The 57,671-nt window shown below is 72.5% G+C and carries 45 protein-coding genes, 1 tRNA gene and 1 pseudogene (2 of these 47 only partly in view); 32 read left to right on the top strand and 15 right to left on the bottom strand.

The window, feature by feature from the left end; genetic code table 11:
- Positions 1-434, top strand: the 3' end of a protein-coding gene (locus tag ACFWIC_RS00975; RefSeq protein WP_329879054.1) for a MarP family serine protease. 751 nt of this gene lie to the left of the window's left edge; the window shows 434 of its 1,185 coding nt (coding positions 752-1,185); the start codon falls outside the window, past its left edge; its stop codon occupies positions 432-434.
- Between the two features lie 42 nt (positions 435-476).
- On the opposite strand, the gene ACFWIC_RS00970 is transcribed toward ACFWIC_RS00975, so the two are convergent.
- From ACFWIC_RS00970 to nhaA, 4 genes are all read right to left on the bottom strand, one after another.
- Complete coding sequence (locus ACFWIC_RS00970) at positions 477-689, bottom strand: hypothetical protein (RefSeq protein WP_329879055.1); 213 nt, start codon at positions 687-689, stop codon at positions 477-479.
- Between the two features lie 168 nt (positions 690-857).
- Positions 858-1,901, bottom strand: a complete 1,044-nt coding sequence (locus ACFWIC_RS00965) for an alpha/beta hydrolase (protein WP_329879056.1) — start codon at positions 1,899-1,901, stop codon at positions 858-860.
- A 187-nt stretch (positions 1,902-2,088) separates the two neighbouring features.
- Positions 2,089-2,565, bottom strand: a complete 477-nt coding sequence (locus tag ACFWIC_RS00960) for a phage holin family protein (protein ID WP_329879057.1) — start codon at positions 2,563-2,565, stop codon at positions 2,089-2,091.
- Between the two features lie 192 nt (positions 2,566-2,757).
- Positions 2,758-4,167 carry a Na+/H+ antiporter NhaA gene (gene nhaA, locus ACFWIC_RS00955; RefSeq protein ID WP_380514694.1) on the bottom strand — a complete coding sequence of 470 codons (1,410 nt, stop codon included), beginning with the start codon at positions 4,165-4,167 and terminating at the stop codon, positions 2,758-2,760.
- Between the two features lie 385 nt (positions 4,168-4,552).
- On the opposite strand from nhaA, the gene ACFWIC_RS00950 reads away from it, so the two are divergent.
- A complete protein-coding gene (locus ACFWIC_RS00950; RefSeq protein ID WP_380514691.1) occupies positions 4,553-5,923 on the top strand; it encodes a serine hydrolase domain-containing protein in 1,371 nt (456 codons plus the stop codon).
- Positions 5,924-6,050: 127 nt separating this feature from the next.
- On the opposite strand, the gene acs is transcribed toward ACFWIC_RS00950, so the two are convergent.
- The 3 genes from acs to ACFWIC_RS00935 form a co-directional block, all read right to left on the bottom strand.
- Complete coding sequence (acs, locus tag ACFWIC_RS00945; protein WP_380356773.1) at positions 6,051-8,006, bottom strand: acetate--CoA ligase; 1,956 nt, start codon at positions 8,004-8,006, stop codon at positions 6,051-6,053.
- Positions 8,007-8,238: 232 nt separating this feature from the next.
- On the bottom strand, positions 8,239-10,725 hold the full coding sequence (locus tag ACFWIC_RS00940) for a SulP family inorganic anion transporter (protein ID WP_380514689.1): 2,487 nt from the start codon (positions 10,723-10,725) through the stop codon (positions 8,239-8,241).
- Positions 10,726-11,255: 530 nt separating this feature from the next.
- Positions 11,256-12,263: an ATP-binding protein gene (locus tag ACFWIC_RS00935; protein WP_380356767.1), complete on the bottom strand. Its 1,008-nt coding sequence runs from the start codon at positions 12,261-12,263 to the stop codon at positions 11,256-11,258.
- A gap of 222 nt (positions 12,264-12,485) precedes the next feature.
- Between ACFWIC_RS00935 and ACFWIC_RS00930 the strand changes: the two genes are divergently transcribed.
- On the top strand, positions 12,486-13,385 hold the full coding sequence (locus ACFWIC_RS00930; protein ID WP_380514686.1) for an oxidoreductase: 900 nt from the start codon (positions 12,486-12,488) through the stop codon (positions 13,383-13,385).
- Positions 13,386-13,811: 426 nt separating this feature from the next.
- Here the strand turns inward: ACFWIC_RS00930 and ACFWIC_RS00925 are convergent, their stop codons facing one another.
- Positions 13,812-14,648 (bottom strand): HAD-IB family hydrolase, encoded by an 837-nt coding sequence (locus tag ACFWIC_RS00925; protein ID WP_329885759.1) that lies wholly within the window; start codon positions 14,646-14,648, stop codon positions 13,812-13,814.
- Between the two features lie 814 nt (positions 14,649-15,462).
- On the opposite strand from ACFWIC_RS00925, the gene ssd reads away from it, so the two are divergent.
- The 7 genes from ssd to ACFWIC_RS00890 all read left to right on the top strand — a co-directional run bounded on the left by ssd (position 15,463) and on the right by ACFWIC_RS00890 (position 21,369).
- Positions 15,463-16,587 carry a septum site-determining protein Ssd gene (ssd, locus tag ACFWIC_RS00920; protein ID WP_380514683.1) on the top strand — a complete coding sequence of 375 codons (1,125 nt, stop codon included), beginning with the start codon at positions 15,463-15,465 and terminating at the stop codon, positions 16,585-16,587.
- Entirely contained in the window at positions 16,587-17,930 is a 1,344-nt protein-coding gene (locus ACFWIC_RS00915; RefSeq protein ID WP_380514680.1) for a TadA family conjugal transfer-associated ATPase, read from the top strand. Before ssd ends, ACFWIC_RS00915 begins: the two co-directional genes overlap by 1 nt.
- Positions 17,931-18,251: 321 nt before the next feature.
- A complete protein-coding gene (locus tag ACFWIC_RS00910; protein WP_380356755.1) occupies positions 18,252-19,139 on the top strand; it encodes a type II secretion system F family protein in 888 nt (295 codons plus the stop codon).
- Positions 19,140-19,351: 212 nt separating this feature from the next.
- Positions 19,352-19,972, top strand: coding sequence for a type II secretion system F family protein (locus ACFWIC_RS00905; RefSeq protein WP_329952396.1), 621 nt, complete (start codon positions 19,352-19,354; stop codon positions 19,970-19,972).
- A 107-nt stretch (positions 19,973-20,079) separates the two neighbouring features.
- Positions 20,080-20,352, top strand: a complete 273-nt coding sequence (locus ACFWIC_RS00900; protein WP_329952395.1) for a DUF4244 domain-containing protein — start codon at positions 20,080-20,082, stop codon at positions 20,350-20,352.
- Positions 20,342-20,839 carry a TadE family type IV pilus minor pilin gene (locus tag ACFWIC_RS00895; RefSeq protein ID WP_380514676.1) on the top strand — a complete coding sequence of 166 codons (498 nt, stop codon included), beginning with the start codon at positions 20,342-20,344 and terminating at the stop codon, positions 20,837-20,839. Before ACFWIC_RS00900 ends, ACFWIC_RS00895 begins: the two co-directional genes overlap by 11 nt.
- Entirely contained in the window at positions 20,827-21,369 is a 543-nt protein-coding gene (locus tag ACFWIC_RS00890; RefSeq protein ID WP_380514673.1) for an Rv3654c family TadE-like protein, read from the top strand. Before ACFWIC_RS00895 ends, ACFWIC_RS00890 begins: the two co-directional genes overlap by 13 nt.
- Here ACFWIC_RS00890 and ACFWIC_RS00885 read toward each other — a convergent pair.
- Positions 21,364-23,895 carry a DEAD/DEAH box helicase gene (locus ACFWIC_RS00885; protein ID WP_380514670.1) on the bottom strand — a complete coding sequence of 844 codons (2,532 nt, stop codon included), beginning with the start codon at positions 23,893-23,895 and terminating at the stop codon, positions 21,364-21,366. The two genes, ACFWIC_RS00890 and ACFWIC_RS00885, sit on opposite strands and share 6 nt — an antisense overlap.
- A gap of 220 nt (positions 23,896-24,115) precedes the next feature.
- Here ACFWIC_RS00885 and bldG point away from each other — a divergent pair, with 220 nt between their 5' ends.
- The 13 genes and pseudogenes from bldG to ACFWIC_RS00820 all read left to right on the top strand — a co-directional run.
- Positions 24,116-24,457, top strand: coding sequence for an anti-sigma factor antagonist BldG (gene bldG, locus ACFWIC_RS00880; protein ID WP_327678470.1), 342 nt, complete (start codon positions 24,116-24,118; stop codon positions 24,455-24,457).
- Positions 24,458-24,630: 173 nt separating this feature from the next.
- Positions 24,631-25,053, top strand: coding sequence for an ATP-binding protein (locus ACFWIC_RS00875; RefSeq protein WP_329885693.1), 423 nt, complete (start codon positions 24,631-24,633; stop codon positions 25,051-25,053).
- A 300-nt stretch (positions 25,054-25,353) separates the two neighbouring features.
- On the top strand, positions 25,354-26,049 hold the full coding sequence (locus tag ACFWIC_RS00870) for a hypothetical protein (RefSeq protein ID WP_329885692.1): 696 nt from the start codon (positions 25,354-25,356) through the stop codon (positions 26,047-26,049).
- Positions 26,050-26,407: 358 nt separating this feature from the next.
- Entirely contained in the window at positions 26,408-27,940 is a 1,533-nt protein-coding gene (locus tag ACFWIC_RS00865; RefSeq protein ID WP_329952391.1) for a methyltransferase, read from the top strand.
- Between the two features lie 270 nt (positions 27,941-28,210).
- Positions 28,211-28,726 carry a DUF3592 domain-containing protein gene (locus tag ACFWIC_RS00860; RefSeq protein WP_380514664.1) on the top strand — a complete coding sequence of 172 codons (516 nt, stop codon included), beginning with the start codon at positions 28,211-28,213 and terminating at the stop codon, positions 28,724-28,726.
- A 532-nt stretch (positions 28,727-29,258) separates the two neighbouring features.
- Positions 29,259-32,126: a type I DNA topoisomerase gene (gene topA, locus ACFWIC_RS00855; protein ID WP_380364212.1), complete on the top strand. Its 2,868-nt coding sequence runs from the start codon at positions 29,259-29,261 to the stop codon at positions 32,124-32,126.
- 169 nt (positions 32,127-32,295) lie between these two features.
- On the top strand, positions 32,296-35,730 hold the full coding sequence (tmk, locus tag ACFWIC_RS00850; RefSeq protein WP_380514661.1) for a dTMP kinase: 3,435 nt from the start codon (positions 32,296-32,298) through the stop codon (positions 35,728-35,730).
- A gap of 274 nt (positions 35,731-36,004) precedes the next feature.
- Positions 36,005-37,216 (top strand): DNA polymerase III subunit delta', encoded by a 1,212-nt coding sequence (locus ACFWIC_RS00845; protein WP_380357085.1) that lies wholly within the window; start codon positions 36,005-36,007, stop codon positions 37,214-37,216.
- Positions 37,217-37,526: 310 nt separating this feature from the next.
- Entirely contained in the window at positions 37,527-38,699 is a 1,173-nt protein-coding gene (locus ACFWIC_RS00840) for a hypothetical protein (protein ID WP_329952387.1), read from the top strand.
- Positions 38,700-38,816: 117 nt separating this feature from the next.
- The gene (locus ACFWIC_RS00835; RefSeq protein WP_380514658.1) at positions 38,817-40,541 is read left to right on the top strand and encodes an alpha/beta hydrolase; all 1,725 of its coding nucleotides are present in this window, start codon (positions 38,817-38,819) and stop codon (positions 40,539-40,541) included.
- Positions 40,542-40,664: 123 nt separating this feature from the next.
- A complete protein-coding gene (gene leuE / locus ACFWIC_RS00830) occupies positions 40,665-41,315 on the top strand; it encodes a leucine efflux protein LeuE (RefSeq protein ID WP_380514655.1) in 651 nt (216 codons plus the stop codon).
- An 80-nt stretch (positions 41,316-41,395) separates the two neighbouring features.
- A tRNA-Thr gene (locus ACFWIC_RS00825) sits at positions 41,396-41,469 on the top strand.
- Between the two features lie 402 nt (positions 41,470-41,871).
- Positions 41,872-42,568, top strand: a pseudogene (locus ACFWIC_RS00820) (mobilization protein); the annotation flags it as partial.
- Positions 42,569-42,628: 60 nt separating this feature from the next.
- Here ACFWIC_RS00820 and ACFWIC_RS00815 read toward each other — a convergent pair.
- From ACFWIC_RS00815 to ACFWIC_RS00800, 4 genes are all read right to left on the bottom strand, one after another.
- Positions 42,629-43,039 (bottom strand): NUDIX hydrolase, encoded by a 411-nt coding sequence (locus ACFWIC_RS00815; RefSeq protein ID WP_380514722.1) that lies wholly within the window; start codon positions 43,037-43,039, stop codon positions 42,629-42,631.
- A 3-nt stretch (positions 43,040-43,042) separates the two neighbouring features.
- The gene (locus tag ACFWIC_RS00810; protein ID WP_380514652.1) at positions 43,043-43,594 is read right to left on the bottom strand and encodes a flavoprotein; all 552 of its coding nucleotides are present in this window, start codon (positions 43,592-43,594) and stop codon (positions 43,043-43,045) included.
- Positions 43,591-44,865 (bottom strand): helix-turn-helix domain-containing protein, encoded by a 1,275-nt coding sequence (locus ACFWIC_RS00805; protein WP_380514649.1) that lies wholly within the window; start codon positions 44,863-44,865, stop codon positions 43,591-43,593. Before ACFWIC_RS00805 ends, ACFWIC_RS00810 begins: the two co-directional genes overlap by 4 nt.
- Positions 44,866-45,233: 368 nt before the next feature.
- Positions 45,234-45,380, bottom strand: coding sequence for a hypothetical protein (locus tag ACFWIC_RS00800; protein ID WP_380514646.1), 147 nt, complete (start codon positions 45,378-45,380; stop codon positions 45,234-45,236).
- Between the two features lie 115 nt (positions 45,381-45,495).
- Here ACFWIC_RS00800 and ACFWIC_RS00795 point away from each other — a divergent pair, with 115 nt between their 5' ends.
- The 9 genes from ACFWIC_RS00795 (at position 45,496) to ACFWIC_RS00755 (ending at position 55,760) form a co-directional block, all read left to right on the top strand.
- Positions 45,496-46,107, top strand: coding sequence for an ATP-binding protein (locus ACFWIC_RS00795; RefSeq protein ID WP_380514643.1), 612 nt, complete (start codon positions 45,496-45,498; stop codon positions 46,105-46,107).
- Entirely contained in the window at positions 46,104-47,006 is a 903-nt protein-coding gene (locus ACFWIC_RS00790; RefSeq protein ID WP_380514640.1) for a phosphotransferase, read from the top strand. Before ACFWIC_RS00795 ends, ACFWIC_RS00790 begins: the two co-directional genes overlap by 4 nt.
- Positions 47,007-47,040: 34 nt before the next feature.
- A complete protein-coding gene (locus ACFWIC_RS00785) occupies positions 47,041-48,036 on the top strand; it encodes a nucleotidyltransferase domain-containing protein (protein WP_380514637.1) in 996 nt (331 codons plus the stop codon).
- A gap of 10 nt (positions 48,037-48,046) precedes the next feature.
- On the top strand, positions 48,047-48,721 hold the full coding sequence (locus ACFWIC_RS00780; RefSeq protein WP_329885679.1) for a histidine phosphatase family protein: 675 nt from the start codon (positions 48,047-48,049) through the stop codon (positions 48,719-48,721).
- 9 nt (positions 48,722-48,730) lie between these two features.
- On the top strand, positions 48,731-49,837 hold the full coding sequence (locus ACFWIC_RS00775; RefSeq protein WP_352291033.1) for a hypothetical protein: 1,107 nt from the start codon (positions 48,731-48,733) through the stop codon (positions 49,835-49,837).
- 829 nt (positions 49,838-50,666) lie between these two features.
- Positions 50,667-51,215, top strand: coding sequence for a hypothetical protein (locus ACFWIC_RS00770; protein ID WP_352291032.1), 549 nt, complete (start codon positions 50,667-50,669; stop codon positions 51,213-51,215).
- On the top strand, positions 51,212-51,490 hold the full coding sequence (locus tag ACFWIC_RS00765) for a helix-turn-helix domain-containing protein (protein WP_352291031.1): 279 nt from the start codon (positions 51,212-51,214) through the stop codon (positions 51,488-51,490). Before ACFWIC_RS00770 ends, ACFWIC_RS00765 begins: the two co-directional genes overlap by 4 nt.
- 104 nt (positions 51,491-51,594) lie before the next feature.
- Positions 51,595-51,963 (top strand): hypothetical protein, encoded by a 369-nt coding sequence (locus ACFWIC_RS00760; RefSeq protein WP_380514632.1) that lies wholly within the window; start codon positions 51,595-51,597, stop codon positions 51,961-51,963.
- A complete protein-coding gene (locus ACFWIC_RS00755) occupies positions 51,960-55,760 on the top strand; it encodes a tetratricopeptide repeat protein (protein ID WP_380514630.1) in 3,801 nt (1,266 codons plus the stop codon). The genes ACFWIC_RS00760 and ACFWIC_RS00755 overlap by 4 nt, the downstream gene beginning before the upstream one ends.
- Before the next feature lie 274 nt (positions 55,761-56,034).
- Here the strand turns inward: ACFWIC_RS00755 and ACFWIC_RS00750 are convergent, their stop codons facing one another.
- Entirely contained in the window at positions 56,035-57,303 is a 1,269-nt protein-coding gene (locus tag ACFWIC_RS00750) for a sugar ABC transporter permease (RefSeq protein WP_380357087.1), read from the bottom strand.
- A 56-nt stretch (positions 57,304-57,359) separates the two neighbouring features.
- On the bottom strand, positions 57,360-57,671 hold the 3' end of the coding sequence (locus tag ACFWIC_RS00745) for an ATP-binding cassette domain-containing protein (protein WP_380357017.1). The gene runs 468 nt beyond the window's last position; the window shows 312 of its 780 coding nt (coding positions 469-780); its start codon lies beyond the right edge, outside the window — the gene reads right to left on this strand; the stop codon is at positions 57,360-57,362.

Here is a 57,671-nt window from a genome sequence, read left to right as displayed (position 1 = left end):
ACGCGACGGTGGTCCGCTACGACTGGCAGCGCGACATCGCGATCCTGGACGTGCCCAAGCTCAACGCGCCGCCGCTCGGTTTCGCCGGCGAGGCGAAGACCAACGACAGCGCGATCGTGGCGGGCTTCCCCGAGAACGGCGCCTTCAACGTGCAGCCGGCCCGCATCCGCGGCCGGATCCAGGCGAACGGTCCGGACATCTACCACCGCGGCCAGGTGGTCCGGGACGTCTACTCGGTGCGGTCGCTGGTCCGCCAGGGCAACAGCGGAGGTCCGCTGCTCACGCCGGACGGCCAGGTCTTCGGGATGGTGTTCGCCAAGTCGCTGGACAGCGCGGACACCGGGTACGTGCTGACCGCCGCCGAGGTGCGCGAGGACGCCGAGAAGGGCAGCACGGCCACGGCCCGGGTCGACACCCAGGGCTGCGCCCTCTGATCCGTACGGCCGCCGGTCCTCCCGGGGGGCCGGGTCGGGGCCTCAGGTCTCGCGTCGGAGTCTGGCGCCCACCCAGCGGGCGCGACGGCCGAGGATGCGTGGGATGCCGAGCTGCCGCTGGTCCGTGCGCTGGTGGCGGTCCACGACGTCGTAGCCGAGGTCGTCCGACCAGTCGGTGCGGTGGGCGGCGGAGCGCTGCGGGCTGGTGTGGCGTCGGCCGCGCGGGGCGCCGTCGCGATCGGGCATCCAGGTCATACCGCAATGGATGCCCCTGGGCCGACGGGGGTAACCACGGGAGTTGTGCCCATCTTGGCCTATGCGTTTGTCATATGAGCACACTGTAAAGGGAGTTGGGACCTTCGACCCTGATCATCGGCCCGCTCGCGGACGAACCCGGACGGACCCGGGTGCCCCGCCCGGCACTCAGTCCTTGTGGCGGCCGATCCAGTCCAGCAGTTCCGCGGTGAACTGCTCCGGCGCCTCCTCGTGCGGGAAGTGCCCGATCCCGGGCATCAGCCGCCAGCGGTACGGCGCGGCGACGTACTCACCGCCGCCGAGCGCGGTGTGGGACAGCAGCACCGGGTCCGCGGCGCCCTGGACGTGCAACGTCGGCGCGGTGATGGGCTTCTTCATCCGGCGGGCGAACTGGATGCCGTCCGGCCGGGCCATCGACCGCAGCAGCCACCGGTACGGCTCGATCGAGCAGTGCGCGGTGCTGGGGATCCGGATCGCCCGCCGGTACGCGGCCACCGTCGCGCGGTCCAGCTGGTTGCGGCCGGTCCAGTCGTCCAGGTAGCGGCCGACCAGTGCCGCGTCGTCGGCCACCAGACGGCGTTCCGGTATCCACGGCCGCTGGAAGCCCAGGACGTGATCGAAAGCGGCCATCTGGCGCCGGTCCGTGAGCAGGGCCCGACGGAGGTCGCGCGGGTGTGCCGCCGAGACCACGGTGAGGCTCTGGATCACCGACGGCCGCATCACCGCCGCCACCCAGGCCAGCGTCCCGCCCGAGGCGTGGCCGACCAGGTGGGCCCGGTTCTCACCGAGGGAGCGGATCACCCCGGTGATGTCGAGCGCGAGGTTGCCCGGGTCGTAGCCGCGCGGGGTGCGGTCGCTGCCGCCGATCCCGCGCAGGTCGAGCGCGACGGCCCGGTAGCCGGCCGCGGCGAGCGCGGTCAGCTGGTGGCGCCAGGCCCACCAGTACTCGGGCCAGCCGTGCACCAGCAGGACCAGCGGGCCCTCTCCCAGCTCGGCGATGTGGAACCGGGCACCGTTGGCGGCGAGGTCGCGGTGGGTCCAGGGCCCCGCCTGCCGGATGTCCCACGCGGAGTCGAGGGGGGCGTCGTCGGTCGTCCCGTTGACAGCGGCGCCGTCGGTGGGGCCGGAGGCGCTGTCGTGGTCGTCGTCGCCGGATGTGCCGCCGGAGCGGGCGGACGGCTGCGCGGGCACGGGCTTCTGGTCGAGCGACATACCGAGAGCGTGTCACATCCCCGTGCCGGACACGTGCCCGGCACTCGCACTCGGTGCGTCAGGCGTGCCGGGGGCTCGCCGCCCGGCGCCACGGGCCCACGGCGTCCGCCCGTCCGCTCGCCGCCGGCCTGTTCGCCGCCGGCCCGCCGTCCGCCCGGCGGGTGCCCGCGTCCGTTCCGGCCGCCCTTTACGGGATGCGGCCCAGGGCCCGGTCGATCTCCTCCTTGGTGGCGGGACGCGGCCGGGCGTTCTTGAGTACGTCGGCGGTCTTCTGGGCGCCCTCGATGGTCCGGTGCGGCTTCTCGATCCGCTTGAACGAACGCAGCGCCAGCAGGCCGAGCAGCACGGCCAGGAGCAGGTACGCACCGGCCACGATCAGGAACGACCAGCCCAGCGAGAGGCCCAGCGCGTGGATCCCGTACGCCGCGGCGGCGCTCAGCATCGGGACGGCGGCCAGCGCCACCACACCGGCGACCACCAGCGAGACGCCGCCGGAGACACCGCGCTTGACGTCCGCGCGCAGCTCGGCCTTGGCGAGCGCGATCTCGTCGTGGACCAGGGCGGACAGGTCGGTGGTGGCCGCCGCGAACAGCTGCCCCACCGAACGCTCGCCCTCGTAGGGCGCCCGGCCGTTGCTGGACGGGTCTGCGGCTCCTGCGGGCATCAGCTGTTCTCCTCTTCGGCCGTGCGGCGTGTGACGCCGCCGCACGGTGCGGCTCCCGGGCGGTTCCGGGTGACCGGGGCGGCCCGGCGGCGTCGGTGGACTGTCGACAGCTCAGAATCATGCCCCTACCGCCCGAGCGCACACCACTCCGGGGGCCCCGCCGGAGGGACGTGTCCCGGCGTTCGGGCCGCCTCAGCGGGTCCCGTCCGGGCCCTTCTCGGTGGGGCGGGTGGGCTCCGTCCCGCCGGCCCGCTCGGCTGCACGGGCCCGTTCGGCCATGCGGGCCTGCCAGGCGGGGTCGTCGAGCTGGTAGACGTCGGGGACGCCGTCGCCGTCCAGGTCGCGGTCCTCCTCCTCGCACAGTTCCTGGTAGTGGCGGTTGCGCAGTTTCAGCAGGACGGTGGCGATCAGCGCGCAGAGCAGCGAGCCCACCAGGACGGCGGCCTTGGAACGGTCGGCCAGCGCTGGGTCGTCCGGGAAGGCCAGTTCGCTGATCAGCAGTGAGACGGTGAAGCCGATGCCGGCCAGCACCGAGACCGCGAACATGTCCGCCCACTTGAGCTGCGGGTTCAGCTCGGCGCGGGTGAAGCGCGCGGCCAGCCAGGTACCGCCGAAGATGCCCACGGTCTTGCCTACCAGCAGGCCGAGGATGATGCCGAGCGGGGTGGCCTGGGTGAACACCTCGCCGAGTGCCGGCCCGGTGATCGTCACCCCGGCGGCGAACAGCGCGAACACCGGCACGGCCAGCCCCGCCGAGACCGGGCGGACGAGGTGTTCGATCTGCTCGCCGGGGGACTGCTTCTCGTCGCCCTCCCGGTGGCAGCGGAGCATCAGGCCCATCGCGACGCCCGCCACCGTGGCGTGCACGCCGCTCTCGTGCATCAGCGCCCAGTTCAGGAAGGCCAGCGGAACGAACAGGTACCAACCGTGCACCCCGCGCCGGTGCAGGAACCAGAACAGCACCAGCCCGGCGAAGGCCAGTCCGAGCGCCCAGAACTTGATGCCGGAGCTGTAGAAGATCGCGATGATCAGGATGGCGATCAGGTCGTCCACCACGGCGAGGGTGAGCAGGAAGGCCCGCAGCGCGGACGGCAGGTGGCTGCCGACCACGGCCAGCACGCCCAGCGCGAAGGCGATGTCGGTGGCGGTCGGGATCGCCCAGCCGCCCGGGTGGCCGCCGGCGCCCGAGTTGGCGAGGGCGAAGAGGACGGCCGGCAGCGTGACGCCGCAGACCGCGGCCACCACCGGCAGCAGTGCGGCACTCGGGGTCCGCAGCTCGCCGGCGACGAACTCGCGTTTCAGTTCGATGCCGGCCACGAAGAAGAAGATCGTCAGTAGCCCGTCCTTGGCCCACGCGTCCAGCGTGAGGTCCAGGTGGAGCGGTCCGGAGGGCCCGACGGTGTAGTCGAGGACGCTCTCGTACGCGTGCGGCCAGACGTTGGCCCAGATGAGGGCGATCACCGCGGCGATCAGCAGCAGGATGCCGCCGACCGTCTCCGTCCGCAGGGCGTCGGTGATGTACGTGCGCTCGGGGAGGGACAACCTGCCGAGGAGCTGGCGGCGTCGGGTCGTCGGCTCTTGGGCGGGCGGCTGGCTGGCCACGAGGGACCTCCTGGGGCGGGGAAACGGTGTCCGGATGCACCTGTGGTGCAGTGCCGACCAGACTTCCCGGCGCGCCCTGTGACGCGGAATCTTGATGCGTCGTTGACATTCTAGCGGGAACGGCAAGGCGACGTCCGGATTGTCATACTTCAGGACTTAGGACTTGGCGGCCTGTTCTGCACCCGTCCGAACGGAGGTGCGACACCCGAACGGAGTCTGCGGCATGCAGACGGGTGAACCGCTCCCTATCGTCGACCGCAGGCGCCGGCCCGGTTCAGCCCGGCCGGTGTCCAGCCCCGTTCCCTTCCTCCTCGGGAGGCACCACCATGCCCGGACCACCCCTCTTACGACTCCCGTCGCGGCCCTCCCACCGGAGCCCGCGGTGATGAACGGCGCCCTCCACCGCCCGCCCGGTCCCGACGCCTCGTCCGACCACCGGCCGGACGACCGGCCGGACCGCCTGCCCGGTCATCGGCCCGGTCCGGGTTCCGGTTCCGCCTCCGGTTCGGCCTCTGCCGCTGCCTCCGAGCCCGGGCCGGACCTCGACCGCCTGCTCCGCCCGCTCTTCCGGGCCGCCGCCCCGGGTGGCGGTGCCGCCGTGGTGGTGATCCGTGGGGACGAGCGGACGGTCGCCTGCCGCGGGCACGTCGACCGCTCCGTCGAACGCCCGGTTCGTGCCGACACCCGCTTCGAGCTCGGCTCCGTCACCAAGACCTTCACCGGGCTGCTGCTCGCCGAGATGGCGGCCCGCGGCGAGGTCGGCTACGACGATCCGATCGACCGTTACCTGCCCGCCGACGCCGCCCCCGGCTACCCGCACGAGCGGCCGATCACCCTGCTCCACCTGGCCACCCACACCTCGGGGCTGCCCCGGCTGCCGGACGGGCTGCTTCCCGCGGTGGCCCCGCGCTGGTTCACCCGCCCGTACGCCACCTTCGGTCCGGCCCACCTGCTCCGGGCGCTGCCCCGGACGGCGGTCCGAGGAACCCCGGGTGCGCAGGTGCGGTACTCCAACCTCGGCTGCGGCCTGCTCGGACTCCTGCTGGCCAACGCGGCCGGACAGCGGTATGACGATCTGCTCGCCGCCAGGGTCTGCGGCCCGTTGGGCCTGGTGGACACCTCCTGCGGTCCCGGCCGCGAGGAGGACGCCGGCTACCGGCGCGGTAGGCGCGTGCCGTCCTTCCGGCTGCCCGCCCTCCCGGGCGCCGCCGCGCTCCGTTCCACGGCGGACGACATGCTCCGTTACCTGCAGGCGAACCTGGCACTGGACGCCGTGCCGCTCCCCGAACGGGCCGACGCGGCCGTGCTGCGGACGGCGCTGGGGGAGGTGCGTCGGCCGCGCACTGGCGGGCGGCGCGGCGGCCCCCGGATCTGTCTGGGCTGGAACCACCGCGCGTTGTGGTCACACCGGGGTCCGGGGGATCCCGAGGATCCCGAGGGCCTCTCGGACGGGGCGGACGTGGCAGAACTGGCGGGCGCGTCGCGCTCGGCGGCCCGGCCGGGTCCGGAGTCCCCGGCGGAGTCGGGCGCCGGTGCGCAGGGCATGGAGGGCGCGCTGGGCACCGTGGGCACGATGGGCGACGAGCTGGTCTACCACGCAGGGGTCACCCGGAGGTCCACCACCTTCGTCGGGTTCAGCCCGCGTGCCCAGGTCGGGATCGCGGTGATGGCCGGCGCGCTGCCGCTGCGCAGCCGGAGCCTGGTCCAGGGCGCCTACGAGACCCTGCGCACGCTGGTCGCCGAGCGCCGGGGCTGACGGGCCGGCCGCCGCAGGTCACCGGTCCACCCCCGCCGTCTCCGACCACGGTGCCCCCGGGCGGTCGCAACCGCCCGGGGGCACCGTGGTCTCCGGGTCTTCCGGCGTTCTCGGCCGGTCGGCCAGGTCAGCCCTCGCTGCCCGCCGGGGGGAGCTGGGCCTGGATGAGGTTCATCACGGTGGAGTCGGCGAGGGTGGTGGTGTCGCCGATCTCGCGGCCCTCGGCGATGTCGCGCAGCAGACGGCGCATGATCTTGCCGGAGCGGGTCTTCGGGAGCTCGCCGACGACCTTGATCTGCTTCGGCTTGGCGATCGGGCCGAGGGTCCGGCCGACGTGCGCCCGCAGCTCCTCGACCAGCTCGGGGCTGTCGGCGGCGGTGCCGCGGAGGATGACGAAGGCGACGATCGCCTGGCCGGTGGTGGCGTCGGCGGCGCCGACCACGGCGGACTCGGCCACGGACGGGTGTCCGACCAGGGCCGACTCGACCTCGGTGGTCGAGATGTTGTGGCCGGAGACGAGCATGACGTCGTCGACCCGGCCGAGCAGCCAGATGTCGCCGTCCTCGTCCTTCTTGGCACCGTCACCGGCGAAGTAGCGGCCCTCGAACCGCGACCAGTAGGTGTCGATGTAGCGCTGGTCGTCGCCCCAGATGGTGCGGAGCATGGACGGCCACGGTTCGGTGAGGACGAGGTAGCCGCCGGAGCCGTTGGGGACCTCGCGGGCCTCGTCGTCGACGACGGTGGCGCCGATGCCGGGGAGCGCGCGCTGGGCCGAGCCGGGCTTGGTCTCGGTGACGCCGGGCAGTGGGCTGATCATCATGGCGCCGGTCTCGGTCTGCCACCAGGTGTCGACGATCGGGGCCTTGCCGCCGCCGATGTGCTCGCGGTACCAGATCCACGCCTCGGGGTTGATCGGCTCGCCGACGCTGCCCAGGACCCGCAGCGACGAGAGGTCGAACTTCGCGGGGATGTCGTCGCCCCACTTCATGAACGTGCGGATCGCGGTGGGCGCGGTGTAGAGGATCGTCACGCCGTACTTCTGGACGATCTCCCAGAACCGGCCCTGGTGGGGGGTGTCGGGGGTGCCTTCGTAGATGACCTGGGTGGCGCCGTTGGAGAGCGGGCCGTAGACGATGTACGAGTGGCCGGTGACCCAGCCGATGTCGGCGGTGCACCAGTAGACGTCGGACTCCGGCTTGAGGTCGAAGACGGCGTGGTGGGTGTAGCTGGCCTGGGTGAGGTAGCCGCCGGAGGTGTGCAGGATGCCCTTGGGCTTACCGGTGGTGCCCGAGGTGTAGAGGATGAAGAGCGGGTGCTCGGCGTCGTGCGCCTCGGGGGTGTGTTCGGTGGACTGGCGGGCGGTGGCCTCGTGCCACCAGACGTCGCGGCCCTCGGTCCAGGAGACGTCCTGGCCGGTGCGGCGGACGACCAGGACGTGCTCGACGCCGTCGACCTTGGTCAGTGCCTCGTCGATGGCGGGCTTGAGGGCGGAGGGCTTGCCGCGCCGGTAGCCGCCGTCGGCGGTGATGACGAGCTTGGCCTGGGCGTCCTGGATGCGGGAGGCGACGGCGTCGGCGGAGAAGCCGCCGAAGACCACCGAGTGGGTGGCGCCGATCCGGGCGCAGGCGAGGATCGCGACGACGGCCTCGGCGATCATCGGCAGGTAGACGGCGACCCGGTCGCCCTTGCGGACCCCGAGTTCCAGCAGGGCGTTGGCGGCCTGTGAGACCTCGTCCTTGAGCTGGGCGTAGGTGATGGAGCGGCTGTCGCCGGGCTCGCCCTCGAAGTGGATGGCGACGCGGTCGCCGTTGCCCGCCTCGACGTGGCGGTCGACGCAGTTGTAGGCCACGTTGAGCTTGCCGTCGGCGAACCACTTGGCGAACGGCGGGTTGGACCAGTCGAGTGTCTCGGTGGGCTCGACGGCCCAGGTGAGGCGGCGGGCCTGCTCGGCCCAGAAACCGAGGCGGTCCTCGGAGGCCTGAGCGTATGCGGCCGCGGTGACGTTGGCGGCTGCGGCGAGCTCTGCCGGCGGGGCGAAGCGCCGTTCCTCCTTGAGCAGGTTGGCCAGGCTCTCGTTGCTCAACGCGCACTCCTCATCGAGTCATGATCGGGATCGTTCCCGTGCGTGGGGATTGTCCCGTGTGTCCCAGCGCACAGCTCACCAGGCGAAGAGGTCACTTGACAAGAGGCTCCGGTGAATTGGTGTAGACCTTTGACCGGACGTCGAACGGTCGCCCGAGGCCGGGGCACCTCTGGAGGGTGTGGCGGAGGTGGGCCCGCGTCCTGGCCCGCCCGGCGGGACGCGGGCCCGGCTCTCAGGCGGCCAGGCCCGGACCGCCCCCGGTCCTGGTCGCGTCGGAGGGGTCCGTACCGGAGGGTGGGACCTCTTCGAATTCCTTCACCCGTTCGGGCGTGTCGCAGTCGGCGGCCGAAGTGGACGCGGCGGACGCGACCGCTGTGGCGGCCATGACGGCGGCCGCAGGGGCGTGGGCGTGAGCACGGGGCGAGGTCTCGCCCGGTGCGCCCAGTGCCTCGACCGGGCTGAACCGGCCGCTCTCGCGATCGAGCACGTATGCCTGCGCCGTGGCGAAGTCGAAGTACATCCCGACCAGCCTCAGCGTGCCCTCGGCCACCCGTCGCTCCACGGCGGGGTTGGCCAGCAACTGGTCCAGCTGCTGGACCACGTTGGTGATGCAGAGCTGCTCGACCAGGTCGACCACCGGCCGGGCCGTGAACTCGGCCGGGATCCGTCGCAGCCGGTCCAGGGAACCGCGGCCGTTGCGCAGCCACCGGGCCAGCGGGGTCGGCGGGCCCGGTTGTTCGTGCAGCCCGTCCAGCAGCGCCTTCATCGCCCCGCAGCCCGAATGGCCGCAGACCGTGATCGAACCGACCTCCAGGACCTCGACGGCGTACTGCACCGCCGCCGCCACCGAGTCGTCGGCCGCCCCCGGCTCGAACGGCGCCGGCACCAGGTTGCCGACGTTGCGGACGGTGAAGAGGTCGCCGGGGCCGCTGTTGGTGATCATGCTGGTGACCATCCGCGAGTCCGCGCAGGTCAGGAAGAGCTGGGACGGCGTCTGTCCCTCCCGGGCGAGCCGGGCCAGTTCGGGCCGGACCAGCGGGGCGGTGTGCAGCTGGAACACCCGGACCCCGTCCAGCAGTCGTCCGTGCGGGTCCTCCTGCTGTTCGACGCAGTGGTGGCCGACCCAGGGCGTCCAGGCGCGGCAGCGGTGCGGGCCGGGAGAGCTGCCGGTACGGACGGTGCCGTCGGGGTCGAGGACCTCGTCGTCCTGGCGGTGGGTCACCATCGAGACGCGGCCGCCGCCGGCCTGGTACCCGGTGCGCCAGCTGTGCAGGGTCTCGTACGCGGCGTGGTCGAGGAAGGAGCCGTCGTGGACGACCGCGACATCGGCGCCGGCCGGGATCCCGGCGAGGGACCGGCTGAGCCGCGGCACGGCGGTGAAGGTGAGCGGACCGTGCGTCTCCACGGTGAACGAGCCGTCGGGACCGGTCAGGACGTCCACGTGGGCGCGGGTCAGCCGGTAGAGGGCGAGCAGGACGGCGGTCGCGGCTCCCAGCGCCACGCCCGGCAGGACGCCGAGCAGCACCACGCCCGCCACGGTGGTGAGGTAGACAGGGAACTCCCGGTGCCGGTGGACCTTGCGGATGTGCGCGAAGCTCACCATCTGCAGGCCGACCACGAGCACCAGGGCGGCGAGCGCGGAGAGCGGGATCCGGCGCAGCCCGCCGGTGAGGGCCAGCGCCGCCGCCAGCACCCAGACTCCGTGCAGGATCGAGGACCGACGGCTCGTGGCCCCGGCGCGGACGTTGGCCGTGCTGCGCACCGCTCCGCCGGCGATCGGCAGACCGCCGACCAGGCCGCTCACCATGTTGGCGAGGCCCTGGCCGCGCAGCTCGCGGTCGAGGTCTCCGGTCCGGTGGGACATCCGGTCGACGGCGACGGCCGAGAGCAGTGATTCGACGCTCGCCACGGCGGTGACGGTCAGCACGGCGGCCAGGACGGCGGGGAGCGGTCCGTGGGGCAGGTCGGGGACGAGGTCGTGCGGTTGCCAGGCGGGGAGCTCGACCCGGGCGAGCCGGAGGTCCAGCGCGACGGAGAGCGTGGTGGCGAAGGCGACGGCGGCCAGCGGTCCGGGCACCCTGACGAGCCGGGACCCGAACACGCCGGCCCGGCCGGGGAGCCGGTTCAGCCGGGGCCAGCCGAGCAGGACGACCGCGGTGACGGTGCCGACGGCCAGGGCGGCCGGATGCGGGACCGCCAACTGGCCGGGAAGGGCGAGCAGGTTGGCCGTCGCCGAGCTCTGCGGAGAGCCGCCGAGGACGACGTGCAGCTGCGCGATGGCGATGGTCAGGCCGACGCCGGCCAGCATCCCGTGCACGATGGCGGGAGAGACGGCGAGCGCGGTGCGCGCCACCCTCCTGACCCCGAGCAGGAGTTGCAGCAGGCCGGCGGCGAGGGTGATGGCGCAGGTGGCCTGCCAGCCGTACTGGGAGATCAGTCCGGCGGTGATCACGGTCAGCGCGGCGGAGGGGCCGCTCACCTGGAGCGGGGTGCCGCCGAACAGGCCGACCACGATCCCGCCGACCGCTGCCGCGGCGAGGCCGGAGGTGAGCGGGGCGCCGGTGGCCAGGGCGATGCCGAGCGAGAACGGCACGGCGATCAGGAAGACCACGAGGGAGGCGGAGAGGTCCGGTGCCCAGGGGGCACGGGGACGTCTGCCCGGCGGGGCGTGGTCGGTGGTGTCGGAGGCGATGGGTGCGCCGGAGATGTCGAGGGTCATAGTCTTCCCGTCTTTCCGGGGGAACGAACGCAGTCAGGTCCGGCGGTGCGGTGAGCCCGGTGACGGGCCCGGCGGGTCGGATCGGCTGTCGTGGGTCGCGACGGCGTGGCGGGATGGCGTGGTCGCGGCGGGGAGTGCGGGTGTCACCGGCCGGACCGTGGACCATCAGGAGCCCCGACGGCTGCTCGCCCGGGGCGATGGGAGGAGCCATGCCTCGGAGAGGTCGTCGGGACCGAGGTGAATATCAAGACTCGGTAAACCGAGGGTAATGGGATCTTTGCACAGCGTCATCCCGGGCGACAGGCAATAACCGTGCCGTTCACCCCATTGGGTGGTGCTCGAACGGACGGGAATCTGCTGGTGGGAGTGCCCTGCGGCAGCGTCGGGCGCTCGGTACCGCCGTCGCCGGGGCCGGGGTCGGGGTCGGGGGCCGGGGATTCGGGCCGGGGAGCCGGACGGACCGCGGCCTCCCCGGGGTGGGGAGACCGCGGCCCGTCGGTGGCGTCGGGGCGGCGGAGGGCCGCCGCCGGTCAGGCCGGAGCGCCGGCCGCGGCGGGTTCGTCGGCCGCGGCGAGCCGGTCGCCGAGCACGAAGCCCCGGTCCACCTGGGTGGCGAGGTCGATGCCGACCTTGGCGTTGGCCCAGCTCTCGGCGTTGCGGAGGTGGAAGAGGACGGCCTGCTCGGTGTAGCGGCGGGCGTCCCGTTGCCCGTACGTGGTGTCCGCCTCCGCGCGCAGTTCGTCCAGCACGGCGCGGTTGGCCGGCTCCAGGGCTCGCAGCTGCGGGTTGGCGCCCTGTTCCAGCCGGCGCACCCAGTCGGAGTGCCCGAAGGCGGTCAGCAGGTCGTCGCCGACCTCGCGGCGGAGGAACTCCAGGTCCTCCGGCCCCTGCACCTTGTTGCCCACCACGCGCAGTCGCACGCCGAAGTCGCGCGCGTAGTCGCGGTACTGGCGGTAGACCGAGACGCCCTTGCGGGTCGGTTCCGCGACCAGGAAGGTCAGGTCGAAACGGGTGAACAGGCCGGAGGCGAACGAGTCGGAGCCCGCGGTCATGTCGGTCACGACGTACTCGTCCGGGCCGTCGACCAGGTGGTTGAGCAGCAGCTCGACCGCGCCGACCTTGGAGTGGTAGCAGGCCACCCCGAGGTCCTCCTCGGTGAACGCGCCGGTCGCCAGCAGTCGCACCGAGCCCTCGTCGAGCGCGACCGGGCGGGCGCAGGCCGCGTACACCGGGTTCTCCTCGACGATCCGGAGCAGGCGCGAGCCCCGTCCGGGCGGGGTCGTCTTGATCATCTCCTCGGAGGACCGGATCAGCGGGTTGGAGCCGCGCAGGTACTCCTTGATGTCGGGCAGGTGGGCCCCGAGCGAGGGCAGTTCGGCGGCCTGCGCGTCCGTCAGGCCAAGTGCGGGGCCGAGGTGTTGGTTGATGTCGGCGTCGACGGCGATGACCGGGCGGCCCGAGGCGGCCAGGTGGCGGATGAACAGTGCGGACAGCGTGGTCTTGCCGCTGCCGCCCTTGCCGACGAAGGCGATCTTCATCTGGGACTCCGGCTCTCGCTCGCTCTGGGGCCCGCCGCGGTCGCTCGTCCGCTCCGCGGCCGGGGCCGACGATCTCCAGAACTGGAAATCGTTATCGCTTCCGATAGTGGCCATGCTATCCGGGGTTTCGGGTGGTTCGCCGGAGGGAAGTGAGGATTGCCTCTAAAGGGTGATGCGAGGTTGCCGTTCCGGGAGTGGCCCCGGTTCATTACCCTCGGGTAGGTGAGCACTGGAACAGATCCCCTCGCCCCGCTGGCCCAGCTCCCCGGGGTGCCCGACGCGGTGGCCGAGGTGCGCAAGGCCGTCGACCGCCTCTACGGCCACCGGGTGATGCGCCGCCGCGCGGCCGAGGTCACCTCGGAGTCCGCCCTGCGGGGCGCCCGGGCCTCCGCCGCGCTGGCGGGGGCGGACTGGCCGCTGGAGGAGGTCCGGCGGCGCAGCGACTTCGGCGCCGACCCCGAGGCCCGGGCGGTCGGCGCCGCCCTGCGGATCTCGGCCGAGGCCGGCCAGCTGCTCAGCGTCTGGCGGCACTCGCCGCTCCAGGTGCTGGCCCGGCTGCACCTGCTCGCGGTGGGGGACTCCGACGCCCCCGCGGGGCGGCCGCGCCAGGCGGGCGAGGGTGCCGACGATCCGTTCCCGCTGGAGCTGAAGCCGGTGGAGGGAGTCGAGTCCGCGGTGCCGGGTGCGGTGGACGGGCCGGTGCCCGTGCTGCCCCCGGCGCCGGGCTCGGAGGAGGTCGCCGCCAGGCTCGACCAGCTCTCCCGGCTGCTGGTGGCCCGTGCGGAGGGGCAGGGCGTCGGCACGCCGGCCCTGGTGGTCGCCTCGGTGGTGCACGGCGAGCTCCTGGCGCTGCGGCCGTTCGGCTCCCACAACGGCCTGATCGCCCGGGCCGCCCAGCGGATCGTGCTGATCGCCGAGGGGCTAGACCCGAAGTCGATCTGCCCGGCCGAGGTCGGCCTGGCGGAGCTGGGGACCGATGCCTACCGGCAGGCGCTGGCCGGCTACCTGGCGGGCGCGCCGGAGGGGCTGGCCGCCTGGATCGGCCACTGCGGCCGGGCCCTGCGGCTCGGGGTTCGGGAGTCCACGGCGGTCTGCGAGGCGATGCAGCGCGGCATGGTCTGACCGGACGCGCGGTCCGACCGGCGTCAAGGGCGGTCGAGGGGCGGCGGCCGGGGGTCCCGGGCCGGGAGGCGCCGGGACGAAGAGATGCGGCGGCACCTGATCCTGCCGGGTGCCGCCGCTGGCACAGATGCCGGGTGACCATGCATGCACCGGAAGTGCCCATCAGACGGGGATCCTGCCCGTTCGTCTGGTGCGGCGGCCCGACAGCGGGTCGGCTGCATGTGGGTGCTCAGTCATCTGTACGCGGTCCGTGGGGCCTGAACTGCGTTGTCGGTTTGACCTCTTAGGGGTCCTGACCGGGTCTCGCGGGCCGTGCTTCATTTGTATCGCGTTTCGGGCGAAAGGGGAACCCGAAACGAGAAGTCTTCGGCTTTTGCCCGTTTTGCCCCTCGGCTCGGCGGCGGGTGCCCGGCGCTTCCCGCAGGGTCAGGCCGTCGGGCGCCGCCGTCGCGCCACGTACCAGATCACCCCGGCCGTGAGCACCGCCGTGCCGATCGCCACCGCGGTCAGCACCGAGCCGCTCGGCGCCGAGAACTCCGGGAGCCGACGCCGGAGTTCCACCGGCCGGTCGAAGACCAGCACCGGCCACTCCCGGGCGACCGCCTCCTTGCGCAGCGCGCGGTCCGGGTTGACCGCCGAGGGGTGGCCGACCGCCTCGAGTAGCGGCAGGTCGGTCGACGAGTCGCTGTAGGCGTAGCACTCGGCGAGGTCGTAGCCCTCGCGCTCGGCCAACTCCCGGATGGCGGCGGCCTTGTTCTCGGCGTAGGCGTAGTACTCGATCTCGCCGGTGTAGCAGCCGTCCTCGATCTTCAGCCGGGTGGCGATCACGTGGTCGGCGCCGAGCAGCGCACCGATCGGCTCGACGACCTCGGAGCCGGAGCTGCTGACGATGACGACGTCGCGACCGGCCGCGTGGTGCTGCTCGATGAGTGAGGCGGCCTCGTCGTAGATGATCGGGTCGATCAGGTTGTGCAGGGTCTCGGCGACGATCTCGCGGACCTGCTGAACGTTCCAGCCCCGGGTGAGTGCGGAGAGGTACTCGCGCATCTTCTCCATCTGGTCGTGGTCCGCGCCGCCCACCAGGAAGACGAACTGGGCGTACGCACTTCGCAGGACGGCCCGACGGTTGATCAGGCCACCCTGGTAGAAGGGGCGGCTGAACGCGAGGGCGCTCGACTTGGCGATGATGGTCTTGTCGAGATCGAAGAAGGCCGCGGTCCGCGGGCCCGCCGGACGCGCCGGGGCGGCCGGCGGGCCGGTCAGGGGTGTCGCGTCCGACCCGGGCGCCCCGGCTGCCCCGGCCGCTCCGTCGCTCCCCGGGGCTTCGGCGGCTCCGGCGGTGGAGTCCGGGGACTCGTCGGCGTACTCGTCGGCGTTCTCGGTGGTGTCCACGGGAACCGAGGATAGAGGGCACCACAAAACGGCCCGCCATTCGGTGTACTCGTGGGCGTGCGGGTTTGTGTTTCTGGCCGCTCGGGTACACCATGGAAGTCACGGATCGTTCGCGACCGTGCTAACCCGGTCCGGCTCCTCCCCCCCGAGTCGGGCCGTGGATAGACGACCCCCGCTCTCCCCCCCGGCGGGGGTCGTCGCACGTCCGGGGCCATTTTCAGGGCTTGAACGGCTACTGCCGGGGAATCGGCCCGCCGGCCCGGCGGACATCTACGGGGGGTGTCGACGACGGGCCCCTTCGGGCGATTTGGTCACTCTCGGTAGATCATTGATCATGGCTGTCCTCAGCCCCTCGAACGCGCGGAATGGCCGGTCGAGGCGGTCCCGCAGCAGCGCCCGGAGCGGTTGCTTCCCCTTGGTGCGGTCTATACCGGTTCTTCTCGGTGAGCCCGTTTCGTCAATTCTTTGCTCAATAGCCCCCCTTCCGAGTGAACGTTTTCCTCCACAACCCCCGAGTTGTCCACAGGGAATCGGAACCCGGCGGACGGAATCCGGATCACCGCCCACCGTGAGGGTCGGCAGCGGTCACCGGGTCCGTGCTGCGGGCCCGCGGCCGGCTGTCGCACCGACCGGACGTGTGCCCGGCCCGCCCCGTGCGGCCGGGCACCCGCACAGGGGAGCCGCCATGTCGAAGCCCACCACCGACCACGCCACCGCCAACGGTCCGGCGCCCACCCGACCGCTCGTCCTCACCGGGGACCCCGGCCTGGCCGAGCACCTGCTGCGGATCTGCGCGGCGGCCGGCACCGAACCGCGGCTGCTCCGGGGAGCGTCGCCGCCGCGCGAGCTCTGGGAGGGGTCGTCGCTGGTCCTGGTCGGCGACGACCGGGCCGAGCAGTGCGCCGGTCTGCCCCGTCGGGCCGGGGTGCTGCTGCTGGGGCTGGACCTCGACGACCCGGGGGTCTGGGTCAGAGCCGTCCAACTCGGCGCCGAGCACGTGCTCTTCCTGCCCGACGCGGAGGCCTGGCTGCTCGATCGGATCGCCGACGCCGTGGAGGGCGTCGGCACCCCTGCGCTCACCGTCGCGGTGCTCGGCGGGAGGGGAGGCGCGGGCGCGTCCACCCTGGCGTGCGCGCTCGCCGTGACCGCCGCCCGCCGCGGACGGCGGACCGTCCTCGTCGACGGCGATCCGTTGGGGGGCGGGCTCGACCTCCTGCTCGGCAGCGAGGCGGCCGCCGGCCTGCGATGGCCGGACCTGGCCGCCTCACGCGGCCGGGTGAGCGGCGCCGAGCTGACCCGGGCGCTGCCCGCGCCCAAGCGGCTCACCGCGCTGTCCTGCCTGTCCTGGGACCGGAGCGACACGCTGGCCGTGCCCCCCGAGGCCATGCGCAGCGTGCTGGCCGCCGCCCGCCGCCGCGGTGGCCTGGTGGTGGTCGACGTTCCCCGGCGGCTCGACCCGGCGGCCGGGCAGGCGCTGGAGCAGTCCGACACGGCCCTGTTGGTGGTGCCGGCCGAGCTGCGCGCGGTGGCGGCCTCCGACCGGGTCTCCGCGTCCGCCCGGATGCGGATCGAGGACGTCAGGGTCGTGGTGCGGCCCGTGGGGCCCTTCGGCATCCCGGCCCGGAAGATCGCGCAGGGACTGCGGCTGCAGCTCGCCGGCGTGCTGGAGCCGGAGCCCGGCCTGGCCGCCGACACCGAGCAGGGCGTGCCGCCGGGCATCCGGGAGAGCGGCCCGCTCGCCCGCTTCTGCGAGACCTTTCTGGACGAGGTGCTGCCGCCGGTTCCGGCGGTCGGGGGAGGTGTGTACTGATGGTCCGTCTGCGGAGAGCGGGAGGCTCGGACGGCGTCGCGGGCCGCCGCGCCGGCGCGTACGAACAGCGGTCGCTCCGGAGCGTGCCCGTCGCAGGGCGCGTGCCCGCGCTCGGGCCGCCGCCCGAGCCGAACCCCTACGGACGGACGGCCCGGGAGGCGCGGGCGGCGGCGCTGGTCGACGCCGTCCGGCTGCGGCTGGCCGAGTCCGGGGCCGCCCCGACGGCCGATTCCGTCGCGGCCGCGCTGCGCGCCACCCGGCCGCCGCTCGGCGGCGACGACGTCCTCGACACCGTGCGCTCGCTGTGCGCCGAACTGGTGGGTGCGGGCCCGCTGGACCGGCTGCTGGCGGCGCCCGACGTCACGGACGTCCTCGTCAACGGACCGGACGAGGTCTGGGTCGACCGCGGCGGGGGCCTGCGCCGGGCGACCGGCGTCCGTTTCGCGGACGCCGGTGCGGTGCGGCGGCTGGCCCACCGCCTGGCCACGGCGGCCGGACGGCGGCTCGACGACGCACGGCCCTGGGTGGACGCCAGGCTGCCGGACGGCACCAGGCTGCACGCGGTGCTGCCGCCGATCGCGGCCGGCTGCACCCACATCTCGCTGCGGGTCTGCCGCCCCAGGCCCTTCACCCTCGACGAGCTGGTGACCGGCGGGGCCGTGCCGCCGCGCGGCGCGGAGCTGCTCGCGGGCCTCGTGCGGGCCCGGCTCTCGATGCTGGTCAGCGGCGGCACCGGCACGGGGAAGACCACGCTGCTGGCGGCGTTGCTGGGTCTGGTCGGTCCGGAGGAGCGGATCGTCATCGCCGAGGACTCCGCCGAGCTGCGTCCGGACCACCCGCACGTGGTCCGGCTGCAGAGTCGCCCGCCGAACCAGGAGGGGCTGGGCGAGCTGACCCTTCGGGACCTGGTCCGCCAGGCACTGCGGATGCGGCCCGACCGGCTGGTGGTCGGGGAGGTGCGCGGGGCCGAGGTGTCGGATCTCCTGGCCGCCCTCAACACCGGCCACGAAGGCGGCACCGGGACCGTCCACGCCAACACCGCGGCGGACGTCCCGGTCCGGCTGGAGGCGCTCGGTTCGCTGGCCGGGCTGGACCGGGCGGCCGTGCACAGCCAACTCCGCGCGGCGCTGGACGTGGTGGTGCACCTCGTGCGGGAGCCGGCCACCGGGAGGCGACGGATCGCCGAGATCCACACCTTGGCCGGCGACCGGCAGGGACTGGCCGTCACCACCCCCGCGGTGACGTTCACGGCGGACGGCGGCGCGGTGCCGGGGGCCGGCTGGGAGCGGTTGACCCGGTTGCTGGCCGACCGGGGGGTTCGGCTCGCGGGCGGGCCGCCGTGACGGCGGCCTCGGTGCAGGTGGCGTTCGTCCTGCTGCTGGGCGGGTGCGGGGTGGGCGCGGTGCTGTTGCTCGGTCCCTGGAACGGGAGAACTCGGCGAGAGGCTGGTGGCGGACGTGACGGTTGACCGGGTCGAACTCTGTTGGGCGGCGGCCCTCTGCGGGGCGGCGGCGGCCGGCCGGTGGTGCCTGCAGCGGCAGTTGGCGGGTGTACGGCGGGCCGGGCACCTGCTCGCCGGGCGGGCCGGTGAGTCCGGCGAGGCCGGCGGGTCCCGGGGATCCGCCGGTCACGGGCGGGGGCGTAGGCCCCGGCGGCGTGGAGCCGTGCCGTTCGGCAGCCGGGTGGGCGCGTCCTGGCGGGCCGCCAGGGGTGCACCCGAACTGCTGCTCCTGCCCGGTGGACTGGCGGCCGGATGGGTGACGGTCTCGCCCGTTCCGGCCCTGGCCGCCGCACTGGCCGCCCTGCCGCTGCGGAGGTGGCGGCTGCGGCGCGCGGCGGCGGCCGGGGCCGGACGCCGGGCGGCCGCGGTGGTGGAGCTCTGTGCCGGACTGGCGGGTGAGTTGCGCAGCGGAGCGACGCCCGAACAGGCGCTGCACGTGGTGACCACGCGGATCGCCGCAGACCGGGCGGAGCTGGGCCGGCTCGGGGCGGAGCCGGTCGCCCGGCTCGCGGCCGGCCGGTACGGCGCGGATGTGCCCGCCGCACTCCTGCTGCTCGCCGAGTTGCCGGGAGGCCGTGGAGCGGCTGCGATCGCCGCCTGCTGGCGGGTGGCCTCCGACGGTGGAACGGGCCTGGCGGCCGGTCTGGACGGGGTGGCCGAGGCACTGCGCGTCGAACGGGCGCTGTCCGAGGAGATCGCCGCCGAGCTGGCGGCGCCGCGCGCCACGGTCGCGGTCCTGGCCGGGTTGCCGCTCGTGGGGCTGTTGCTCGGCGCGGCCATCGGCGCCCGACCGGTGGACGTCCTGCTCCACACACCCGCCGGGCTGGCCTGCCTGGTCGCAGGGGCGGCGCTGGAAGGGATCGGCCTGGCCTGGACGTCGCGCATCGTCCGGTCGGCGTCGGAGGACGCCCGGGAAACGGGTCCGTTCCGCGGCCGGACGGCCGAGGGCCGCCCGGAGCCCGGGTCCGGCCGGCGGTGCGGGATCACCCGGACCCGCCCTCGGGAGGGACGGTCGAGCGGATCGTTCGCAGGGAAGGTGAGGTCGGCGTGATGCGGGCGATGGACTGGACCGTCCTGGGCCCGGCCATGGCGGCGGGTGCGCTGCCGCTGAGCGGGTGGCGTGTCCGAAGGACGGCCCGGCGGCGGGCGGCGAAGTGGCGAACGGCCAGGGTGCCGACAGCGGGGCCGCCAAGGGCCGGAGACGCCCCGGCCCGCCGGTGGCCGGGCGGTGGTCGGGCGGAGCCCGCCAACAGGGGAGCCGCCGTGGCGGAGCGGGCTCGGCGGGGGGTCGCGGCGCTCTCCGCGGGGATCGGCGCAGCGGCGTTCCTCGGCGGTGGGGCAGGCCCGGTGGTGGGTCTACTGGTGGCGGCGGGGTTGTACCGGCGGCTGCCGCGGGCCCGGTCCCCGGCGGAGCGGCGAGCCCTGTCGGACGAACAACGGCTGGTCCGACAGCTGCCGCTCACCGCGGAGCTGTTGGCGGCCTGCCTCGGCTCGGCGGGCTCGCCGGCGGAGGCCGTCGCAGCGGTCGGCCGGAGCGTGGGAGCCCCGATGGGTCCCCGGCTGATGGCAGCGGCGGCGGAACTCGCCCTGGGCGCGCCGCCGGAACACTGCTGGCGCCGACTGGGCGAGGAGCATCCGCGATTGGCACCGCTGGCCCGCTGCCTGGTCCGGACGAGCCTCAGCGGGACCCCGGCGGCCGAGGCGCTCACCGGACTGGCGGGCGGCCAACGAGCGGAGGCCGTACGGGCGGCGCACACGCGGGTCCGCCGGGCCGGCGTGCTGGCCACCGTGCCGCTCGGGCTCTGCTTCCTCCCGGCCTTCGTCCTGCTGGGTGTGGTCCCGGTGGTGGTGGGGCTCACTTCTCGCTTCACGCAGCAAATGTGACGTCTCGTCAAACATGTCGATCGGTACCGGACGCAGTGTGCGGAGGGCGCGGTGGAGGCCGCTCCGCCCGGCCCGGTCGACACCTGAATCGATCCAAGGAGAGAACCATGGATGCAGTGCTCAAGCCCGTTTTCGACAGCGGCAGTTCGCTCGGCCGACTGGTGCGGATGGGGCGGCGACGGGGCCGCTGGGCGATCCGTCGGATCCGGCGGGCCGGCCGGGCGAGGGCCCGCTCGGACGCCGGGATGACCACGGCGGAATACGCGGTCGGCACGCTCGGGGCGTGCGCGCTGGCTGCCGGGCTCTACAAGGTGGTGACCAGCCCGGCGGTCATCGGAGCCCTCACCGACGTCCTGGACCGTGCGCTCCATGCGACCTGAGGCGCCGTCCGCAGGGCGGTGTGCCCGGCTGCTTCCTGCCGGCTGCGGCCCCTGTGCCGCCCGTTCCGGTCGGCTCGCCCCGACCGGCCGGAACGGGCGGCGCCGACGGCGGGGCGACGGTGGCTTCGTCACCGCCGAAACCGCTGTCGCGCTGCCGGCGCTGGTGCTGCTGGCCGCGATGCTGGTCTGGGCCGTACTCGCGGCGGGTGCCCAGGTGCGGTGCGTGGATGCGGCGAGGGAAGGAGCCAGGGCGGCGGCGCGGGGCGAGACGGATGCCGCCGGGATCGCGCGGGCGGTCGCCCCGCCGGGGGCGGAGGTCCGGATCGACCTGGCGGCGGACACGGTCCGGGTCACCGTGGACGCGCCGTCCACGGCACCGGGCGGGCTCGGGAGCGTGCTCTCGGTCCGGCTGGGCGCGGCGGCCGTGGCAGCGCGGGAGGACACCTTGCGGGGCGGGGAGGGAGGTGCCGGCCCGTGGCCGAGCTGACGCGTGTCGTGGCTCGGGCGCGCGGCGCGCTGCGGTTCCGCTCCGGTCGGGCGGGGGCCCGCGGCGGCGGGCACGACGGCGGGTCGGCGACGGTCTGGCTGGTCGTGTGCGCGCTGTTGGGCTGCGCGGCGTTCACCGTCCTGCTGTCGGTGGGTGTGGCGGTCGGCGCCCGCCACCGCGCGGAGTCCGCCGCCGACCTCGCGGCGCTCGCGGCGGCCGACCGGCTGCTGCTGGACGCGGACGGCGGCTGCGACCGGGCCCGGGCCGTGGCGGCCGTGCAGGCGGCCACGGTGGTCTCCTGCACGGTGGACCGGGAGGCCGATGCCGTCGACGTGGTGGCGGAGGTGCCGGTCACCGGGCTGCCGGTCCGCCTGCCGGTCGGGCCGGCGCGTGCCCGGTCCCGGGCCGGCCCGATCCGTGCGGCGGTCGCCCCGACGGACGAGGACGCGCGCGCCGCGGTCGGCGAGGCCGTCACCGCGGTGGCCGGCCCGGCGGTGACGGCCGCCCAGACCGAGGGGACGGGCTCATGAACCTCCGGCTTCCCCGGCTTCGCACGCCTCCCCGACGCCCCCGACCTCCCCGGCCGCGGTCGTCCGTCCCTCAGGCTCCGCTTCCGCCGCGTCCGTCGCTTCCGCCGCTTCGACCGCTTCCGCCGCTTCGACCGCGTCCGCCGCTTCCGCCGGTTCGGAGCCGTCCGCTTCCCCGGTGGCCGCTGCCGGTTCCAGCCGCTCCGCGGCCGGCACGGCGGGCGCTCCTGCGAGCAGCACGTCCAGCATCCGGACGGCCGCCGCCTTGTCCAGCGGGTCGTTCCCGTTGCCGCACTTGGGCGACTGCACGCAGGAGGGGCAGCCGCGTTCGCACTCACAGGCCGCGATCGCCTCCCGGGTGGCCGTCAGCCACTGGACGGCCCGCTGGAAGCCCCGCTCGGCGAATCCGGCACCGCCGGGGTGGCCGTCGTAGACGAAGACGGTGGGCAGTCCGGTGTCCGGGTGGAGCGGTACCGAGACGCCGCCGATGTCCCAGCGGTCGCAGGTGGCGAAGAGCGGGAGCAGCCCGATCGAGGCGTGCTCGGCGGCGTGGGCGGCGCCGGGCAACTGGTCGAGCGGGATGTCCGCGTCGAGGAGCTGGTCCTCGGTGACGGACCACCAGACCGCGCGGGTGCGCAGGGTGCGCGGCGGCAGGTCGAGCTTGCTCTCGCCCATGATCTCGCCGGTGGAGATCCGCTTGCGGAGGTAGCCGACCACCTGGTTGACCACCTCGACGGAGCCGAAACTGAGCCGGCCCTCGCCCCAGTCGACGGTGGTGTCGGTGGAGAGCACCGAGATGGAGGTGATGTCGCGGGCGGCGGTCGTGTAGGGCGGGTCGGCGGGTTCGACCAGCGCGACCGAGTTGTCGAGGTCGAACTCCCGGACGAGGTAGCTGCGGCCCCGGTGGAGGTGGACGGCGCCGGTGTGGACGGTGGTGTGGGCGGCGGAGGCGTCCACGGTGCCGAGCAGCCGCCCGGTCGGGGCCTCGACGATCTGCACCGGGCTGCCGCCGCTGCCCCGCAGGTCGACGCCGTCGGCGGCCCGTTCGCGGCGGGTCCAGTACCAGGCGTCGCCGCGACGGCGGAGCAGCCCGCGTCGCTCCAGTATCGGCAGCAGCGGTCCGGCGGAGGGGCCGAACAGTTCCAGGTCGGTGTCGGTCAGCGGGAGCTCCGCGGCGGCCGCGCACAGGTGCGGGGCGAGGACGTGCGGATTGTCGGGGTCCAGCACGGTGGCCTCGACCGGGGTGGCGAACAGCGCCTCCGGATGGTGCACCAGGTAGGTGTCCAGCGGGTCGTCCCGGGCGATCAGGACGGCGAGGGCGCCCTGGGCCTCGCGCCCGGCCCGTCCGGCCTGCTGCCAGAGCGAGGCCCGGGTGCCGGGGTAGCCGGCCATCAGGACGGCGTCCAGGCCGGAGATGTCGACACCGAGCTCCAGTGCGGAGGTGGAGGCGAGGCCGAGCAGCCGGCCGGAGTGCAGATCGCGTTCCAGGGCGCGGCGCTCGTCGGCGAGGTAGCCCCCGCGGTAGGCGGCCACCCGGTCGGCGAGCGGGCGGCCGAGCTGGTCCTGGGTCTGCAGGGCGACCAGCTCGGCGGAGCGGCGGGAGCGGACGAAGACGACGGTGCGGATCTCCCGTTCGACGAGGTCGGTGAGGAGGTGGGCGGCCTCGGCGGTGGCGGTCCGGCGGACCGGCGCCCCGTGCTCGCCGACGTTCTCGGTGAGCGGCGGCTCCCAGAGCCCGAAGACCACGGGCCCGCGCGGGGAGGCGTCCTCGGTGACCGCGTCGGCGGGCAGGCCGGTGAGCCGCCGTGCGGTGACGGCCGGGTCGGCGGTGGTGGCGGAGGCGAGGAGGAAGGTGGGCTCGGATCCGTACCGGGCGCAGATCCGGCGCAGCCGCCGCAGCACCTGGGCGACGTGCGAGCCGAACACGCCGCGGTAGCTGTGGCACTCGTCGATCACGACGTAGCGCAGGGTCTTGAGGAAGGAGGACCAGCGTGCGTGGGCGGGCAGGATGCCGCGGTGCAGCATGTCCGGGTTGGTGAGCACGTACGAGGCGTACTGGCGGACCCACTCGCGTTCCTCGGGCGGGGTGTCGCCGTCGTAGAGGGCGGCCCGGACCCGGGGCGGCGCGAGGTCCGCGGCCCGGCGGCGCTGGTCGGCGGCGAGTGCCTTGGTGGGGGCGAGGTAGAGCGCGGTGGCGCCGCGCCCGTTGCGGGCTTCGGTTCCGTCCAGCAGATCGGAGAGGACGGGGGCCAGGTAGCCGAGGGACTTGCCCGAGGCGGTTCCTGTGGCGATCACCACAGTATGGCCGGATTTGGCCAGATTCATTGCTTCTGCCTGATGGGCCCAGGGGCGTTCCACGCCCAGGGCCCGGGCGGACTCGACGATCTCGGGCCGGATCCGGTCGGGCCACGGTGAATAGCGGGCGGCCCGGGCGGGAAGGTGCTCCGTATGGGTGAGCCGGTCCGACCGCCCGCGGGTGGTGGACAGGGTCGTGAGCAGTGCCTCGGGCAGGCTGTGACGCGGCGGCATGAGGACCCAGTGTGTCACCGGAGTGACGGAGAATCGTCCCAAGCCATCGTGCGGGCATGGTCACAAGTGGTTGAATGTGGCCGTGTCGGCCGTACGGCCGGGGGTCGCAGCGCCGAGGCTTGCCGCATGGGCTGGGCGTGCCCGAGGCTTGTGACCATGCGGTGGCGGCCGTCCGGCCGAGGATCGCAATGACGTAGCAAGGCAAGGTGCTGGAGGTTCCGTGGACCTGTCCCTGTCGACCCGTACAGTCGGCGATCGCACGGTCGTCGAGGTTGGCGGCGAGATCGATGTGTACACCGCCCCGAAGCTGCGTGAGCAGCTGGTCGAGCTCGTCAACGACGGCAGCTACCACCTCGTCGTCGACATGGAGGGCGTGGACTTCCTGGACTCCACCGGGCTCGGTGTGCTGGTGGGCGGCTTGAAGCGGGTGCGCGCCCACGAGGGTTCGCTGCGACTGGTCTGCAACCAGGAGCGCATCCTCAAGATCTTCCGCATCACCGGCCTGACCAAGGTCTTCCCGATCCACAACTCGGTGGACGACGCGGTCAACGCGACCGACTGACCCGACCGATCCGGCCGGGTCGGCCCTCCGTGGTCGGCCCGCCCGATTCTCAACGCGGCCGGGAGCCGGGGCCCTGTTGCGGCCCCGGCCCGTCGGTCCGCCCAGGGGCCGGCTGACGTCGGCCCGCAGCGGCCGTATGCCCGGCCCCGGTCGGAGCACCCCGAGGGGGAGAGATGGCAACCGTCGAACTTCGATTCAGTGCGCTTCCCGAGCACGTCCGTACGGCCCGGCTGGTCGCCGCGGCAGTCGCCAGACGAGTCGGGGTCGACGAGTCGGTGCTCGACGAGGTGCGGCTCGCCGTCGGTGAGGCATGCTCCCGCGCGGTCGGTCTGCACCAGCGTGGTGGCATCACCGGCGCGGTGCGGGTGGCCCTCATCGACCAGGAGAAGCGTTTCCTCATCGAGGTCGAGGACGAGGCCGGCCTCGACACCGTCCCGACCGCCGCCGGTTCGGCGGAAGGCGTCGATCCGGACGAGGACACGCTCGGTCTCGCGGTGCTCACCGGCCTGGTCGAGGACCTTGAGGTCACCAGCGGCACCGGTGGCGGTCTGATCCGGATGAGCTGGCCGGTCCCGGCCGACGTGCTCACGGGCTGACCGGCTGGTCCCGGCAGGCCCGCCGGAGGTCGTCGCTCGCGGGCCGTGAGGTGACGGCTGCCCGGTCACCGGTGGTCGGTCACCCGGGGCGCCACGCCTCTTCGAGCGGCAGCCCTCCTTCGCAGTTCCTCCCTGCTGCGTGCCCTCGTCGTACCTTCGGCGCGCCCTCGAACTGTCTCCGTCCCGACCTTCCGGCGACGGTCGGAGCACGGGCGCGGCCCGTACGGGCGGGAACCGGGGGTCGTGCGGCGGCCGTGTAGGTTCGCTGTTCGACGACCGAAACCGAAAGGGCTTCTCCCGGTGAACAAGCGACTGCTGGCCGTACCCGCGCTCGGCGCGCTGCTTGCGTTCGGCGCCGTCGGCTGCGGCGACGACAACAGCAAGCAGCTGGACTCCTGGGCGGTGAAGGTGTGCGGCGGGGCCAAGGACCCGATCGCCCAGGCGCAGGCCGCGCTGGCGGACACCGGCCAGGTGAAGACCGGCGAGGTCCCGGTCGACCTCCAGAAGCGTCTCTCGGCGGACATCGGGCGTCTGGCCAAGACCAACCAGGACATCGCTGCGGCCATCGACGGCGCGGGAGCGCCGAAGGTGGACGACGGGGCCACTCTCCAGAAGGACACCGTCGCCGAGCTCACCAAGGCGGCCGACGGGTACCTGGAGGTCCAGAAGAAGCTGGACGCGCTGCCCAACACCGACCAGGGGAAGTTCGCCGACGGACTCCGCAGCATCTCCGACCAGATTCAGCAGCTGGCCTCGCTCTCCACACAGGCACAGGGCAAGCTTCAGCGCGGCGAGCTGGGTGCGGCGATGGCCAAGCAGGAGGGCTGCAAGCCGGGCACGGCTGCCGCGGCTCCGTCGGCGGGCGCCACGGGCACGGCGGCTCCCGGTACTCCGGCTCCCGGTACGGCGGACGGTACGAGCCCGGCGGGCAGCCCCGCCGCGACGGATCCCGCCGCCGCTCAGCCTTCCTCCGCCCCCGTCCCCTCGGCGAGCTGACGGACCGCACCCGCACCTCCCGCACCCGCACCTCCCGCACCCGCACCCGCACCGGTATCCGTATCCGCACCGGTATCCCCGACCGAGCCGTTGTCGCCGTCGGACCCGCTGTTCCGCCCCCTCGTCCGCCCCCCTCGTCCGCCCCTTCGCCCGACCTGCCGAGGGGGCGTTCGCGCTGCTCGAATCGCTGTCCGGCCGGTGGGACGTCCCTCCGGGCCCGACCCGGCCCCGGAGCCCCGCCACGGGGTCGGCGCGTGGACCTGCACGGATCCGTCACGGGGCCGTTGAGGAGCTTTCGGGGGACCTTCGAGGGGCTGCCGAGGGGAGCGGGGGCGACCGGGCGGGGGACAATGTCGGGGTGATCAGTAGCCCCGTTCTCGACCCGACCCGCCTCGCCAGACTGCGCGAGGCCCTGCTCGCCGCCTCGTACACCGCCGACGGCTGCCTGGACCTGCTCGGGCCCACCGGGTACGCGGCGCTGGCCCGCAGCGAGGCGGTGCCCGCGCTGCGGGCGACCCGCGGCGGCAGCCCGCTGGAGACGCTGGTGCGGCTCTTCCTGCTGCAGCAGCCCGTGCCGTACCGGGCGGCCGCCGCCGCGCTGCCCGTCGAGGACTGCCTGACCGACGGTTGGCTGCGGACGGACGGCGATCTGGTGCGGGCCACCGTCGACGTCCGCCCGTACGCCGACGAGGTCGCCGGTCTGCCGAGCGCGGACGCCTGGGTGGTCTCCGACCTGGGTTGTGCGGTCGGCGGCGCCGGCGGGATCGGGTCCGGTGAGACCGCGCACGGGGTGGCCCGCAAGGACCTGGTGCTCGGTGTGGGGGGCGCGTCCACCACGCTGGCCAACATCACGGTGCGCCGGCCGGTCAGGTCCGCGCTGGACCTCGGCTCGGGCTCCGGTGTGCAGGCGCTTCACGCGGCCCGGCACGCCCAGCGGGTCACCGCGACCGACGTCAACGCGCGGGCGCTGCGCTTCACCGAGCTCACTCTGGCGCTGTCCGGTTTCGACCACGCCGAGACCGCCGAGGGAAGCCTCTTCGAGCCGGTCGGGGAGCGGAAGTTCGACCTGATCGTCTCCAACCCGCCGTTCGTGATCTCGCCGACCGGCCGGTTCACCTACCGGGACGGCGGCATGGCCGGCGACGACCTCTGCCGCAGCCTGGTCCGCTCCGCCGCCGCCCGGCTGGAACCGGGTGGCTACTGCCAGCTGCTGGCCAACTGGCAGCACGTCAAGGGCGAGGACTGGCACGACCGGCTGTCCGGCTGGGTCGCGGGCACCGGGCTGGACGCCTGGATCGTCCAGCGTGAGGTGCAGGACGTCGCCCAGTACGCCGAGCTGTGGCTGCGGGACGGCGGTGACCACCGCGGTCCCGGTGGCGACTACCAGGCCCGGTACGGGGAGTGGCTGGACGCGTTCGAGGCCGGGCGGGTCGAGGGAATCGGCTTCGGCTGGATCACGCTGCGCGCGGGTGGCGCCGAGCGGCCGACCGTCCGGGTCGAGGAGTGGCCGCACCCGGTCGAGCAGCCGCTCGGCCCGCACATCGAGGAGTGGTTCGACCGGCAGGACTTCCTGCGGACGCACGACGACGCGGCCCTGCTGGCGGCCCGGTACGTGCTGGCCGACGAGGTGGTCCAGGAGCAGGTCGGTGCGCCCGGGGCGGAGGACCCGGAGCACGTGGTCCTGCGCCACAACCGGGGCATGCGGCGCGCCACCAAGGTGGACACGGTGGGCGCCGGGTTCGTCGGCGTCTGCGACGGGACGCTGTCGGCGGGCGAGATCGTGGACGCGATCGCGCAGTTGCTCGGCGAGGACCGGGTGGTGCTGCGGGACCGGGTGCCGGAGTCGCTGCGGATGCTCACGGAGCAGGGGTTCATCAGTCCCGTGGCCTGATCGCGCCCTTCGCGACGTCCCGTCGTTTCACGCCCCGCCGCCACGCGCAACCAAGCGCGATGCCTTGTGCTCCCTCGCGCTCCCTCGGGGTCGTTCGGGGGCCCTTGGAGTTCCCCGCGTCCTTCCGGGTCGGCTTCGGGCCATCTGCGGTCGTCCGATTCACCTCTCCGTATCCCCTGGTTCGCCGGACGGCCTCCGGGTGTCTGTCCCCCGTTGGCCCCCGACTGTGAGGCTCTGTCCACAGGCTGTGGACAAGGCTGGGGGCTCGGGGTGGAGACGACGACGGCGACGGTCGGGGGCCTGATACTTGCCCTCTTCGGCGGCGCACTCCTGTTCTGGTGCGCCGCCGAAGTGCGCCTTCGCCACCGGGTGCGCCGTCGGGGCGTGCCGACCGTGGCCACGGTGGTCGCCGAGTCCGATCCGCACGGCGGACTCGACAGCGCACCACTGCTCTCCTACTCCGCGTCCGTGCAGGCCGGGCACGCCGGGCCGGCCGCCGTCCGGGCCGGGACGGCGGGAACGGCGGCGGCCGCAACGGCGGCGCCGGGCCGGATCGGCGAACTGGTGCTGACCCGCCCGCGCGGCCGTACCCCGCTGCGCCGCCCGGCCGGTCTGTCGCCCGGCGCGTCCGTCCGCATCGCCTACGACCCGCGCCGCCCCGGGCTGGCGGTGCTGGCGGCGGAGGAAGGCCCTCGGGCGGTGGTCGCCGACCTGCTGTGGGCGACGCTCGGCCTGGTTTGCCTGTCGGCCGGGGCACTCCTGCTGGTGGCCGCCTCCTCAGCCTGAGACCGGCCCGAGACCGCGCGTGATCTGGACCTCGACCCGGGCCGAGACCTGGCCCGAGACCGCCGGGGCCCGGCCCGCGACCCGTCCCGCGACCCGTCCCAAACACCGTTCCGGGCCGGCCGCCGCGGTCCGGAGTTCCGTACCGCCGGCGTCCCCGCCGGCCCGTGCCGGTCCCGGCAGGCCCTGCCGCCCGCCCGCCTGCCGCCCGCCTGCCGTCGGCTCGGCGCAGGCCGACCGGATTCTTTGTTGACAGATTTGGAAATCCGTCATTCCATCCTTCGGAACCCACCGAAGCGCCCTCCGCAGGGCGCGATCCTCCGTCGTCGGGTTACCGTTCGAGTGGCGTCGGTCGGCCTTGCCGGTGAAAAAGCAGGATCCGTCCGTTTGACAAGGGTGGCCGGGGTACGGTCACACTCCGCTGGTGGGGTCGTCGTACAGCGGCGGCCCCGGGTCGGTGGAGGGGTCGGGCGGAGCGCAGCCCGTGCTGCCAGCGCCGACCAGCTCACATAACGACCGGGAGAGAAGAGCGAAGGTGTCCCCGAGCAGCGAGACCGCGCACGGACAGCGACTCGTCATTGTCGAGTCGCCGGCCAAGGCGAAGACGATCAAGGGCTACCTTGGCCCCGGCTACATCGTCGAGGCGAGCGTCGGGCACATCCGCGACCTGCCGAGCACGGCCGCCGAGGTCCCGGACAAGTACACCGGCGAGGTGCGTCGCCTGGGCGTGGACGTGGATCACGACTTCGCTCCCATCTACGTGGTCAACGCTGACAAGAAGTCCCAGGTCAGCAAGTTGAAGTCGCTGCTCGCGGAGTCCGACGAGCTCTTCCTCGCCACCGATGAGGACCGCGAGGGCGAGGCCATCGCGTGGCACCTCCAGCAGGTGCTCAAGCCCAAGGTGCCGGTGCACCGGATGGTGTTCCACGAGATCACCAAGGCCGCCATCCAGGAGGCGGTGCGCAACCCGCGCGAGCTGAACCAGCGCCTGGTCGACGCCCAGGAGACCCGCCGCATCCTCGACCGCCTCTACGGCTTCGAGGTCTCGCCGGTGCTCTGGAAGAAGGTCATGCCGAAGCTGTCGGCGGGCCGCGTGCAGTCGGTCGCGACCCGGCTGGTCGTCGAGCGCGAGCGCGAGCGGATGGCCTTCCGCTCGGCCTCGTACTGGGACCTGGTCGGCACCTTCGGCACCGGGCGCACCCCGGCGGACGCGGCCAACCCGGAGACCTTCGGGGCCCGGCTCTCCTCCGTGGACGGCAAGCGGATCGCCAGCGGCCGTGACTTCGGCCAGGACGGTCGCCTGAAGTCGGGCAGCACCGGCACCCTGCACCTGGACGAGCAGGCCGCCCGCACGCTGGCCGCCGCCCTGGAGCAGACGGCGTTCTCGGTGCGCGGCGTCGAGTCCAAGCCGTACCGCCGCTCGCCGTACGCGCCGTTCCGCACCACCACGCTCCAGCAGGAGGCCAGCCGCAAGCTGGGCTTCGGTGCCAAGCGGACCATGCAGGTGGCCCAGAAGCTGTACGAGAACGGCTTCATCACCTATATGCGTACCGACTCGACCACGCTGTCGGAGACCGCCGTCACCGCCGCCCGCGTGCAGGTCACCCAGCTGTACGGGGCCGACTACCTGCCGGACGCGCCGCGCACCTACGCCTCCAAGGTGAAGAACGCGCAGGAGGCGCACGAGGCGGTCCGCCCGTCCGGCGACCGGTTCCGCACGCCCGCCGAGACCGGCCTGACCGGCGACGACTTCCGGCTCTACGAGCTGATCTGGATGCGCACCGTCGCCTCCCAGATGAAGGACGCGGTCGGCCAGTCGGTCACCGTGAAGGTCGGCGGCCGGTCCGCCGACGGCCGGGACGTCGAGTTCTCCGCCTCCGGCAAGATCATCACCTTCCACGGCTTCCTCAAGGCCTACGTCGAGGGCGCCGACGACCCGAACGCCGAGCTGGACGACCGCGAGCGCCGGCTGCCGCAGGTCACCGAGGGCGACCCGCTGGCCGCCGAGCAGCTCAACCCCGAGGGGCACGCCACCAAGCCGCCGGCCCGCTACACCGAGGCCTCGCTGGTCAAGGAGCTGGAGGACCGGGAGATCGGCCGCCCCTCCACCTACGCCTCGATCATCGACACCATCATCAACCGCCGGTACGTCTTCAAGAAGGGGACGGCGCTGGTGCCGTCGTTCCTCTCCTTCGCCGTGGTCAACCTGCTGGAGAAGCACTTCGGCCGGCTGGTCGACTACGACTTCACCGCGAAGATGGAGGACGACCTCGACCGGATCGCGGCGGGCGAGGCGAAGTCCGTGCCGTGGCTGAAGCGCTTCTACTTCGGCGAGGCCGCCGGTGAGGGCGCGGCCACCGGCGGCGCCGCCGAGGCCGGCAACGGCGACGGCGACCACCTGGGCGGTCTGAAGGAACTGGTCACCGACCTCGGCGCGATCGACGCCCGGGAGATCAGCTCGTTCCCGGTCAGCGACGCCATCACCCTGCGGGTCGGCCGCTACGGCCCCTACGTCGAGCGCGCCTCCGAGGTCGAGGGGGAGCCCGGCCAGCGCGCCGACATCCCGGACGACCTGCCGCCGGACGAGCTGACCGTCGAGCTGGCCGAGGAACTGCTGGCCCGGCCCAGCGGTGACTACGAGCTCGGCGCGGACCCGGTCAGCGGCAACATGCTGGTCGCCAAGGACGGCCGCTACGGGCCGTACGTCACCGAGATCCTGCCCGAGGGCACGCCCAAGACCGGCAAGAACGCCGTCAAGCCGCGGACCGCCTCGCTGCTCCAGTCGATGTCGCTGGACACCGTCACCCTCGACGACGCGCTGAAGCTGCTCTCGCTGCCGCGCGTGGTCGGTGCGGACCCGGAGGGCGTGGAGATCACCGCGCAGAACGGCCGCTACGGCCCGTACCTCAAGCGCGGCACCGACTCCCGCTCGCTCACCAGCGAGGAGCAGATGTTCACGGTCACGCTGGAGGAGGCGCTGGCGATCTACGCCCAGCCCAAGCAGCGCGGCCGCGCCGCCGCCGCGCCGCCGCTGAAGGAGCTGGGCACCGACCCGGTCAGCGAGCGCCCCGTGGTGGTCAAGGACGGCCGCTTCGGCCCGTACGTGACCGACGGCGAGACCAACGCGACGCTCCGCAAGGACGACGAGGTCGAGACCATCACCCCCGAGCGCGGCTACGAGCTGCTCGCCGAGAAGCGGGCGCGCGGACCGGTGAAGAAGACGGCGAAGAAGGCCCCGGCCAAGAAGGCGGTGGCCAAGAAGACCGCGGCGAAGACCACCACCACCAAGACGGCGGCGGCCAAGACGGCGGCCAAGAAGACCACCACCAAGACCGCCGCCAAGAAGACGACGACGGCCAAGAAGGCAACCGCGAGCAAGGCCGCCGCCACCGACGAGGGCTGACACCCGATCGGCGGCACCGGGCCCGCGTCCGCTCCGGCGGCGCGGGCCCGGTTCGTTCGGGGGCAACGCGCGACGGGCGTGTGCGGACTCTGTCACAACCCTGCGATGGCGCCCGTCCGGAGCTGCGCTCCCCTCTTTTGCGCCATACGCCGACCGCTACGCTGACGGTATGACGAGCGCGGAGCAGCCCACCCCCAGCGTCGCCGAGGCCGCGAGAGCCGGCACGCCCGACCTTGCCGAGGTCGCGCCGGCCGGAACCACCGGCGAGCGGGTCCGCGCGCTGCTGCGCCTGCGCCCGTACCGCCGGCTCTGGACCACCCAGCTGATCGGCGGCACCGCCGACCGCCTGGGACTCCTGGTCCTGCTCGCCCTCACCGTGATCGCCGCCGCACTCGGCGGACAGTTCGGTGACCTGCCGCGCAGCCTCGCCTTCGCCGTCGCCGCCGTCTTCGCGGCCCGGCTGGCGGCCACCGGGCTGGTCGGCGCCGCCCTGCTCGGCCCGGTGCACGGGCTGCTCAGCGGCAGGCTCGACCGACGCTGGACGCTGCTCGGCGCGGACGCCCTGCGTGCCGTGCTGATCGGTGTCGCGCCGTGGTGGATCGTCTGGCTGGGCTCCGGCCCGAAGCCCTCCGGCGCCGCGACCTGGGTGCTGCTCGCGACCGTCTTCGTGACCGGCGCCGCCGAACGGGTCTGGGCGATCGGCAAGGCCGCCGCCGTGCCCGGCCTGCTGCCCCCCGCCAACCCCTTCGCCCCCGCTGCCGAGCGCCGCCCGTCCGCCGCCAACCTGGCGACCGTCCGGAGCCTGGACCACCGCACCGGCTGGGCCACCGTGCCGCTCGCCGCCGCCGCCCTCGTCGCGCTCACGCTGCTCAACAACATCTTCGCGGCGCTCGGCTCGGACTGGCTGCGCGCCCACCAGACCACCTTCGCCGCCGTCGGCGCGGCGGCCCTGTTCGCCGTCTCGGCCGTCCGGATCCACTTCCAGGAGCTGCCCGGCGGCGCCGTCAAGGTGGCCCCGCACTCCCCGCTGCAGGGCCTGCGCGCCCCGACCGACGCGACCCCCGGCCCGGCCATGGCCAAGGGCCGCACCGGCTCCGCCCCGTACTTCACCTTCGCGGTGGCCGCCGGGTACGCCGCGATGGCCGGTGTCTGCGCGCTGGCACTGCTCACCGCCGCCGAGCACCGCGCCGGGCCGATCGGCTACGGCCTGCTGGTGCTCGCCGCCACCGGCGCCCCCGCGCTGGGCGTCCGGCTCACCCGGGTGACCCTGCCCTCGCTCTCCCGCCGCCGGCTGCTCGCGCTCGCCCTGCTGACCGAGGGCGTCGCGCTGATCCTGGCCGGCCTGGTGCTGGACTTCGTGCTCGTGCTGCTGCTCACCGTGCTGGCCGCGGTGGCCGCCGGGATCGTCATCACCGCCGGGCGCGGACTGCTCGCCCAGGAGGTCGAGGAGGCCCGGCTCCCCAAGGTCACCGAACACCTGCACGCGGTGCTGCGGGTCGTGGTGGGCGCCGCACTGATCGTCGTCCCGCTGATCGCCGCCGCCTACGGGGACGTCGCGTACGGGGAGGTCGAGCCCGGCTCGTTCACCTTCATCCACGGTGGCGCGGCCCTCGCGGTCGCCACCGCCGGACTGCTCACCCTGGTGCTGGCGGCCGTCGTCCTGCTCCGGACCGACGACCGGCGCGGCACCGCCCCGTTCGGCAAGGACCTGCTGGACGCCCTGCGCGGCGCCACCGGCCCGGCCCCCCACCGCACGGCGGGCACCGGCTTCTTCATCGCCCTGGAGGGCGGCGACGGCGCCGGCAAGTCCACCCAGGCGCAGGCGCTCGCCGAGTGGATCCGGGGCAAGGGCCACGAGGTGGTGCTCACCCGCGAACCCGGCGGCAGCCCGGTCGGGCAGCGGCTGCGCGGCCTCGTCCTGGACGTCGGCAACACCGGCCTCTCGCACCGCGCCGAGGCGCTGATCTACGCGGCCGACCGGGCCGAGCACGTCGAGAACGTCATCCGCCCCGCACTGGCCCGCGGCGCGGTCGTCATCACCGACCGGTACATGGACTCCTCGATCGCGTACCAGGGCGCCGGCCGCGACCTGGCCGCCACCGAGGTGGCCCGGATCTCGCGCTGGGCGACCGGCGGGCTGCTGCCCGACCTGACCGTCGTCCTGGACGTCGACCCGACCCGGGCCCGGGAGCGGTTCACCGAGGCGCTGGACCGGCTGGAGTCCGAGCCGACCGAGTTCCACCAGCGGGTCCGGTCCGGCTTCCTCTCGCTGGCCGCCGCCGACCCGGCGCGCTACCTCGTCGTCGACGGCAGCCAGCAGCCCGGCTTCGTCACCACCGCGATCCGCCACCGGCTCGACCGGGAGCTGCCGCTCTCCGAGCAGGAGAAGGCCGCCCGGGCCGAGCAGGAGCGCCTCGCCCGGGAGGAGGCCGAGCGGCGCGCCGCCGAGGAGGCCCGCAAGCGCGCCGAGGAGGAGGCCGCCGAGCGGAAGCGCCAGGAGGTGCTGGCGCAGCTCCGGGCCGAGCAGGCCGAGCAGGAGCGCCTCGCCAAGGAGGAGGCCGAACGGGTCGCCGCCGAGGCTGCGCGCAAGGCGGCCGAGGAGGCCCGCAAGCGCGCGGAGGAGGAAGCCCGCCGACGTGCCGAGGAGGAGGCCAGGCGGCGCGCCGAGGAGGAGGCCCGGCTGGCCGCCGAGGCCGCCGAGCGCAAGCGGCTCGCCGAGGAGGCGGCCGCCCAGGCGGAGCTCCAGCGGCAGCGCGAGCTGGCGCGGGAGGAGCAGCGCCGCCGGGCGGAGGAGGCGCTGCAGCGGGCCGAGGAGGCCCGGGTGGCGCAGGCCGCCGCGCTGGCGGCCGCTGCTGCTGCGGCGGCCGAGGCGGCGGAGCGGGCCGACCGCTCCGCCGCCGTGCCGGACGACGCGGTGACCACCGAGCTGCGGATCGTGAAGGATCCCGGGGCGCAGGCCCCGAAGGGGCGTGGCGGCGAGGACGCGACGCAGGAGATCTCCGAGCGGGACCGTCGGGCCGCCGTCCGCGCCGCCGAGGCGGCGGGCGGTGCGGCGGGCGCGGGACCGGCGGGCGACGCCGCCGCGACGGCGAAGCTTCCGGTCGTACCGGGGACCTCGGGCGCTCCGGGCGCTCCGGGTGTTCCGGCGGACGAGACCACCGTCCTCCCTCGGGTCCCGGCGGACGAGACGGCCGTCCTGCCCCGGGTCGAGCCGGGTCGGCGGGGCGACGCGGTGCCGCCGGGGCTCTGGCGGGACGAGCGGCCCGCCGACGCCCCGCCGGCGGACCGCCCCGCGGACCGGCCGGTCGACAGTACGCGTGAGCTGCCGGTGGTCGACCCGCAGCAGCCGCCCGCCACGGAGTCCCGGCCGAGGCCGGACTGGGCGGAGGAGACGCCGATGGACGACCTGCCGAGCCTCACCGACACCCTGCTCGGCTCGCGGGACGAGTGGGCCCGCTGGGGCGACGGCACCGGCCAGGGCGCCCCGGCCGGTCCGGCGGGTCCCGTTCCGCCGAACCACGCGGACGGGCGGGACGGACAGGGCGGCCAGGGCGGCCAGGACGACGGCAAGGGCAAGGGTCGCCGCTGGGGCCGACGCGGCTGACCGGTGAGCCCGACCGGAGGGGCCGACCCCCATCGCGGGACGGCTCACGAGGGACCACCGACGGCGGGCGGTGCTGCCGGGGCGAGGCTCCGGCAGCACCGCCCGCCGTCGTACCGGCCACGTATGCTCGACGACGGAGACGGCGCCGGGGCCGCCGTCCGACATCCCGGTCCCCGCCGCCACCAGCGGTCCGTACCGCTGCGGCTACCGCCAACCGGTCCGCGGCACGGCGGAGCCGTCCGGGGTGGGGTCCGAACCTAGCTTGGGAGCAGCAGTGGCCGTCTGGGACGACCTGGTGGGCCAGGACCGGGTGGTCGAGCAGCTGACCGCCGCCGCCCGGTCGGCCGGGGCGACGGTCGCCGCCGGACGCGGAGCCGCGGCCGGGGCGGGCGGCAACGCCTCGCTGATGACGCACGCCTGGCTGTTCACCGGTCCGCCCGGGGCCGGCCAGATCACGGCCGCCCGCTCCTTCGCCGCCGCCCTCCAGTGCACCAGCCCCGACCTCGCGCTCGGCGGCACGCCCGGCTGCGGCTTCTGCGACGGCTGCCACACCGTGCTCGCGGGCAGCCACGCCGACGTGAAGTACGTCCGGACCGACGGCCTGTCGATCGGTGTCGGCGACATGCGCGCCCTCGTGCTGCGCGCCTCCAGCTACCCGACCAACGGCCGCTGGTCGGTGATCCTCGTCGACGCCGCGCACCGCCTCACCGAGGCCGCCGCCAACGCCCTGCTGAAGGGGGTGGAGGAGCCGTCCCCGCGCACCGTCTGGCTGCTCTGCGCGCCCTCCGTGCAGGACGTGCTGCCGACCATCCGGTCCCGCTGCCGCACGCTGGTGCTGCGCACCCCGGCCGCCGAGGCCGTCGCCGACATGCTGGTCCGCCGGGACGGCGTCGAGCCCGGGACCGCCCGGTTGGCCGCACTCGCCGGCCAGGGGGACATCGAGCGGTCGCGCCGCCTCGCCGTCGACGAGCAGGCCCGGACCCGCCGCGACGAGGTGCTGAGGATCCCGCTGGAGGTCGCCGACATCGGCGGCTGCCTGGCCGCCGCGCAGCGCCTGGTGGACACCGCCAAGGCCGACGCCGAGGCGCTCGCCGAGACCCAGGACGCCCGGGAGACCGACGACCTCAAGGCCGCGTACGGCGCGGCGGAGGGCAGCAAGACACCGCGCGGCATGGCCGGGGCGGTCAAGGAACTGGAGAAGCGGCAGAAGAGCCGCGCCACCCGTACCCGCCGCGAGACGCTGGGCGTCGCGCTGCTCGACCTGCTCGGCTTCTACCGGGACGTCCTCGCGATCCAGCTCGGCTCGACCGGAGCGCTGGCCAACGAGGACCAGCGGCAGGCGCTCGGGCGGGTCGCCCAGTCCGGTCCGCCGGAGTCGACGCTGCGGCGGATCGAGGCCGTGTTGGCCTGCCGGCGCGCTCTGGACCGGAACGTCGACCCGCTGCTCGCCGTCGAGGCGATGACGGTGGCCCTGCGGGCGGGGTGAGCCACCGGGCCCGCGCGCGTAGCAGGGAGCCGTGCGGAAGCCCTGAGATGCGTGCGGGTTCCTGCCGGTCCGTGCGCCGGCACCGGCCCGGGAGCGGCTGCGCCGAGCCCCGGACCACCCCTCGGGTACGGCTTCCCGCCTACCCGGCGTCCCACCTTCGAGTGAACGAGCGATACGCGCCGGGCACAGCCTCGTGCGGCCGCCGGGTCGTCTTGCACGCTGGGGGCCGACTGAGCCCCGGTCCCGGGGCCGTCGCGTCCCGTACGGCGCCGGGCCCGGTCGTCCGGCCCTCCCCGAGGTGGTGCGTCCCATGGTCGGTTCGCTTCTGGTCGTTCCCCTGCTCGCCGCCGCGGGGGGTGGGATCTGGCTGGCGCGCGGCGCGCTGTTGCGCTGGCGCGATCTACGGGCCGCCGAGACGTACGAGCTGACCGGCGACCAGCGGCCGATGCTGGTACGGGCGGCCGGGGCGATGGTCTGCGGGATCTGCGTCACCGTGCTGACCCTGCTCACGGCCCTGGGCGCCTTCGGCGACCTGGCCGGGGTCGGCACACCGACCGGGTCCGCCGCCGACCGGTCGGCCGACGGCGGGGGAGCGGACCGTCAGGCCGCGCCGCCGGAGTCCGCGGGCGGAGCACCTGCCGCCGCCCCGGCCGCCGCCGCGGCCCCCGCCGTGGCTGCGGTTCCTGCGGAAGCCGCCGGCGCGCCCGCCCCGCCGCCGGTGGTCAGCCGGTTCGACAGCGTCGGCCGACCGGGCGGCGGAGAGCTGCTGCAGTCGGCCGTCCCCGGCCCGGACGGCCACCCGCGGAACGTCCGGGTCTGGCTGCCCGCCCAGTACGCGAAGGACCCGAACGCCCGCTTCCCGGTCGTCGTGATGCAGGCCGCCGGCCCGGGGAAGACCGCCGACACCGAGGTCCCCGACGTCTTCGAGGGCCTCTCCTCCGCCGCCCAGGGCGCCAAGGCCCGCCCGTTCATCCTGGTCGCCCCCGAGGCACCGATCGGCACCGGGCACCCCTGCGACCTGCTCGCCGCTGCCCCGATGGCCGTCGCCGACGACGCCGCGCTCCGCACCACCATCGCCGCCACCTTCCGTACCCTGCCGCCCGGGCCGGCCGGCTGGGGCACGCTGGGTGTGGAGGGCGGCGCGCCCTGCGCCGCGGCCGCCGGGCTCGCCCGCCCCGACCTCTACGGCGCGGCCGCCGCCGTCTCCGGCCGGTACGACACCGCCGCACTCGCCCGGACCGGGGCCGAGGCGCCCGCCACCGCCGCCCCCAAGCTGCTGCTCGCCGCGGGCAAGGCCGACACCGCCGGGCTGGACGCGGCCCGCAAGCTGCAGTCCACGCTGCGCTCCGGCACCGGAGCCGCCGCCCGCGCGGAGGTACGGATCTCCGACAACGCGCAGGACTACTCGGCGGACCGGATCCGACTGCGCCTGGTCCGGCAGGCGGCGCAGTACCTCGGCGAGGCGCTCGCCAAGGCGTCCTGACCCGCCCGGGCGGGCACTACGCTTCCCGGTACCGGTGCCCGGAGCGGCACCGGTACCCGGTGGCGGAACCCGGACGGCACCGAAGCCGCCGGACGCGATCAGCTGAGGGGGACCCCTATGCCGGCCGAGCTGCGGGCCGACCGTGAACGGCGTGCGGGTGTGGTCGCCGCGGCCGCACTGCTGGCGGCCGTCGGACTGGTGGCGGGGGGTTGCACCCCGACCGGGACGACCACCCCCGGCGCGGCCTCCTCCGACACGGTGCCGCCGGCCGGTGACGCGCCCGCGTCTGCCCCGTCCGCTCCCGCCTCCGGTTCTGCCTCTGCCGCCGCTTCCGGCTCCGCGCCGGCAGCGGCGTTCGCGGGCGCCCCCCGCCCCGCGGCCGCGCCGCTGGAGCCGCTGCCCGCCGCCGTCCCCGCCGCGCTCGCGTCCTACTACGGGCAGCGACTCGCCTGGCAGCCGTGCGACGACGGCTACGAGTGCACCACCTTCAAGGTGCCGCTGGACTACGACCGCCCGGCCGGCGGAGACCTCACGCTGGCCGCGGTCCGCGCCCCGGCCGTCACCGGCTCCGGGGCGGCGGGCGCCGCCCGCGGCGACCGGCTCGGCTCGCTGCTGCTCAACCCGGGCGGCCCCGGTGCCTCCGCCGTCGAGTACGTCGAGGGCGTCGCCCGCACCTACGACAGCGGCGTCCGCGCCCGGTACGACCTGGTCGGCGTCGACCCGCGCGGAGTCGGCCGCAGCGCCCCGGTGACCTGCCTGGACGGCGAGCGGATGGACGCCTACACCGCCGTCGACATCACTCCCGACGACCCGGCCGAGATCGACGCCCTGGTGGCCGCCGCCAAGGAGTTCGCCGAGGGCTGCCGCCGGCAGGCCGGGGACCGGCTCGGCCACCTGAGCACCGTCGAGGCCGCCCGCGACCTGGACGTGCTGCGGGCCCTGCTCGGCGACGAGCGGCTCAACTACGTCGGCAAGTCGTACGGCACCTTCCTCGGTGCCACCTACGCGGGGCTCTTCCCCGGCCGGACCGGGCGGATGGTGCTCGACGGCGCGATGGACCCCTCGCTCGACTCACTGGCCGGCAACCGCACCCAGGCCGGCGGCTTCGAGACCGCCTGGGCCGCCTTCGCCCAGGACTGCGCCAAGCGCGAGGACTGCCCGCTCGGCCGGACCGAGCAGAAGGCCGGCGAGCAACTCGCCGCCCTGTTCGCGGCGATCGACGCCCACCCGCTGCCGACCACCTCCGACAGCCGCCGGCTCACCGAGGCGCAGGCGACCACCGGCGTCATCCAGGCCATGTACGCGGACTTCCTCTGGCCCCGGCTGCGCACCGCGCTGGCCGACGCCCGGGCCGGCGACGGCACCGGCCTGCTGAAGCTCTCGGACGACTACTACGGCCGGGAGCCGGGCGGCTCGTACCCCAACCTGATGTTCGCCAACATGGCCGTGAACTGCCTCGACCTGCCCGCCCCCTTCGCCGGTCCGGACGACGCCGCGCGCGCCGTGCCGGACTTCGAGCGGGCCTCGCCGCGCTTCGGTCGCGACATGGCCTGGATGGCGCTGACCTGCACCTACTGGCCGGCCCGGCCCACCGGCGCGCCGCACACCGTCCGCGCCTCCGGCGCCACGCCGATCGTCGTCGTCGGCACCACCCGCGACCCGGCCACCCCGTACGCCTGGGCGCAGGCGCTGGCCGGGCAGTTGGAGTCCGGTCGGCTGCTGACCTACGACGGCGACGGCCACACCGCGTACGGCCGCCACGACACCTGTCTGGACGGCGCCGTCAACCGCTACCTGCTGGGCGGCGAAGCACCGGAGATCGGGAAGCGCTGCGGTCGGTGAGGCGGTCCGGGCGGGAGTGTCAGGACGGGTCGGACGGGCGGGGGAAATCACCTTCAACCACCCTCCGGTACGACGTTACGATGAGCGCCCCTCGCTCTCCCCGTCACCCCACCGGAGCCCACCGTGCTCGGAGTCAACGACCTGGCGACGTACGTCCTCGGCGCCCTCGTGATCATCCTCCTCCCCGGCCCCAACTCCCTCTACGTCCTCTCCGTCGCCGCCCGCAAGGGCGTCCGGACCGCGTACACCGCCGCCGCCGGGGTCTTCGTCGGAGACTTCACACTGATCAGCCTCACCTCGCTGGGCGCCGCCTCCCTCCTGGAGGCCAACCCGGCCGTCTTCGCGGTGGTCAAGTTCGGCGGCGCCGCCTACCTGCTCTGGATAGGCATCGGCATGCTCCGCGCCGCCCGCCAGCTCTGGCGCGAGCACCGCGCAGGCGCCGACGCCGCCCCCGACACCGCCCCGGAGCCGACCGAGCGCCCGTTCCGCCGGGCCCTGGTGATCAGCCTGCTGAACCCCAAGGCCATCCTCTTCCTGCTCTCCTTCTTCACCCAGTTCGTGGACCCCTCCTACAGCAGCCCCGTCCTCTCCTTCGCCCTCCTCGGCGGGATCCTCCAGACCTTCAGCGTCCTCTACCTCACCCTCCTGATCTTCGCCGGCACCACGCTCGCCGCCGCCTTCCGCCGCCGCAAGCGCCTCTCCGCGGGCCTCACCAGCGGCGTCGCCGCCCTCTTCGCCGGCTTCGCCGCCAAGCTCGCCGTCTCCTCCGCCTGACGGCACCTCCTCGACCCGGTACGGATCACCGCCGAAACCTGTGTAGACTGGCCCGCGTTGCCGTCACCACCGGCAACGTTGCCGCCTTAGCTCAGTTGGCCAGAGCAACGCACTCGTAATGCGTAGGTCGCGGGTTCGAATCCCGCAGGCGGCTCCGAGAAGGCCCAGGTCAGATACTCGCTGACCTGGGCCTTTGCCGTTTCTCGGCATTCGGGCAGACGTCGACGGCGCGCCACAGGATTGCTTGCGTGAGCGACGCGTGAGCACGGGTGTTGATCTTGGGTTAGCCCTTGGCCTTCTTGGCCTTGGACTTCGCCTTCTTCGCCGCCTTCTGCTTGGCCTTCTCGGCTTCGGCTGCCCCTTGGCGAGGGCCTCGGCTTCGGTCTTCCGTTGAGGGGGACGAGCTTCGCGGCATCCTCGGCGATCTCGGGCACGACGCTGGTGTAGATGTCCGAGGTGATCTTGATGGAGGAGTGGCCGAGCATCTCGGACACCAGCTTCATGTCGACCCCCCGGCGAGCGCGAGGGTGGCCGCGCCGTGGCGGAGGTCGTGCCCGCGCCCCAGGACCTGCGCGCCGAACTCCGAGCAGCAGCAGAGGTCTTCGCCTGCGCCCAGCGCTCCCAGATCCGCGCCGACCACACGGCGGCAGCCGGTCTGCGACAGGCGGCCCGCGACCTCGTGCACGCCGGCAGCGGCGAGGACGGCAGCACCCTCGCCGTCCTCGTCGCGGCCCTCGTCTGGGCCGCGATCCCCTCCCAGCGCTGGCACACCGCCAAGGGCCATGCCCAGCAGGCCGAAGCCGCACGCCGAACCGTTCAGCACCTTCAGGCCGCCTACGACCAGGCCGCCGCCGACCAGCTCGCCTTCCTCGCCCAGCGCCAGCCCAAGGAGCAGACCCGCAACACCCTCGCCTCAGACGTCCGCGCCGCCATCCCCGACCACACGAGGCGGATCCTCGCCGAGCCCAACTGGCCCGCCCTCGCCACCGTGCTCGCCGACGCCGAGGCCGGCGGCTACATACCCCACCAGCTCCTCACCGAGGCCGCCGCCCGCCGCGAACTCGGCAGTGCCCGCCAGGCCCGCCAGGGTCCTCATCGCTCGTATCCAGCACACCAGCCACAACCCCGCACCCAACCGCACCGTCGAGGCGGCACTCCTGCGCTCGTCCGCCACCCCACGACCAACCCGTCACCCACCACGACTGCCCTGCAGCGCCCCGGCACCCAGCCCCGACACCGCTGACCACCGGCGACCGGAATTCTGCTGCCGCTGGTGGGCGGCCATCAGTTGGTGGTCGCCCACAGCCGTTCACTCAGTCCTTGAGCGCGATTTCCAGGTATGCCTGCACTGGCTCGAAGACCCCGTACGGGACGTATTCTGGGATCTCTGCAAGCGCCACCCACGCCAGTGCGTCCAGTTCTCGCGGGTCACCGACGGCAGTGGTGCCACTGACGATCTCGCAGGCCGTGTACGACATCCATCGGCCAGTCTCCGGGTGGACGCGCTCGCCGAGGACCTTGATGGCGGCCACGTTGAGCCCCGTCTCCTCCGCGGTCTCGCGGACAGCCGCTTGCTCGGGAGACTCGCCGGGCTCGATCTTGCCTGCCGGGAACTGCCACAAGAGCTGGCCCTCGCTGACCCGGCGCCGGCCCATCAGCACCCGACCCTCTCGGATCACGATCGCGGCAGCGACACCCGGCGGCCCGTCTGAAGGCGGGAGCATCGGCTAATCCCTCTCCGCCGCTGAGGCCGCCACGGGGCGGAGCAGGTCGAGGACGTGGGTCCAGTTGTACTTGTCGCGGCCCCCGCCGGCCTTGGGCTTGTGGGGGACGTAGTCACCGATCAGGACGCCCATCGAACGGAGCCGGGCCAGGCTCTCCCCGTACGCGGGGTGGGCAGCCTGGGCTGAGTTGACGTAGGGCTGGACGGCCACGGGGATGCCGAGGCCGTACGCCTCGCAAAGGATGCCGAGCGCGAGGGTGTCGGAGATGCCAGCAGCCCACTTGTTGATGGTGTTGAACGTGGCCGGGGCGACGGCGATAGCGTCGGCCGGGGGCAGCGGCTGGGGGATGCTCGGCGTGCGCCAGGCGGAGCGGATCGGGTACCCGGTCTGGGCTTCAATGGCTTCCTGGTCTATGAATCCGAGCCCGTTCGGGGTCGCGATCACGCCGACTCCCCAGCCCTCGGCATGGGCCGCGGTGATCAGTTCGCCTACTCCGTCGGCGATGCCCGACGCGCAGACGACGACGTAGAGGAACGGCTCGCGGTGCTCGGTCAAACCTGGACTCCCAACTCCTGGCAGAAACGGCGAAGTTCCGGGACGGCGCCGCGCCGGTCGCGAGCGGCCATGTCACCGGCCAGCTCGAGCACGCTGGGCCGTCGGCGGATGTCCTCCGAGGCGCAGCTCTCCGCAATCCTGAGCGCTTTGTATCCCTCGGCCAGTCTGCCCTGCTGGCTGTAGGCCCGTGCAGCCTCCACCCACAGTGCCGCCCGGCGTTCGGGGACCGGGATGCGCCTGCGCATCAGCGGCTGGGCGGCTTCCAGCGCCGCTCCGGCGTCGCCCAGGACGACCGAGGCGCTCACCGAGTGGAGCGCGACGTTGGTCGGACTGAAGTTTGCCCAGGCTTCGGGGCCGTCGAGGTCGACGTAGCGCGCGACCTCCTGAGCCTCGGAGAGGAACTCGGCGGTCGTGGCGCGGTCGCCGCCGGCGCTTGCGGCCGTCACCCCGCGAAGGAGCATGAGCCCCAGCGCAGCGAGGTACTCGGGTGGGCGCCGGTCGTAGCTGCCGGAGAGTTGGTCGGCGGTGTGCCGGACAAGGGTGACGGCGGGCGCGGTGTGCCGGTCGCGCGCGAGGACGTGCGCCTGGACGCGGACGCTGGAGGCCATCACGACGGGGTCGGCGCTCCGTTCGGCCTCGGCCATGGCACGGCCGACCGCGAGCCAGGCGTTGCCGTGGTCGCCGAGCTTGAGCAGCAGGCTGACCGCGGTCTGGTACGCCGTCGCGAGGAGGCCGGACAGGACCTGATCGCCGCTGCGGGAGGCGTCCTGGGCCTGGCGAAGGTCGGCGATCAGCGACGGCAGCGCGCCTTCGAGTTCGGCGTACCGGCAGGTGTAGAAGAGCTTCCGGGCCTGGGAGAGCCGGGCCGCGAGTGCGGCCTGAGGTTGTGGCGCGTGCTCAGCTGGAACGGGTCCGGGCAGCAGTGCCTGGACCAGCTCTATCCCCACGCGAGGAGTAGGTGTCGGGGCCACGAGCGCGACGACGCTCGCGGCCAAGAAGTTGCGACGGTGCATGTCGTCCGTCCTGCTGTCCGCACTGGTATGGGAGGACAGGCCTAGGCTTCCCAACGGGATGTCGAGCACGGCTGCGACAGCGCGCAGGACATCAATGTCCTGCGTCCCCCTGCCGCTCTCCAACCGGCTGATCTTCGACTGGTGGTAGCCCAGTTCGATGGCCACGTCCGCCTGCGACCGCCCGCTCAACACCCTTGCGCGGCTGATTACTTCTCCGATCCCGCCCGCTGCGGAGTGTCCTTTGGCCGTCTGCGACATGGCTTCTCCTGCCAATGCTGATCCTGCCTGGTGAGCCGAGCGTGGCCGCACCAGGACAACCCGTCATGCGCGATCTGCATGGATCATGCACGTGGCGCTCAGGCCCTAACCGTGTTGCATCGAGATGAAGTTGTCTGGTCGTCAGCAACTCGACCACCCTCGCAGCTTGCTGTTCCCCGCTCCCGCATGGCCGAGTCCCACTGCGGTCTCTCGCATGCGCAGCTCTACCCAGTGGCTAAGGAGAAGCGCCGATGACCCTCCGCTCGGACGCACAGAGATGCGGTACCACGCACCAGTGGGACGCGGACGCGGTGGCCGTTCCTCTCGCTTTGGAGGACAGCCGGGGGTCGAACACAACCGCGAGCGCCTCAGATCGCGCCAATGAGCGTCGCGAGCGCCTCGCCCCCGCCAACACCCACGCCCGAGAGGTCCTCGACCGCCACCAGTTCGACGACGGCCGGTGCAGCGACGGCTGCGGCCGCTGGCTGTGCAACAGCGTTGTCGACGCGGTCCAAGCCTGCGACGGTGACCAGTGATCGCCTCCACTCACGCTCGGCGTATCTCGTTCATCGACACCAAACGCGACCACGTCCCGCCGGCCCGGGAAGCCGTCGTCCGAGTCGCGCGCTCGTGGGGATCGACCCGACTTCGCTGGGCGACATCGCGCTGGTCGCCGACGAGCTGCTCGCCAACGCGGTCATCCACGCGCCAGGAAGACTGCTGGCCGGCATCTACCTCTCTCCGGACGGCGACCGGGTGGTGATCGAGGTCTACGACCCGTCGCGCCGGATGCCCGCCGGGGCCGCCAACTTCGGCAACGACGAACTGACCACCGGTCGAGGCATGTTGCTCATCGAGGGCTTGTCGGAGACCTGGGGCGCGGAGCCGACGACCCATGGCAAGAAGGTCTGGGCCGAACTGGCCGTGCCCGCTGTCGCGGTCCCCGAGCACCATCGCTCGGCCCGAAGGGCGGCACTCATCGCCAGCCTCGTCCGCACCGACCGTCCCAGGCACCGTCCCCACGCGCCCACCTGGCCACGCGCCCGCGCGTACAGATGGTTCTCGCAGCACCGCTCGCCGCGCGCCTACCGACTCCGCCCGTGCTGGTCCAGGCGCACCGGCCGGGCGGTGACGGGGGCCGGTCGCTCTTTTCCCCGGGAGCGGCCGGCCCCACCCCGTCCGACTCGCGCGGAGCAGCCGTGCTCCACCCGAACTCTGCTCTACGGAAGGATGGATGGATGAGTGACTGGGAGTTCGTGAAGGACAGAACGGCCACGCAGGGCGCGGTGTGGAGGTCCACCGACGGCCTGCTCTACAAGCGGACCGGCGGTGAGGATCTGCGGGTTGAGACCGAGTTCCAGCAGCTGGCCGCCGGCCTTGGTTACCCGGTGCCGGAGATCGTCGACAGCGGCTCGGAGAACGAGAGCTACTTCGTCATCGAGCGCGCCATCGGCGACAGCTCGCTGCACGAGGAGGCGCTGGCCGACGCCAGGCAGGACGGTCAGGTCAGCTACCAGGTGGTCAGCACGGCGGCGGCCGTCGCATCGAAGCTCATGCAGGCCCAGGCGAGGCACCCCCTCCCGGCCACGCCGTGGTTCGAGAAGGCGGCCTTCGCGGCTGAGGTCTTCGAGGAGAACCCGGACTTCGACACCCCGCGCGTCCACGAAGCGGTCAAGCACGCCCTCGACCGGCTGGCCCAGCTCCCGATGGTGCATGGACATCTCGACTATGGCCTGCCCAACGTCCTTCAGGCCGGCGTCATCGACTGGCAGCACCACGGACCGGTCCCGCTCGGCTACGACGTCTACCCCGCGCTCGACATCGTGGCCTTCAAGGGCGGCGGCAAGGGCTACAGCATCACCCCGGAACAGCGCGCCGCTTACACCGGCGCACTCGACGAGACCACAGCGTCCCTGATCGGGCAGCGGGTGAGCGAGCACCTGGGTGACTTCCTGCTCGTCAAGTGCTTCTTCTTCCTGGCCCTCATGCGTCCCACCGACCCCACGCGGCACGACAAGCACATCAAGTGGCAGTACCGCCGCACCCTCTTCACGATGGGACTTGATCAGTATGAGTCGTCCAACACGATCGACACCGGCACCTTCCCCACTCTGGAACGGTTCACCGCTGAACACCGGTAGGCCGGTTCCCACCGTTCGTGACCGCGACTACCTGATGGACCACCACGGAGTCGTCTTCAAGGTCATCGGCGACAGCCACCCCGGCAGCCACTACCTCGGCTACGTCAAGTACCACCCTGACGAGAAGGGCGACCGGCGGCTTTTCGACCGGACCTACCGGCAGAACAGCGTCGTGTCGAAGTCCTTCGGCATCCTCGCCGGCAGGCCGGAGTGCTACGTCTACTCCGACACCCTCGGCTGCGTCATCACCGGCATCCCGCGCGAGGACGTGGCCGTCCACTACTCCTGCCGCCAGGCCCTCGCCGCCATCCACGAGGCCCCAGGCGCGGTCGCCGAGAACCCGGCAGGCAAGGACCTCCTGGCGATCACCGAGTGGATCACCGCGAACGACGCCCATGGCCTGATCGGCGTCACCGGCTCCTTCCTCGTCGGCTGCTTCAACGAGCGCTCCGACATCGACCTCGTCTGCTACGGCCCCGAGGGCTACCAGGCTGCACAGGAGCTCTTCCAGCAGATCGACCTGATCCGGCCGTACGACGGAGACGACCTCACCCGGCTGTACATCCGCCGCGCTAAGTACATGGAGGGCAGCTCATTCGACGCCCTCATCAAGCAGGAACGCCGCAAGCTCCAAGGGCTCACCGCCAACGCTGGCGCGCACATCAACTGCGAACCCATCCGCTCCGACCGCGACAAGACCTTCGCTCGGATCTCCTCCAAGGAGATCGGCGAGATCTCGCTCCTCGCCAAGATCACCGACCACGCCGAGGGTCTCACCACCCCGGCCGTCTACGGGATCAAGGTCAAGACCATCCTCAGCTCGACCATCGACGAGGCTGACTCCTTCGCCCGCCGGATCACCCACATGCGCTCGTACCTCGGCGCCTACACCGGCGCCTTCAGGTCCGGCGACACCGTGCACCTGTCCGGCAAGCTCGTCCACACCCAGGACGGCGAACACAGCGGCTTCGGCATCGAACTCACCCCTTGGACCGTCAGCGGCTCCTACGTCGCCAACCTCGCCGGATAGGAGCCTCGTCTTGCCCCTGCTCGTCATCCGACACGCCGAGTCCGTCGAGAACGCCGACAAGTACAACGGCTTCTACCAGGACCCCCGCCCCTACAGCGGAGCCGCCGCCCATGCCATCTCCCGCACCATCGTCGGCCTGACCCCGCGCGGCTTCCGGCAGGCCCAGTGGCTCGCCGAGGTCCTCCCGCAGCTCGCGAGCTCCGACCTGCACGTCTACACCTCGACCTACCGCAGGGCGATCGACACCGCCGCGATCGCCCTGCCGACCCTCCCCGATGGTTGGCCCCGGCAGACCGCGCTCCTGGACGAGCAGCACTACGGCGACGCCACCTACATGACCAAGCGCGAGCTCTACGACAGCTACCCCGCACTCGCCGAGGACCGCCGCCGGCGCAAGCACATCTGGACCGCGCCGGGCGGCGGAGAGTCGCTCGCCGAGGGCGTGCTCAAGCGGGCCGCCGAGTTCGCCGCCCTCGCCCAGGCCGAACTTCAGGAATCGCGGACCGTTGTCGCCTTCACCCACCAGACCGCCGCGGTGGCCCTTCGATCCCTGCTCGAAGCCCGCACCTTGCCCGAGATCCTCGCCGAGGAGCGGAAGGGCAAGATGCCCAACGCCGCGATCCTCCATTACGAACTGCGAGACGGCCGGTTCACCCGGACGGGAACGACCATCCCGCCGATCTAGGAGGAGCCCGTGCGACACCTGTTCCTCAACGGGCCCGTCCAGAACGGGCCCTTCACCCTCGCCACCCGGCCCGGCAAGGCCGTCGGCATCCGCCTCGCCGCCGCCCTCAACGCCATCCTCGGCTCACCGCCCGCACCCCACCTGTGGAACACCGTCACCCTCGCCGGAGACCTCCGTCACCGCCAGGCTGAGGGCCCGACGATCCCCCGCCAGCGGTTCGAGGCCGACCTGATTGCCGCCAAGTACACGTCCGGACAGTTCCCGGTGGGCGGCATCCTGACCGACACCGACGCGGAGGTCGCCAACCTCGCGCTGGAGATGATCGAGAACAACCTCCGTGCCGGCACCCTCAGCATCAGCCGCGAGACCGTCCCCACCTGCCGGGCCTGCGGTCACATGACCGGCACCGGCAACCACCCCTGCAACGCCTGCGGCAGCACCGAAACCCGGGAGCGCACCGGCCTCCACCTCGTCGCCGAACTCGCGAAGGACCGCCCCGTCCTCGACCGCTCGGACATCCACGCCAGCCACCGCCAGCAGCCCAAGCACCTCCAGCACACCGCTGCCAACGTTGCCCAGCGCCTGATCCTCTCCCGAACCCGCGACCACGGCATCGACCTCTCGCCCATCGGCCTCAGCGGCCTCGTCCTCGACCCACGCGTCGGTATCCACGCCACCGTCCTCGCCGCAGCGCGCCGGCACGAGGCGGACACGGCCGTCATGACCATCACCGAGAACGCGGCCAACCACATCGCCGCCCACGGCCAGCACTTCCGTGAACACGGCGGCACCCGGCTTCAGTACGCCCTGCACGGTCACCTCCCCTACGATGACACGGCCAGCCTGCAGCCGCTGCACGAGGCGTACCGAGCCACCCAGGAGGTCAAGGACGGCTTCGAGCAGTGGTTCCTCCCCGTCTTCTCCCTGAAGGCCAAGACGGCTACTCGGCCGGACCAGCTGCCCGTGCTTTTCAAGCACTACATGCGGGCACATCTGGCCCGGCCGGCCGAGGCCAACGAGGCCGTTCTCAAGGCGGTGCAGCACGCGGTCGCCGCCGGTGACACGGACTGGATCACGAGCAAGCAGACACTGGCCAACGTGATGGCGGGCGTGTAGGCGAATCTCCTGCAAGGGCGCGTTCAGCGCTCTACGCTCGGCAGCGAGATGCCGCTGTGTTCATGTTCACCGGTTACTACAGGTACCGCGAGCGCAGCTACTTCCTCCAGCAGACCGCCGACGCGATCGAGGAAGAAGCAAACGCGGTCGCCCTTGGCGTTGGCGCCTACCAGGAGTTCGGACCCGACCAGGGGGCCAGGCGCTGGCGAAGTTCACCCAGCGAGTCGAGGACCTGCGCAACGAACAACGGCGCCGCCAGCAGCAGCTGGATCAGCCTGCCGAACAGACAGGCCCCTCTGGCCAGCCGCAGTCCTGAGTCGCAGCGCCCCGTTGCCCTCGGCTGTCATCGGTCCGCAGTTGGGTAGCCCGCCGGGACCGGCATCTGGAGTGGAATGTGCGGCAGGGGTTCCATGGCACTCCCCGCCAACCGTGGGAGAACGGTCTCGGAGCTCTCATCTCCCATCGCTGTCCTGCCAAGTTCGGTCGAACCCTCGGTAGAGTCTGTCGCTTCCTGGTCGATTGGTACATCTCTGCCAATCACGGTGGCGGCGTGCCCAAGATGCTGTGAGTGGCCTGAACAAGGAGGCGTAAATGCGGCAGGGTCATGGCGAAACTGACGGAGGAGCAACGGCAGCAACGGGCCGCAGCGCGGGCCCGTCGCGAGGCCTTGGCCCGTGAGGAACGGCACCAGCGGGACGAGGAACGTCGCAAGCGGTGGCGACGCGAGGGCAAATACCTCAGCTGGGAGGAGTACAAGGCCGGCGTGCCATGTCGCGGCTGTGGGCAACCCCTTCTTGGCCGAGCAGGCGACAGGCCTTCCCGGTCGCCAATGACAGATCAGGAGCGTCAGGAACGCGACGTCGCCGAGAAGCAGTTCCAGGAGCGGCACGGCGAGTGCCACGAGGGGCGCTGGGGCATTTCGGGCTCTCCGGTATTGCACTGCTTCGGCTGCTGTCCTACGCCGCCGATGGGCCCGAAGCAGGCCGAAGAGATCGCGAAGATCCTCTTCTCCTCGCGGTCCGAGGACCGGAAGAAGGAGTTGGATGTCTGGAAGCTGACGCTGACCTGCGACCACGTCAAGGAGACGACACAACACCGCGACCATAGCTACTACTCGATGGGGATCGCTCGTTGCCCGGAGTGTGAGGCTGACCGGGGAGTGGTGTCCAGCGAGCGGATCGGGCCGCTCTGCGACAACGGCGTCGTGCGCGTGCCGGGCACGCCTGGTCCGGTTGAGCGGGAGCGTCTTGCCGCCGAGCTGACGTCAGTGGAAGCGAGGCTCAAACGTCAGCAGAAGAGCGCCGCTGCCACGCAGAGCCGCATCAACGAGATCAGGGCACAGCTCGCTGCGGGTGCTGACGGCGGGGACCGAACATGACTGTCGCAGATCGAACCGATGGGACCCACGTGGGGTCGCCGGTCCTGACGCTGGCGGAGGCTGCGGCCTATGTGCGCAGGACGCCGAAGGCCATGTACGGACTGCGTGACCGAAGGTCGGGGCCGCCGAGCTTCCGGCTAGCCGGCCGCGTGTACTACCGGCGGACAGCGCTCGACGCCTGGCTTGCAGAAGGTGAGGCCGACGATTCTCGCTCCAACCTGAAGCTCGACCCGACGCGTAAGCCGCCCGAGCTGCGCCGCAGCCGTTCAACATGACTGGATCGCCAGGCCTTTCACAAGGTACCGACCATCGCGGCCATGCGCCATTAGAGTGCTTTGCGGCGTGACGATGTGAGCAACTCACCGGAGTAGACATGGATATGACGTCCACCGAGCTTGCGCTGGCGGCTTTGAGCGGCGCCAGTGGAAGCCTTAGCGAGGCGGTCGTGACGGATCTGTGGCGTCGCCTTCGGAGCCGCTTCTCTAGCGACAGCCAGGCCGTTGCCGCACTGGATGGGCGGGACAGTAGCGATCCGGATGCGGTCGCTGTGCTGAGCGAGGCGCTGCGTCGTGAGGCCGCAGCGGACCCGAACTTCCGAAGCGAGATGGAGGAGTGGCTGTCTCGCCTGGTCTTGCCAGCCAGTGGCATCGTCAACACTGTGCGGGACTCCCACGGCCTGAACGCGCCGGGTGCTACGTTCAATGGCACGGTTAACATGTCCTTTGGTCAGGGCGAGCAGGCGCGATGATGGCGATCCCGCCCCAGCCAGATCGAGGCGCAACAGCGAACACTGTCGTCGGTTCGACGGGCTTCAACGCCCCAGGGGCGGTCTTCCAAGCTGCCGTCAACATCAACTTGGCAACGGGACTCGCCAATCCGACTCCATCGGTCGAGGAACTGCTCGCGTTGGCATCAGTGGAGGCGCCGTACGGCAGGCTGCCGGAGGCCGTTCTGGGCCGGGACGGGATCCTCACAGTCCTTACAGTGCTCGTGCCGACCGGAACGGAGGATCATCCACGCATCCAAGTCCTCTCCGGAATGGGCGGGGTGGGCAAGACTACGGTGGCCCTGTCTGTGGCAGACCGGGCTAGGGAGACCGGGGTCGAGGTCTTTTGGATCCAGGCCGGATCCGCAGCGGCCGTGGCCGACGGGATGCGACACACGGCCCTCCTGGCTGGCGCTCCGACCGAGCACGTGACCCATGCCTGGGAAAAGGGCGGGCGGCCCGCCGCCGATCTGCTCTGGCGCCATCTGGCGACCCTGGATCGCCCTTGGCTGCTCATCTTCGACGATGCCGATGATCTCGATGTGCTTTCGTGTCCAGGAACGGCACTGGCAGACGGCACGGGCTGGGTCAGGCCCCCAGTTGGCAAGTCACAAGGGGTCCTGGTCACCACCCGCGACAGCAACAACCGATCCTGGGGCAACCGGGTCGCAAGCTTCCACCGCCTCGAGGTGCTTGAACTCGAATTTGCAGGCCAGGTTCTCCAGGAACTGGCGCCCGCAGCGGGGGACATGGACTCCGCCGTGGCGCTGGCCGATCGCCTCGGCTCTCTGCCGCTCGCGTTGCACTTGGCGGGCACTTACCTGGCTATGGCACACGGCGACCCGCTGGCTGAAGCCGAGACCTTTGCCGAGTACGTCGATGCTCTTGACGATTCCCCACTGTTCCTCGACGACGTACACGAGGGTGTGCACGGGGATCTGCGAAGCGAGGAGGAACGTGCCCGCCGGACGATCGCTGGTACCTGGGAGTTGTCCCTCGCCCTGCTCGAACGTCAGGGGACGGCATCGGCACGTGGCTTGTTGCAGTTGTTGTCCTGTTTCGCGCCTGCCGCGCCCTTGCCGAAGGTCTTGATCAATCCGTCCACGATTGCCGCCTTGGGGATGTGGCCCGAGGACCTACCGCCCAGGGCAATCAGAGCGGCGATGGGCGGCCTGAGCCGCTTTGGCCTTATCGGACTCAATGTGCGCTCGGCAGAGCCTGTGTACCAGATCCATCGACTGGTGGCCGAGGTGTCGGTTGCCCCGCTCCTATCGGCCCCTCTGGACTACCGAGAGGTATGGGATTCGGCTGCCGACCTACTTGTAGCTGCCACTCCGTACCTGGCGAATACACGGGACCCGAGTTCCTGGCCAACCTGGCAGGGGCTCATCCCACACTGGCTAGTCGTGATCGATCGGTTGCCAGAATGGGGCAGCACCGCTGCCAATGAGCGTCTCGGCAATGTGTTGCTCTGCGCTGGGGTTGCCGTGGCCTATCTGAGCGTCCGGGGCGACTACGAGGCGGCGTGCCGATTGGCAGACGAAGCGCTGGCGCGAGCCGAATCCGAGAGAGTAAGCCCCTGGATCGGCGTCAACATCCGTCGGCACAGGGCGATCGCGGTTAAGGAGATGGGTGATCTAAAGGCGGCCGAGGCCGAACTCGACCGCATCGTGGAGGAGTGCGTCAGGTACTTCGGGGAGGCTGACCCCACGACCCTTACCGTGCGATACGAACGGGCAAGGGCCGCATCGCAGCGAGGGAAGCTTGAGGAGGCGGAGCAGGAGTACGACGAGGTGATTCGCCATGAAACCCGGCTGTACGGCGCAAACGCAGCGAATACACTTCGATCGCGACACGGCCGCGCGATCTGTATCAGAAGCATGGGGCGCTTTGAAGAAGCGGCGGACGAGGGGCGCCAAGTACTAGAAGGGCTGCGGACTGAGTTGGGCGAAACGCACCCAGATGTCCTCGAGGCCCACCACGAGTTCGCGATCTCCCTTCGAGATCAGGGAGAGAACGATCGCGCAGCGCAGGAATTCCGCCGGGTACTTGAACTGGAGGAGGAAACACTCGGAGTCGATCACTCGTCCACGCTAATCACCCGCTCCAACCTTGCAACCACGCTTCTCCTGCGTCAGGAGTTCAGTGAGGCGGAGGCCGAGATCAGGGCTGTGCTGGACGCACGGACCCGCATCGTGGGCCCTGATCATCCCGACACGCTCGACTCACGCCACAGCCTGGCCGTACTGCTCATGCGGCGAGGCGAACTCGATGCGAAAAGCGCCTCGGCGGTCTTCGAGCAGCTGATCGAGGCGCAGAAGAAGCAGCTCGTTGACGACCATCCCAACGTGCTGGCAGGCCGCAGTAGTCACGCTGCGGCACTGCGATTCATCGGCGACATGGTGGAGGCAGAGTCGGAATTCAGGTCAATCCTGGCCGCGGCGACCGCGCGACATGGAAGGAATCACCCAGTCACACTCAATGCTCGCTTTGAGTGGGTGATGGCCTTGGGCCGCATGGGGCGAACGGATGACGCGGTATCCGAGATGCGTCAGGTCCTGACGCTTCAGGAGCAAGTCCTCGGCGGCTCCCACCGGAACGTCGCCAACGTCCGCGCGTCGCTGGGCACGCTCCTGCTCCAGCAGGGAAGCCTTGCCGAGGCGGAGGAGCAACTACGTCAGGCGCTGAACGCCCTGGCAGAGGACGACGGTGGCCGATTGGATGTCCGACACGATCTCGTGGCGGTGCTACACGCACGTGGTGAGCTAAGAGAAGCGATTAGTCAGCTTCGAGAAATCGCGGACGACGAACAGCGGAGGTCTGGGCCCGCGCATCCCGACACAATCACTGCCCGTAATAGTCTCGGGGTCGCTTTGAAGGATTTCGGTGAATTAGAGGAGGCGGCGAGCGTCTACCGTGAAGCCCTCGCGGACGCGGCGGATACGCATTTGGAAGACCAGCCTGCAGTCCTGATGCTGCGCCATAATCTCGCCGTTGTGATGCGCATTCAGGGCGACCTAGATGGGGCTGAGAAGGAGCAGACGTCTATCCTGCAGGTGCAGGAACGTCGACTCGGAGCTGAGCACCCAGAGACCCTAGCCACGCGGCTGTCCCTCGCCCGTATTCTCGATGACAGGGGGATCACTGCCGAAGCCGAGGACGCTTACCGGGAGATCCGCTCAGTGTGCGCTCGTGTTCTTGGTCCCAATCACCGTCAGACTCTTTCTGTCCAGGGAAACCTGGCCTTCCTGCTGCTTGGCCAGGAGCGGGTCCCCGAGGCAGAGGGTGAGTATCGAGATGGGCTGGAGAGATGTCGGAGCACCCTAGGGGAAGATCATCCAGCGACCCTGAGGATGGGACACAATCTCGCTATTGCCGAGGCAATCCAGGGGAAACTTGCAGAGGCTACTTCCCGGCTCCGCGGGGTCGTTGAGCGTCGCGGTCGCACACTGGGGATGGACCATTCCGATACTCTGGCAGCACGGGAGGACCTCGGTAAGACCCTGTACCGGGCAGGGCAGCCGGCGGCGGCTGCTGAACTGCTCAAGGAAGTGGCAGAGGGCTGGTCTCGGGCGCGTGGCGCGGACCACGACGAGGTCTGGGAGGCGCGCTACCGACGAGCCCAGTTGCTCTGGGAGGCAGGACACCCTCGCGTGGCGCAAGAGGAACTGGAAGCGCTACTGCTCCGTACCTTGGAGACCCGGCCCGATGGGGATCGGCGCATCACGGCGCTGCAACGGGTGCTGATGGCCGTGAGGGCCGATGACGGAAGTTGCTAGGTCGGGGCAGTGCCGTGTTGATACAGGCAGGTCTGCGTGAGCGATGCGTGAGCGGACGGCACAACACGTGCCAGCTCGGACCAGATCGTGGATCACGGCGCAACCTCCTGACCTGCGGGTTCATCACCAAGTGATCGGTGCTGGCAGCAGCCATCATGATCACTCTCGGGCTCGTAATGCGTAGGTCGCGGGTTCGAATCCCGCAGGCGGCTCGGACGGAGCCCGGGTCGGATGTATCCGACCCGGGCTTCTGCGTGCGCGGGGTGGTGCGGGGTCAGGCGCGGCCGGCGGCCTGTTGGGTGCGGCGGGCCAGGGAGTCGATGACGACGGCGGCGAGCAGGACCGCACCGGTGATCATGAACTGGATGGCGTTGCTGAGGCCCTGGATGTTCATGCCGGACTGGATCGACCCGATCACCAGCGCGCCGAGCAGGGCCGACCAGGTCTTGCCGCGTCCGCCGAAGAGGCTGGTGCCGCCGATGACGGCCGCCGCGATGGCGTTCATCAGCAGGTTGCCGCCGCCGGAGGTCTGGCTGGCCGACTGGATCTGCGCGGCCAGGAAGAGGCCGCCGATGCCCGCCATCGTCGAGCAGATGACGAAGACGCTGATCCGGATCCAGGAGACGTTGATGCCGGCGCGGCGGGCGCCCTCGATGTTGCCGCCGAGGGCGAACACCTGGCGGCCGTACCGGGTGCGGCGCAGCACGAAGTCCAGCACCACGATGAAGATCAGGAAGATCAGCAGGGCGAGCGGGAGCCCCTTGTACTGGTTGAGCGTGTAGGCCGCCAGGAAGGCGATGACGGCCAGGACCGCGGTGCGCAGCACGATGTCCACGATCGGCCGGGAGGGTACTCCGGCGCGCTGGCGGCGGCGGGTGTCGACCAGCGTGGCGAGGAGGAACAGGGCGACGCCGACCAGGGCCGCGCCGTACGCGGCGGCCTGCTGACCGTAGATGGTGCTGTACAGCCTGGAGACGATGTCGTTGCCGGAGAGGTTGACCGTGCCGCTGGAGCCCAGGATCTGCAGCATGGCGCCGTTCCAGCCGAGGTTGCCGGCGAGGGTGACGACGAAGGCGGGCACGCCGACCTTGGCGAAGAACAGGCCCTGGATCAGGCCGACGACGGCGCCGCCGGCGATGGCCACGATCAGCGCCACCCACTGGTTCACGCCGTGGGTGACGTTCATGACCGCGAAGATCGCCGCGCACAGGCCGCTGACCGAGCCGACCGACAGGTCGATCTCGCCGAGCAGCAGGACGAAGACGACGCCGATCGCGATCATGCCGGTGCCGACGATCTGCTGCGACAGGTTGGAGAGGTTCTGCGCGGAGAGGAAGCTGCTGTTGAGGCTGCCGAACACGGCCCAGATGACGATCAGGGCCAGGACGACCGGCAGCGAGCCGAGTTCGCCGCTGCCGAGGCGGCGGCGGAACTCGCCCAGGTAGCCCTTGACGCCCTCCTGGCGGACGATCAGCCGGGGGTCGACGGCGGGGGTCGCCTCGGGCGCCACCGGGACGGGTGCGTTGACGCCCCCCTTCGGCATGCTGTCCTCGGGAAGCGGGACGTGGCGGCGCTGCTCGCCGTCCGGGGTGTCGTCGCTCACTGGGTGCCCTCCGTGCCGCGGGCCTGCCGACGGGTCACGGCGTTGTCCGTGGCACCGGTGATGGCCGAGATGATCTGTTCCTGGGTGGTGGAGCGCCGTTCGAAGACGCCGTTGTTGCGGCCCAGGCGGAGCACCGCGACGGTGTCCGCGACCGCCATGACGTCCGCCATGTTGTGGCTGATCAGGATCACGCCGAGGCCCTTGTCGCGCAGCCGCTCGACGAGGTCGAGCACCTGGGCGGTCTGTTCGACGCCGAGCGCGGCGGTCGGCTCGTCCAGGATCACGACCCTGGGCGAGCCGATCAGCGC

This window comes from Kitasatospora sp. NPDC127035, assembly GCF_042726075.1.
In the GTDB taxonomy this organism is placed as follows: Bacteria; Actinomycetota; Actinomycetes; order Streptomycetales; family Streptomycetaceae; genus Kitasatospora.
This window is presented reverse-complemented; position numbering and strand designations above follow the sequence as displayed.

Bases quoted from the DNA above. Each gene is read 5' to 3' on its own strand.
- ACFWIC_RS00760 (WP_380514632.1), top strand. From the start codon at position 51,595: ATGACGTCCACCGAGCTTGCGCTGGCGGCTTTGAGCGGCGCCAGTGGA.
- ACFWIC_RS00940 (WP_380514689.1), bottom strand. From the start codon at position 10,725: ATGACCCTCGACATCTCCGGCGCACCCATCGCCTCCGACACCACCGAC.
- ACFWIC_RS00950 (WP_380514691.1), top strand. From the start codon at position 4,553: ATGAACGGCGCCCTCCACCGCCCGCCCGGTCCCGACGCCTCGTCCGAC.
- ACFWIC_RS00755 (WP_380514630.1), top strand. From the start codon at position 51,960: ATGATGGCGATCCCGCCCCAGCCAGATCGAGGCGCAACAGCGAACACT.
- ACFWIC_RS00840 (WP_329952387.1), top strand. From the start codon at position 37,527: ATGGTCGGTTCGCTTCTGGTCGTTCCCCTGCTCGCCGCCGCGGGGGGT.
- ACFWIC_RS00750 (WP_380357087.1), bottom strand. From the start codon at position 57,303: ATGCCGAAGGGGGGCGTCAACGCACCCGTCCCGGTGGCGCCCGAGGCG.
- ACFWIC_RS00805 (WP_380514649.1), bottom strand. From the start codon at position 44,865: ATGTCGCAGACGGCCAAAGGACACTCCGCAGCGGGCGGGATCGGAGAA.
- tmk (WP_380514661.1), top strand. From the start codon at position 32,296: ATGACGAGCGCGGAGCAGCCCACCCCCAGCGTCGCCGAGGCCGCGAGA.
- ACFWIC_RS00835 (WP_380514658.1), top strand. From the start codon at position 38,817: ATGCCGGCCGAGCTGCGGGCCGACCGTGAACGGCGTGCGGGTGTGGTC.
- ACFWIC_RS00895 (WP_380514676.1), top strand. From the start codon at position 20,342: ATGCGACCTGAGGCGCCGTCCGCAGGGCGGTGTGCCCGGCTGCTTCCT.
- ACFWIC_RS00815 (WP_380514722.1), bottom strand. From the start codon at position 43,039: ATGCTCCCGCCTTCAGACGGGCCGCCGGGTGTCGCTGCCGCGATCGTG.
- ACFWIC_RS00885 (WP_380514670.1), bottom strand. From the start codon at position 23,895: ATGCCGCCGCGTCACAGCCTGCCCGAGGCACTGCTCACGACCCTGTCC.
- ACFWIC_RS00970 (WP_329879055.1), bottom strand. From the start codon at position 689: ATGACCTGGATGCCCGATCGCGACGGCGCCCCGCGCGGCCGACGCCAC.
- ACFWIC_RS00900 (WP_329952395.1), top strand. From the start codon at position 20,080: ATGGATGCAGTGCTCAAGCCCGTTTTCGACAGCGGCAGTTCGCTCGGC.
- ACFWIC_RS00915 (WP_380514680.1), top strand. From the start codon at position 16,587: ATGGTCCGTCTGCGGAGAGCGGGAGGCTCGGACGGCGTCGCGGGCCGC.
- ACFWIC_RS00960 (WP_329879057.1), bottom strand. From the start codon at position 2,565: ATGCCCGCAGGAGCCGCAGACCCGTCCAGCAACGGCCGGGCGCCCTAC.
- ACFWIC_RS00770 (WP_352291032.1), top strand. From the start codon at position 50,667: ATGACAGATCAGGAGCGTCAGGAACGCGACGTCGCCGAGAAGCAGTTC.
- ACFWIC_RS00785 (WP_380514637.1), top strand. From the start codon at position 47,041: ATGGACCACCACGGAGTCGTCTTCAAGGTCATCGGCGACAGCCACCCC.
- ACFWIC_RS00765 (WP_352291031.1), top strand. From the start codon at position 51,212: ATGACTGTCGCAGATCGAACCGATGGGACCCACGTGGGGTCGCCGGTC.
- ACFWIC_RS00790 (WP_380514640.1), top strand. From the start codon at position 46,104: ATGAGTGACTGGGAGTTCGTGAAGGACAGAACGGCCACGCAGGGCGCG.
- ssd (WP_380514683.1), top strand. From the start codon at position 15,463: ATGTCGAAGCCCACCACCGACCACGCCACCGCCAACGGTCCGGCGCCC.
- ACFWIC_RS00875 (WP_329885693.1), top strand. From the start codon at position 24,631: ATGGCAACCGTCGAACTTCGATTCAGTGCGCTTCCCGAGCACGTCCGT.
- ACFWIC_RS00935 (WP_380356767.1), bottom strand. From the start codon at position 12,263: ATGAAGATCGCCTTCGTCGGCAAGGGCGGCAGCGGCAAGACCACGCTG.
- ACFWIC_RS00965 (WP_329879056.1), bottom strand. From the start codon at position 1,901: ATGTCGCTCGACCAGAAGCCCGTGCCCGCGCAGCCGTCCGCCCGCTCC.